We start from the raw sequence: 57,671 nt of genomic DNA on the forward strand, positions 1-57,671 counted from the left end.
CCATCGCCCAATCGGCCACCGAGGGCACGACTGTTCGTGTGCCGACCGGCGCATTCCAGCCGATCGCGGCAGACAATGTCGCCGATGCCATGGCTGATGCGGCTCTCGGCGCGCCGGTGAACGGTGTGATCGAGATCGCTGGTCCGGAGCGCGCACCGATGAACGAATTCATCACACGCTACCTCAAGGCCACTAACGATCCGCGCAGCATCGTCGCTGATCCGCGCGCCCGTTATTTCGAGGTTTCCATCGACGACCGGACCTTGGTGCCGGATGAGGGCGCCCGTCTCGGCGGTCTCCGCTTTGAAGACTGGCTGGCGCTCTCCGCCGCCCAGAAAAAATAAGCGGTTTCCACCCGCAAAATCCTATCGGCTCCGCCGTTTTTCGGGACAGCGGGCCTCCATTTCCAGGAGACGAAAAATGATCAGAACACTTCTCTGCGCAACCGCTCTCGTCTTTGTTTCCGTGGCTGCGGCCACGGCGCATGACGCCAACCGCGGCGAAAACGTAAAGGTGGTCTATGACCAGCCGTTGCCGAATGTGCCGGGCAAGAGCTTGAAGGGGGTGCTCGTCGAATATGACCCCGGCGGCACGTCGCCGGCCCATACGCATCCCAATTCCGCGTTCATCTACGCGACCGTTCTTGAGGGCGCGATTACCAGCCAGGTCAATAATGGGCCGGTGACTGTCTATCGTGCCGGCGAGAATTTTTCCGAGTATCCGGGCGATCACCACGCGGTCAGCGAAAACGCAAGCAAGACAGAGCCCGCACGCCTGCTTGCCGTGTTCGTGGTCGATACGAACGAAACCAATCTGACGGTCTACGAAAAATAAGCCGACTACGAAGAGTGCGATCCTCGCCGCACTTTCACAGCGGGATGGCGCCGCAAACGACGCCATCCCGGTTCCGATCACGGTCAAATCGATAGTCCCGGCTGCGCTAGTGAGTGCCGTCAGGAGGAATTCATGCGTATCGAAAAACTCTATCCCATGACGTCGGCGCGCCTGATGGTGATCGACGTTGCCGCAACGCTGCGGGTGGCAGCCCAGACGCTTTCCAATCCGGGAATCGGTCTCGCCGTCGTCCGCGAACCGGGCGGCAAGGCGACGGGTGTACTCAGCAAGTCCGATCTTATCCGGCATCTGATGGATGGGGAGCAGGTGGCGAGCGTTGAAGCGCTGATGAGCCGGAACATCATTTCCTGCAGCCCGGCCGATGAATTGCAGACGGCATGGCAGGTGATGGTGGACAATCGCGTCCAGAACATGCCGGTCCTCGATGCGGAGGCAAGGCCACTCGGGGTCCTCGATATGCGCGATGCCCTGAAAGTGCTCTTCGAGCAGGAGCAGCTACAGGAACACATGCTGGCGAATTACATCGCCGGCATCGGTTACTGACCACCGGAGATCGGAGGACCACGATGCTGCAGGCATATATGGGTGATATTGCCGCTGTGCCGCTGGTATGGCTGATCATTCTCGGTCTTGCCGGAATGGTGGTGTGGAAGCGCATCGGTCCGCGGCGTTCCAATCTCCGGCTTGTGGTGCAGATCGCCTTTTTCGGGGCGATGACCTCCGTTCTCGTTTTTGGAAATATTCCGCTCGGCCCACCGAACGACCTGTGGGCCGGCGACGAGCATGCCGTTTTTATTGTCTTTGCCCAATTGTTGTGGTGGCTTCATCTCTCCTGGGCGGTTATTGGCTTCGTGCGGATCTATCTGGTCCTAGAGGGCAGGCCGCGCGAGGCGCGTCTGTTGCAGGATATCGTCGTCGGCGTTGTTTATGTGTGCGTCACGCTGTCCGCCCTTGCTTTCGTGTTCGGCGTTCCCGTCGGGACGCTGGTCGCAACGTCGGGCGTCATCGCGATCGCCCTCGGCCTTGCCCTGCAGAACACGCTCGGCGACGTCTTTTCGGGTGTCGCCCTCAATCTCGGCCATACCTATACGCTGGGCGACTGGCTTCTTCTTGAGGACGGGACGGAAGGCCGCGTCATCGCGAGCACATGGCGCTCGACACAAATCCTGACCGGCGCGAATAATATCGTCGTCCTGCCCAACAGCGTTCTTGCCAAGCTGAAGCTGACCAACGTCAGCCGACCGGACGAAACGCATCTTCTAAAGATGACGGTGCGGCTGGTGCCGACACATGCGCCCTCTATTATCGAGGACGCCATGACGACCGTTCTGGCCGGCTGCAACTCGATCATGAGGGCACCTCCGCCTCTCGTCTCCCTGAGCGGGCTTGACGCCACAGCCCTGGAAATTCATCTGTTTTTTCGGGTAAGCAATCCCATGCTGCGAATAAAGGCACAGAACGAGGTGATCGACCGGTTCTACCGCCATTGTCGATCAATCGGGTTGCAACTTGCCCTGCCGCCATCGGCGGTCGTCATGATGAACAATATGGCCTCTGCTGAAATCTTCCGCAGCGAGGAAGTTACGTTGCAGGAAGTTATCGAGGAAAATCCAATTCTCTCCAGGTTGACCCGACCCGAAAGGGAAATACTGGCCCAGTCAGGCAGGGAACGCGAGTATCGTGAAGGCGATGTCATCCTCGCGCAGGGGCAGACGTCGTCCTCGATGAAGATCATTCGCACCGGCGTCGTGTTGATGATGCATGGCGACGAGGAAAAAAGACGCCTTTCTTCTGGTGATTTCTTTGGCGAAACCGGGCTTCTTGCGGGAATGGGAGAAACCTACTCGCTACAGGCGCTGACGCGGGTTACCGCGTTCGAAATCGACCAGAAGAGCTTCGCGCGACTGATCGCCGACCGCCCGGCAATCGCTGAAGAGATTGCGGCGATGCTTTCGGCAAGCTCCGGTGAGGTTGGCCAGCTACCGCTTACAGCGGCAAAGCATCAACGAACTGCCGCCGCTTTCTTGAAGTCAATCCGGACCATTTTCAGCACATGAACCGGGCAGCTGCCGCTGTGGTGAATGCGCTCCAAATCTTGTCCCTATCCTTCGGAACAGGTGTTCTTGGACCTACCTCCGGTATATCATCGCACCCGGTAGCTCTGCTGCGTTTGTGCTCAAAGTGCATCACGGCGATCTAAAACAGGGGAATCGGTTGAGGCATGCCGAGGTTCGCAGGAGAGTCGAGAATGGGAGGTGAAGGCTTGGTAAGGGCGCCCGCTATCGATGCCGTGGAGGCAGCAAAGGTTGTTGAGCGCATTATAGGCAATGCCTGGGCGGCCGACGCCGAAGGCAATTTTATTTATGTGACGCCGGCGGCGCTGGCATTCTTCGGCATCAGCCTTGAAAGTCTCAACTCACGATCGGATGAAAGTGACTTCGGCTGGAAGCGGGTCATTCATCCGGAAGAATACGACTTGGCTGCCATCTTATGGCGCCGGTGCCTCCAGACGGGCCAACACTACAATGTTGAGCACCGGATGTTGCGTGCAACGGGCGTTTATGGCTGGGCGCGCAGCACCGGTCAGCCCGTGCGCGACCGGAACGGGATGATTTTGGGATGGTACGGCACTGTGATCGACATCGCTTTGCCGTCACCGCAAGACAATCACGATGACCCGGCCGCCGTTGCTCCGCAGCAGGACATTACCCGTTCGATGGAAAAGATCCATCCTCATGACCGGACGGCTGTCGAGCAAGCCGCCGCGAGAGCCTTCTTTCACGGCATCCCACAGGTTGGCAGCTACCGCCAGCTTCAGGCCGATGGCAACTACCGGCGGGTTGAATTCCGGCTCGATCCGCAAGATCCGGTTGCCATCAATATTGATGCGGAACTGACGTGGCAGGGCGATCCCTGGGAAGAGACAAGCTCTTTCCGCGAGGCGCGTAATGCGGTGCAGGCCGCCCTCGCCATAGAGAAACTCTACGGCGATGCCTGGGCCATCGATGCGATCGGGCAATTTATCTATGCTACACCAGCCTGGCAAAACTCGGTCGCGAGGACGCTTGATGAGCTCAACGCTCTCTTGGATGGAAAGCCATTTCTCGACGGCGGTAAACAGGGTTGGCAACTGGATCTACATCCCGAGGACAGCGACAGGGCAGCAGAAACGTTCCGCCGTTGTCTCAGGACAGGTGAGCACTGGAACTGTGAATACAGGATCAGGGGCAGGAACGAGACCTATGTCTGGCACCGGGCTGCGGCGCGCCCGACGCGTGACGAGCAGGGGCGGATCATGGGGTGGTATGGAACGGCCCTGGATATCGACGCGTACAAGAAAACGGAAGCGGCCCTTCGCGAACGTGAACGGCAATTGCGCCACCTCGTCAACACCGTGCCGGCGCTCATCTGGAGCACGAGCTCCGACGGAACACCGGCTTATGTCAACCGACAGTTCGTCGAGGTGACTGGTGCAACGCTTGAAGACATTACCGCGCCAAACGGATCACCGTCCCTTGGCGTCGTTCATCCGGACGACAGGGCGGCGGCGCGTGAAGCCTTCCTGCGTTCCATCGAAGCAGGTATTCCCTATCTTCAGCGATATCGCCAGCTCCGCGCAGGCGGCAGCTATCACTGGACCGAGACGCGTGCGGAACCGCTGCGCGATGAGGCTGGCAAGATCATCCACTGGTATGGTGTCAGTTCCGATATTCACGACCTCGTAACCGCGCAAGAAGCACTGCGCGAGAGCGAACAACACCTTCAGCAGCTCGTCGAAACGCTTCCCGCGCTGGTCTACTGCGCGTTGCCGGACGGGAAGCCGATCTACAGAAGCCAGCGCCTGCGCCAGTATCTCGGATTCAACCTTGAAGATACGGATGGTTTGGAAAAATCCCGACTGGATGGCACGCTCGATGCAGTCATCCATCCCGATGACCTAATGCTCGTGAAAGAACGCTATGCCCATTCGCTAGCGACCGGTGAGCCCTATCTGCTGAGACACCGGCTGCGACGCTTCGATGGCGTCTATCGTTGGGTTGAGACGCGCGCCTCGGCCATGCGCAACGGTGACGGCGAGATTGCGCAGTGGAACGGCATCTGTCTTGACATAGAGGATCAGGTGCAGGCGCAGGAGGAACTGAGCAAAGCCAAGGAAAACCTGGCGCGCTCCAGTCAGGACGCCAGCCTCGCGGAATTGTCGGCGTCCATCGCGCATGAGGTGAACCAGCCCCTTTCGGCTGTGATGAATTACTCCAGCGCGTGTCAGCGCTGGCTTGCCGCCGATCCGCCAAACATCGAACGCGCGCAGAAAACGTTGGAGCGTATCGTCCGCAGCGCCAATTCCGCAGCCGATGTGGTGGGCCGCATTCGCGCCCTCTTTCGACAATCGACGGACAAGCGCGACAGCACCGAGCTCGGCGCCGTTGTCAGGCAGGCACGCGAGCTGCTTGCGGAAGAGGCGGGCCGGCGACGCATCAGGGTCGATATCGAAGGGCAAAGCGGTCTGCAGGTCGTCCCGTTCGACCGCGTCCAGATCCAGCAGGTATTGGTCAATCTTATGCGCAACGGCATGGATGCCATGGCTTCCGTTTCGAATGACCGCGTGCTCAAGATCCGCGCCTTGCGGGAGGGCGACATGGTGCGGGTTGAGGTCCGGGACCGGGGGAGGGGCGTCCAGTTCCCCGACCGGATCTTCGAACCCTTTTTCACCACGAAGGATCAGGGCATGGGCATGGGCCTTGCCATCTGCCGGTCGATCGTCGAAGCGCATGATGGGCAATTATGGGCAGAAAAGAACGAACCGCGCGGCGCCAAATTTGTGTTCACTCTGCCGCTTGATGTAGCACGGGCGCCATGATCTGCTGACTATTTCCAAGGAGGGTAATATGGCCACGCCTGTGATAGCGATCGTGGACGACGACCCGGCGGTGCTTGGACCGTTAATGGAATTGCTGGACTCGGCGGGATACGAAACTCGCAGTATCTTTCGGGGGAGGCGCTGATTACCTTTGGGCTTCAGGCCGTGGCTGTCTGGATAACCGATATCAGAATGCCAGTTGCGGGTGGCTTCGAGCTCCGCGAACTTGCCCGGCGAGTAAATCCGGCATCACCGGTATTCCTGATCACTGGGCGGAACGAAATCTCCGATCGGGACAAGACCTCAGGCATTGGCGGCTTTTTTCAATAAACTTTCGACGGCTATACCCTGCTGGCTACCCTGCACGACGCCCTCGGCAACCGGGAGACTTAACCCACGCCAACACTTGCTGCAGCCTCTCCGGACCCGATCGCCTTCGTCACTGACGTGGTCGGCGCGAAGCACCCCATGGGAAGCGATGACACAAGGTGAGATCGCTTGTCTTGATGACCATTGACGGTGTGTTTCGGGGCTGATCAGCGAAACGCCGGGATCGTGCTAGCTCAATAACCGATCGTGTAAACGGACGGGACAGTCAATCCTGTGCCGAGGGTTAGTTCTCCCCATCCCTCAGCTCAATCGACGGTCAAAATGCATCTCAATACACTGCGACGCATGGTCCGTGCCCCTCACGTTCCAGCCGACAGAACAGGAGCGCATCATGACGCGCACACAGGCAAATCCCCGCACGACGGGTCAGCAGGAGAGACAAAGATGAACCCTGATAAAACCATCCACGCCACCAGGCAGGCACCCGAAGAACTGGTTCCGTCACGCTATGCGGTGAAGATCGGCGATATCGAAGTGCTCGTCATCAGCGACGGCGTGCTGCCGCTTCCCACGAAGATGTTGGGACACAATGTGGAGGCGGCGGAACGCGCTGTTTGGCTGGACAACATGTTCCTGCCCCAAGAGGCTTTTGACTGGGCGTTGAATGCGGTCGTGGTGCGCAGTGCGGGAAAGGTGATCCTCATCGATGCCGGTCTCGGGCTGGATCCTGAATTGAACCTGCCGCGGGCCGGGCAACTGATCAAGCGGCTGGAGAGCGCTGGCATTGATCTTGGGTCGGTGACCGACGTCGTGCTCACGCACATGCATATGGACCACGTTGGCGGCCTGCTCGTGGAGGGTGTGAAAGAACGGCTGCGGCCGGATCTCAGGATTCACGTCGCCGCCGCGGAGGTCAAATTTTGGGAGGCGCCCGATTTTTCGCATGTCAACATGCCTCCCGGCTTCCCGGACGCGCTCCGCGCTACTGCCAAGCGTTTCGCCACGGAATATCATGACCATCTGCGACTGTTCGACGATGAATATCAGGTTGCACCGGGTGTCGTCGTTTCCAGAACAGGCGGCCATACGCCGGGGCACAGTGTGGTGCGTGTCGCCTCGGGCAAGGACCGTCTGATGTTTGCGGGCGACGCCGTGTTCGCCGTCGGGTTCGAGCATCCTGACTGGTTCAACGGCTTCGAGCACGATCCCGAAGAGGCCGCTCGCGTCCGTGTTCGGCTTCTGCGAGAGCTTGCGGCGACGGGAGAATTGCTGGTCGCCACCCATATGCCGTTTCCTTCTGTCGGCCATGTCGCGGTCGACGGCGACGCCTTCCGCTGGGTCCCGGTGTTCTGGGACTATTGATCGTTCGTTGACCTGAATGCAGAAAAGTAGCGCATGCGATTGGCCGTTACCCGATCGTGTGCGACTTTTGTAGTGTCGGCAAGGATCAATGTGCCGGCACGCCTTTTGCAATACCGCCCTTGCTGTGCCTGCAATCCTGCTAGCGATTGTTAATCGGGCGCTCATTCTTGGCTTCCAGACATCAACGCGTCACCTTTTGACCGAGGAAGTTTCGACCCACACATTGATTGGCTTCTGCGGCCCCATGGTAGTGGCGAGGATCACCGTCATCCAAGTATTATTCGGCCGTTCTACGAGGAGGCAGTTCCACCGGTCCTAATCTCCTTTGTAACCGTATTTTCGGAGTCTTGGGATAGAGCCGTCTCGAAAGCCAGAAACTCCTCGGTCGTACAGATCATCCCTTTTTCACCCCCCTTTCCGAGGGCCATCACGAAGTCAAATTCACAGGTCGAGTAGGAAAAATCTTGGTAGTCTCGATAGCGTATGATGAACTGCCGTCCGCTCGGCATGGTGTAGACGGCACTCCCGGTTGTCGGGAGAGATTCCGACGGAGGAGAAAGAACTTCGACAGTCCAATCACCCTCCTTAACTCCGCTTTCTAGCTCACTTGCGCTTGCGCCACTCCCCACGCAAAGTTTCACGACGTCATCGAGAGGGCAAGCAACGGCGGCCCCGTTGGTCGATGCCAAGGCAATTGATAAAGTGATTAAAAAGCGCACGCGTTTCTCCCTACAAGACCTGGCTTCAGATGCCACCTTGCCGATATTTCGGCGGAAGTTCTGCGATGGGCAGATCGTCGGCCTTGAACTGCTTGCCGGTGGACCATGGAAGCATGTTCAGCACTACACCCAAACCCGCGACGATTGCCGCAGTCACGGGTTTGAAAAGCGACTTTTTCAAGCCACCAAATTTTAAGCCAGAAAGAAGAGCACCGAGCGGCTTGAATATCAAAAAGGGGATTAACAAGACTGGTGCAACGAACAGGGCGAAAATCCCTGGGGTTGCCGCCTCCAGCATAGGGTCGCCGCCGTATCGGAGGCGAAGACGCGGGTTACGGGCGACTGCAAACGGAATCAGTTCTTCCATGAACCTGACGTAGTCGGCGGATCGATCGACGCGTGTCTCTCCCTGCCAATCCAGCGAGGATATCTCCTTCGATGCGAAGAGCGTCCGCAAACGCGCGCTGTAGACTGGAAATCCTGTGGTGCCGACGCCACTCGTTACGTGAACGTGCAGGAACCGAAAAGAAGTCCACGGGATGAGGCTAATGGAGTGTCCTCGCCGCACCGAAAGGCCTTTGGCGTCGATGACGTAGGCCGTCGTGACCATCGTGAATCTCGGGCTTTGATATGGCCTCGGGACTTGCGTGCTAAAGCTGTAGGAAGGAGGGTCGTTCGTCTGCAATTGAGAGCTCTCGTGCGTTCCAAATGAAAAAGATAAGCTAACCCGGCTCTATTCGCTAATCAGAACGGCTCGTGGCTGGCGATTACCTGATATCATTGCTGTAGATGGACCCAGGCGATATCCAGCGCTGCGCCTCACACGAATACCTCGACGAAAAGTAGGGCCACCGCAAAAGCTGCCGGAATCATATATCGCTATTACGCCTCAACTTCTCCGCCAACTTCTCGTGGCACATGTGAGGCAGGCTTCTTCGGTTCATCTTATCGTTTTTGCTCGTCTCAATTGCGCTCCGCTTCGCGCTTCTGCCCAGTTCCTCAAGTCGGTTCAACTGCCTTGCCGGAGGATCTGCCAGTGAGGCGTCACGTTCTCGGAGCGCTGTCTTTTTTCTACCACAGGACGCGCATTCGGAGAAGTCTCAACCTCTACAGTTTTGTCGTCACGTGCCGCAACATCGCCAATTGGTGCCAGACGCCTTGAGCGACCCCGGTCGCCTTCTGCACAGATGTCCTTGAAACTCTCTTCTCAACTATCCTGACGGCTACTCCGAGACGAGCGCAACTGAGTGCGCAGGCTAGGCCGCTCGCGCCGCCACCGACGATCAAAACCCTTGCGAAGTGAACCATGGTAACCCCGACGAGTGATCCAACACGTTTCCGCGTCAGCCAAACAAGATTGCTGCCATAGCTTTACCAGCAGCATATCGTAGCCAATCAAATTCTTCATTGTGATACAAGCGTCGTGGAGATCGGCGCTATGTCCGCAATGGGCCAGACGCCGTCATGACGCTGATGCGCCCAAAGAAGCCATACGGTTCTGATGGTTTCGTGCTACTGGCGTGCACGTGTCGAAACCAGCACCTATCCTCGGGAACAGCATCCGGGGTCTACAGCAGGAAAGATCGAGCGTTGGCCCGCAAGAACAGAGATGAGCTAGCTTCATGGGACGAGCCTGCGCCAGAGCCGGTGTTCTGTCCGATGTGCGAGCGCGTCATCCCGGAGGATCAGAGAGATGAGCATCATCTCGTTCCCAAGAGTAAGGGTGGAAAGAAAATCGTCTGCCTGCACCGTATCTGCCACGACCAGATCCATTCGATCTTTACCGATGCCCAACTCGCCAAGAAGTTTTCCACGATCGAAACCATCATGGAAGACCCTGCGGTGCGGACATTCGTCACTTGGGTGAGAAACAAGCCTCCGGGCTTTTCGGATTCTGCAAAGGAATCACGGCAGTCATTCCGTCGAGGCCGCTAACTGTAACAGGCGAAAGTTCCGGCTGGAAGCGAATGCTGCCGTGGCGGGAACGCGCCATCAGCGGTCATGAGAGAAGAGCCGCGACAATCGAGGTCGCGGCAGGCAGTCATGCAACGTCTTGTAGCTGGGCCTCTCCATTGTGGAGGAAGCATGCTTTGGAAAAGAGACCCAGATCGACGAAGTTTGGTAAGCGAACGTCTCCAATGTCAGGAAGCCGTTTGCCGTCCGTTTCAAATGACCTGTCTATCTGGGAAATAAAACCGAGGGCAACGCCAGTGCGTTGTGCGAACTCTCCCAGAGTTTGCAGTTGTTCGGAAAGCACCGGTTTGCTCCGCTGCTGGTCTAGCAGTTGCAAGTAATCAATGACCGCGATTGCGCCGGATTCTAATCCAGACATGTGTTGGATGATATATTCTGCGCTGATCTGATCAGATGTAAAAATCTGCACGGCGTCCGCTATGTTGCCTCCCGGTGTCTCTAATGATTTGAGATGCTTCCTTGCCTGTTGCTCGGTAAACTCTAAGGTAAACAGCAAGGCCTTGCGGCCATCGCGAGCGGCGTCGATTAGAAGCTGAAGACCCAGCTTGGTCTTGCCGTGGCCGGGTCGGCCCGCAAGTATTAGCATGTCGCCGTCGCCAAGCCGCGACAGGACTGTTTCGGATAGCGGGCCAGAAGACATGCTTGCGGAAAGCAGGCTCCATTTCCCAAACCCCTCTTCGCGTGCGATCTGGTCTAGTGCCTCGTTCAGGGGCACGCTGTTACTGCGAGCCATCAGCTTGGCCCGACGTTTGAGCTGGAATATTGGTGCAGAAAGCTTCATCAAAAACCTCCATTGCGAGCCACACCGCAACCCCTCCTAATGCGATGCTCGAACAGATGGTTCGAAGAGATGTAGTCACCCTACATGTGAGATGCTTCCCCGAAAGGAGGGGGGAGCCTCGGGTCTAGCCTGTGCATGAAATTTAGTAAGTTGCGCGATTCGTGGCAAGGGCTCGTGACCGCAATGGGCCAACTGCAGTCTTCCGCTTCGCGCCGCCAAAAGCGGACGTCTATTGGCCTCGCAAATGTGCTGAATTGCCAGCAAACATGAAGCGCAACTCTTCAACTGCCTCAATGCATTCTACCAAGGCCCCGGGGTGTTGATTTTCACTGAGATCTTGGTGGTTGCGAGGGCATGCCTCGCGCGTGGCAGTCTTGCGTGCCGCGCTGGCGTCGGCTCCGGGGCGGCAAATGCTGCTGGCCACATTGTCAGCCGAGCTGGCGTTCGATCCCGGCCTTGTCGATGACGGACCAGACCGTGCGGATTTTTGTCTGTTTGAATTCGTAGAAAACATGTTCGTAGAACTGAACGCGCCTGCCATTGACCGGAAGTCCCATGAAGGTTGATTTCGGGGAGCAGTCGAACAACAGCCGGGCGGCAATCCGGGTCCAGTCACTGACAAGGATCTGTGCGTCAAACCGCAGGTCGGGAATGGCGGCAAAGTCCCTGGCCAGCATGTCGCGATAGCCCGACAGGCCGAACGGGCGGCCATTGTGTTCGATATTGTCGTCGACGAAGGTGGCGAGTTCATCGAAGGCCTGTCGGTTGAGGCAGTCGAGGTAATCAAGGTAGATGTCCTTGAGTGTCGCCATGTATTCCTCCGTGTCGATGGATCAGGGCGTTACCGAACTTGTCCGGCAGGGAGTCGGCGAGCGTTCCCGGCAGTCCCTTGAATGCCTCTTTGGGAAGGGCGGGAAACTCATAGGGGTTAAGGCTGAGCGGCATCATGATCGGCGCCAGCTCCATCGTTGCTGTGAGAGGAGGGTGGTCCCGCATGGTTAATGAAATCCTAAAATCAGAAGGCCGAATGTTGCCGGTATGAAGTGCCATTGACGGTTGAAAGATGGCACTGGGCGTCAGCCGGCAGGCTCGGCGATGCTGATTTCGGTCTTGCTGTCGAGGATGATATGCAGATCCCGGATCATGCCGGCTGCCTCCAGCAGAGCGTTTCGCACGTCCTCATCGCTGCGCCATCCGCGTTCGATCGACAGGGCGACGGTGTGGATGTCGACGACACTGTCACGGCCGGGACCGGATGGAATGCCGATTGTTTCGCGCATGTCGCGGATTGTTGTGACTGCCCGCTCCAGCATACGCCGTTTCTGGTAATCGTCGAGGTGATCGAGCCTGTTGGCGTCGCGCACGAGTTCGGCGATGAAACTGTTTGTCAGGGTCATGGCCTGAGGTTGCCGGGTCGGCTGACGGGGGTCAATGGAAGTCCGACGAGGCGAGCTGCGGGGCCCGAAGTTGACGCCAGGCTGTGACGCCGATGCATCACCGGCGTGGATACTGAGGCGAGCTATTTAACTGAATTATTCTTGTTTTACCATAGTGTTGATGAACGTTTTAGAAGTAAAATATGAGGACTGCATCGTGCTGCCTTGTTTTTTCGAATGGTCGATGGTCGATGGTCGATGGTCGATGGTCGAGTCGATGGCCGAGTGCAGAAATCTGGTGGTTGCGTTCCGTTTGTGCAGAATGAGATTATCGATGCGGAGATTGCCGGAAAGCAAACGTCGATCAGTCTGCTACTCTCGGGGGATCGATTGACGTGGGGTTGTCTACCGCGACAAAATGGCGGTGAGATCAAAACGGAGTGACGATATGAAAAACGGAGCGTGGACGTTCCGGCGTCGGTGCCTCAAGGTATCGACAATCAGCTCCTTTGCCGCATTTTTGAGCTTCGGGGAAGCCGCGGCCACGCCGGCGGATATGACAGTGGAGCGCCTTATCGACCTCTGTGAAGTGTCCACCGTGCAAGAAGCGATGTTGCGATGTTGAACGGCGACAAACTCGATTCCCGGACGGTTCGAAATAACGGCAAGCAGGATTTTCAGTTGAATTCTCGCGCACTGGTCGTGACGGGGCACGAGCCTGGCGTCGGAAAGGGCGTCAAGGTCAGCGGCTACAAGTCTCATGCGCTGGCCAAGAAGGGTTCGAAAACGGTCTTTTCAGAAGGCTGGGCAGTCGTGCGCGATTCCGATCCGGCCTGGATCAACAGGCCTGGACCGGGAGGCACCGAACCCCATCGTACCATCGGCGAAGAAAAGGTGCCGATCCTCCTGGCAGGCAGCGGCGGAACGCCGGGCAACAATCAGGCGCAGAACAAGCAGATCGATTCGCTGGTGAAGATATATGGCCTGAGCAAGGACGAGCGCCAACAACTTCACCGCATCATCGGCGGGCAGGGTCTCGGCTATCAGGAAATCAAGCAAATCATTATAGAAAAGTTTGGGAAATGACATTTCAGGATGGTCTGCAAGATTTGGTCGGCAAGCCTGTCGTTCAGTCAAAGCACATCTACGGCAGCATTTTTCATCTGCTGTTCTCGGCGAATGGCGGCGAGGTGGAGCTCGTCTGCAACGGTTGTCAGTGGGTCATCTTCAACGATGTCGGCGAGGTTCTGCTCCACGACGAAGCGGTGCTTTCTAGCGAGGCGCTGTCCGGCGTTTTTACCGGTCTGCGACTTCGGTCACAGGAGGTTCTGCCCGCGAGCCTTAGTTTGCGGTTCGACGGCGCCGTTTTCCACGGGTTCATGACCGAGGTCTATCATCTGGACATCCATGATGGAGTGATACTTGGTTCCGACGAATGGCTTGAACAAGCGGATGCGGCAAGGGACAGCTTCATGCTTTTCGATCCCGGCCAAGAGGCACTTGGCTACGAATTCTCCGAATATTTCGACCTGAATTCTGCGCCATGGCGCGACCGTTACCTTTCTGCAGGGGAGAGGACTGTTGGCTGAGGAAGGCGAAGACGTTCACCAGCGCAATGGCGGACAGCCGCATGTCGCCCAGACGCCTGCCAATGCCGATGGGCGTGTGGTCGTAGGATCGGGCGCACCTCAACAGGATGCCGAGGCACTTCGCCAGCAGATGATCGATGACCGCAAGCAGGAACTGCGCGAGATCGATGAGGAGCTGAGCGCCCTGAACCGGGAGGTGGGTAGCAACCGTCCAAACGAGGAGCAATCGAATACGGGACCAACCTGCAGGCCGACGCCTATATCGCGGCGACGGAACTCAACGCGCTGGAAAACCACTCCTACGCGGAATCCTTCGAGGATTTCATCGAGACCAATGGCAGCATGCATGGGTCTCTCGACAACATGACGGGACCGCAGCGCCTTCATATGGCGCGCGGCCAGTCCGATGATTTCCTCGCACGGGCCTCCGGGTGGGATATTCTAGAGGTAGGCCCGCAGGACTTGCTTGGCGGTCCCGGCGGGTGGCTGGGCAGGCGAGGGAGGCGAATTTTCGGCCGTTGGCGAAGGCCGCGTGGCCGGCTGGGGGGGAATCGTACCCGAGCACAGGAACGCGTGCGGGGACGCAGGCGCAAAAGACGGGAGCGCAAAGAGTGCCGCCTCGCCGGCAATCCGGCTTTTATGCCGACGGGTATTCCGGTCCATTACGATCCCGATTTTTCCATTCCCGGTTTGCTTAAGCTTGCGATCACCAGCACCTGGTACGGCGATGTCGAGGCCAGCGGCCCGCTCGGCCGCGGCCGACTGAGCGATATCGATGCGACCATAAGCAGGAACGGGGCGAAGGGTTTCACCCTGCTCGACGAAGACGGTTTCGTTGTCAATTTCAAGGCGCCGACGCCTATTCCCGATGGATGGGAAGAGGGCGATACGGTCCGCAATACCAGTCTGATGCAGGGCCACGGCCGCGTACTGATCCTCAAAGAAGATGCGCTGGAAACCCATTTTGCCAAGGGCAGGGACAGTATCTGGCGTATCGCGCAAATCAAGGACCGGCACGGGAATACGCTCCAGTTCGCGCGGGATGCCGCCGACAACCTTGTGTCGGTCACGACTCCCGAAGGCCTGAAAGTACTGTTTTCCTACACCGGCAGCTTGCGCACGCTGGCTGAACTTGAAGGTGTTGATGGCAGCCGCAAGACGGTCATGCGCTATCGCTATGATGACAAGCAGCGGATGGTGCTGGCGGAATGCCCCTATGGCGAACGTCATGAATTTGCCTATGACGACCGCGGCATGCTTTCCGAAGTCATCCGCAACGGCCATTATCACGCGAAGTTCGAGCATGACGAAAAGGGAAGGCGCACGCGAACGGTCAGTAACCAGGGCGTATCTGCGACTTCCAATATGACGAGGTAAACAGGGTCACGACCTACCTGCCCGGCTCGGACAGGAGCCGCGCTATCCGGTTTCATTATGACGAAAATGGCGCGATCGTTCGCGAAGTGAACGCGCTCGGCCATGATAAACGCTTTGTAACGGACGATGAAGGACGGATTGCAGCCGAGATCGACGGAGAAGGCAACGAGACCCGTTACGCCTATGACGCGGCCGGAAATGTGAAAAGCATTCGCGATCCCAACGGTCGCTCGACCTATTATGGCTGGACGCCCGAAGGCGATATGGAACTCGTCATAGACAATGCTGGAAAAGCATGGGACTTCCACTATGACGATTTTGGCGCACTTAGCCTTGTCAAAAGCCCGACTGGGCATATCTCTGAAATCCGCAACAATGCGGCCGGGCTGCCAACCGGCGTCATTCGGCATGACGGATTGATTGCGCAGAACGCCTATGATGGCCACAACTGGCTCACCGAAATGCTGGACTTCCGCAATGCGCGCACGCGCTTCGAACGAGACGTCTTTGGTCGCGTCATCCGGATGACTGAAGCAAACGGCGCTTCGACCATTTGTGAATACGAGGACCAGTCAGGGCATAATTTTTTTCGCCCAACGCGTATTATCCGACCGGATGGCGCTGTCTTCAGCAACCACACCTCAGAGAACGGGCGCCTTCTGGAAACGGCGGATGGAGAGGGGCGCAGAAGCCGCTACGAATATGACGGACTTGGCAATCTTGTCCTGTCTGTCACCCCCATGGGCGGGCGCATTGGATTCCACTACGACGACGAACTCAATCTGACGAAGGTGGTCAATGAGGCCGGACGGGAATGGACCTTTGTTCGCGACGTTGGCGGACGTATCGTTCAGGAAACTGATTTTAGCGGGCGAACAACCGACTACGTGCTCGACAGAGCGGACAGGGTGGTCGAGGCGAAGCAGCCGGATGGCAGAGTCGTCGCCTATGAATGGGACCCGTCGGGAAGCATTGTCAGCCGTTCTGCCTTTTTGCCCGGGGAAACCGAAGTACTGCAGCGCGAGACATTTGCTTATGACGATGTCGGAAGATTGAACCTCGCAAGCAACGCCCATGTCACGATCTCACTGGAATATGATGCAGCCGGCCAAGCGATTTCGGAAACGACAAGCGGGACCCGCATCGAAAGCGAGTACGATTGTTGTGGCAATCGGGTAAAACGCCGTATAGGCGATCAGGTGATCACCTATGATTACGACCCGCTTGGCGCCCTGACTGGCGTATCTCTCGGCGAACTTCCTGTTTTGAATGTCATACGGGATCGATTGGGGCAGCCCGTCCGCCGCATGGCGCCTGATGGTTTCGCTATCGAGTCCATGATCCCCTAGGCCAGCTCGTCCGCCAGACGGCGTCTGGCCGAGTGCAGGCCACCAGGCAGCGGTCGACCCTGTTGCCGGAAATCTGGTCACGGCAGTTCGAATGGGACCGCTCTGCAGCACCAACCATGGTGGCCGATCCGCTTTGGGGCGCCAGTCGTTATGAAATGGATGGCAACGGACAGGTCACCGCTGCGTGGCACGGAGGGCCGAATCTTGGGACGCCTGTTCTTGCGACAGTTCCGGCCGATGCAATTGCCGGGATCGGAGGAGACAACCGCGAGGTGGAGCGTTTCGACTACGCGCCGACCCAGGATATTGCCGCGTCGGAAACGGCCCTTCCTGGCCACCCGCTCGGCCGCCCGCTTCGGCAATGGTCACATGCTGCCGGCGGTGAGGTTCTGGACGCCTTCGGCACGCAGGGCGAGCAAATTCGCTACGAGTATGATGCTGCCGGTCGTGTCTGCCACCGACACGTGGATCGCAATGGGTTCCGTCGGCAGAGCTTCCATTACCTTTGGGATGGTTTCGATCAGTTGGTCGGGGTGGAATGCCCGGATGGGTCGGCTTGGCGGTACTCCTACGATCCGTTTGGACGCCGGATCGAAAAGCGGCAGGTTCGGGCAGGAAGGCGACAGGGCAGGGACGGGGGTGCCGCTTTTTCAGTGCACCGGTTCCTTTGGGATGGCGACGTTCTGGCGGCCGAATATCGAGTAGCGGATGATCAGGAAGACAAGCGGTCTTTCGTTTGGTGGTATTTTGAGCCCAACAGCTTCGTGCCAATGCTTAGGGTCGACATCGATTCTTCCGGCGAGCAGCGTATTCTCCACGTCGTAACCGACCATCTTGGTGCGCCGAGAGAGCTGGTGAAGCCATCCGGCGAAATCGTCTGGTCCTCGTCCTACAGGTTGTGGGGCGGAGTGCGGGGCCTCTGGACGGCAGCCAACGACAATCGCGGCGCGGTTTCTGGCGGCTTCGTATCCCAAGGTTTCAGATCAGTTCAGGCCTCGCTTGTCAGCGTTGTTGATGCTGCGCCAGTGGGCGATGAACAACCCGGGATAACCGTGCTACACCCACCCAACGAGCGGCTGCAACTTTGACTGCAACGAGAATAAGAACCGCGTTCGGTCGATGCTGAGTATCGAAACAACAATTAGGCGTTCTGTGCTGCCGATGGATAATGGAGAAGCTAAGTGTCCGAAATCGTTTTGGAAATAGATGAACGAACGATGGAAAACCTGATGACGGGACCATACGTCTTCATCGAGGAGGCGCGATCCTCGGCATTCCGGAAAATAGCCTATTTCAACAAGGCCGCCTTCAAGGTTTATTCGCATCTCATCGATGAACATGGTTGCACCGGATTTTCCATCGAGGTCGAGGATGTAGCCGAGAACGAGCTGCAGGACTATTTCTCTCCTGATTTCAGCAGCATCCGCAAGAAGGGTGATATCGTTGAGATCGGCATAGTCGGGTCCGGCGCCTTCTCCGAGGATTTCGATCTCGACGTCTTCAAAAATTTCCCGAACATCAGGAAAATCACAACACATGGCATTTCCTTCCACTCTAGGCTGCCTGAGCTTTTTCCGAAGCTTGAAACCTGGCTCAATCTCGACTGGAAGACCAACAAGGTCGAAAATCTCGGCAATGGTTGGCCGGATTTGAAAAATCTCGCGCTCCACGGGTTCAGCGGATCGCTTGCACTTTTCGAAAAATCACCGATCACAAAACTCTTTTTGATCTCGTCGAGCATCAAGAACATTGACGATGTGTTGCGTTTTAAGGATCTCGAAGTTTTACAACTTGTGTCCAGCAAGATTACGGGCGACGTGTCACGCCTATCGGAGCTAGTCAAACTGCGGTCACTCCGTTTTGAGGGCAAGAACAAGCTTGATGGTTGGGATAAGCTGGCAAGCAGATCTGTCGAGAATTTCGAGGCGTCGCATTATCCCTGCAAATTTCCGCGTGAAAATTTCCCGAAACTTGAGAACTATGTCATCAACGCGTATCGCGCTCGAGATCCGTTCTATGAAGAAGGAGGAGATCACGACGCCCTCGGCGACGAATTCGCTGCCTTATGACCGTTCTCTGTGTCGCGACCTCCGTCGCGAGTTGTGGACTGGGTGCCTCAGGACGTCGGACTTGCTGCAACCCTTGAGAATGTTTCACTAGCGCGGGAGGGACTGCCTCAATCGGCCGGGCGCGAACGTCGGCTTCTGCCCTGAACAACATATAGTTCGAATAGTAGTCGCCGGCATAGCGCTGCTCGCGGGGGTCATCGCTCATGGCTGCGTCTCCGTTACATCGATAGCCGATAATGCCAAGCGGCTAGCTGGACTCGACAAATGCGTAGACCCGCGAGAAATCCCCTTTTGCAGCTTCCTTCCGATGGGCTATGAAGATGTAGTCGCCGTGGTCGGAGAAGGGGACCGTGATCGACGGCGAGGAACGGCCAATCATCCATTCTGATCGGGGAGCCCATTATCGCTGGCCCGGCTGGCTAACCCGTATCAGCGAAGCAAACCTGGTTCGCTCGATGTCCCGAAAGGGTTGTTCGCAAGACAACGCCGCTTGCGAAGGCTTCTTCGGCCGGTTGAAAACGGAACTCTTCTATCCACGCGACTGGAAGGCCATCACGATAGAACAGTTCGTCGAAGAAGTGGATGCCTACATCCGCTGGTACAATGAGAAGCGCATTAAGATATCGCTGGGATCGCTCAGCCCGGTCGAGTATCGTAAGAGCCTCGGCCTTAAATTATGAAGCAGTCCAACTTTTTATCCGCACCCCCCACCCGCCAGAGGGTCAATATTCCACGCCGAAACACAGTTCACATCCCATCAAGGCGAAGAACGTCGGGCGAACAGCGTCCCAGCGCCAAATGCTGTCCCGTTCGATGGCAGCTTTGCGCCCACACTCTGGTCGTTCAGGCATTTCCGGCCTGCCTCCGAAAACAGGCATTCCTGCAGCCATCCATGCTTTCAGATGCATCGCTTGCGTTTGGTGGCGGCTGGGAATGGCCCCCGGTCTCGGCGTGCATTCAATCGGCTCTCTGGAAGTTCGGGTAGGTTCGGCAGCGTGGGAAATTTTGGGCTTGCATCTGAATGATCCCGGCGACGTGCCTTGTGGAGCGTCGCCGGGATCTGGTCTTCAGGCGGCGATGGACATCCGGTCGATCAGCGGGCGAACCTTGCTGAGGAACTCTTCGCTCCCACAGGCGAAGCGAAGTTTGGACTGAAGGTCAACGGTATCCCAGTTGATCGTCGCGGAGACACCGAGATTGCGCAAGATCGGCAATGCTGCCATCACGTCCCATGTCGCGTCGCCGAGCGATACGTATCCATCGGTTTCACCTAGCGCGACCTCCACCATCGAGAGCGTCGCAGCGCCGCAATGACGGAACATGATGCCGAGATCATCTGAGATAAAGCGCAGCGCCTCCAACCGATCGGCAGTCGCCACCGATGGATGAAAGCTGAATCCTGTTGATGCTCGAGACATATCCAGCGCTGGCAGCGGTTTAACCGGCTGGCCATTCAGCAGCGTCGGGACATTCTTACCTCCCACGAGGGTTATGTCCCGGGCGGGAGCGTGGATGACGCCGAAGGATGGGCGCTGGTCCTCAAAGAGACCAATCGAAACGGCCCAGTTTTGGCTACCGCGGACATAGTTGAACGTACCGTCGATGGGGTCGATGACCCAGATGCGTCCTGAAGTGCCAACGGTCTCGCCGTTCTCCTCACCAAGGATGCCGTCTTCGGGAAATGCTTCACGCAGCTGGGCGATGAGGAGATCTTCCACCTCCCTATCGGCTCTCGTAACCAGGTCGAGATGGCCTTTGTTTTCGACAGGGAGATCGGCGAGGGAGTGGAAGTATCGGAGGGCCAGCTTCCCGGCCTCCCTTGCAATACCTTCGATGATGGCTTCGACCGCTGGTACGGTCGAAGTAGATGCATGCTCATCAACCACGAGCTTCGTTCCTGAGGCGGGTTACCTGTGCGACGTCGTCACCGAGCAACTGATCGAGTTGACCTTCGCGAACCCACTGGATGATCTGGGATTCGATATCGACCCCGTATTTCACGAGTTTTTCGGCGTAACCGACAGGGAGATAAGTGAAGGCAGCAAAGCCTTCGTCGTGAAGCTGGCGGGCTTCGCCGCTGGCGAAGTGATAGACTTCGATGTTCATGGCATCGAGATTGGCCTGACGAGCGAGAGCGGCCGGGTCGATCAGACGGGAATGCATCAGGCCAACGGTCGGGACCTCGGGGATCGCTTCCTTCACGGCCTTGAGCTGCACGTAGTCGAAAGACGAGAACTGCAGGAGATCGGCCGCGCCCAGCTCGTTGATCAAGGTGCGGAGCTTCGGGAAGAAGATGTCGTTCTGATCGTAGATCTTCAGTTCGAGCTGATAGATGATGCCAAGCTCACGTGCTAGCACCAAGGCATCCCTCAGGCGAGGAACCTGCTCGCCCGCATACTCATCGCTGAACCAGCTACCGGCATCGAGCTTCGACACTTCCGAATAGGTCATCTTCTGAACGATGCCATGACCGTTGGTGGTGCGATCGACAGTCTTGTCATGAATCAGAACCAGCTCACCGTCGCTGGTGATGGAAAGATCGGTTTCGCAGGTTGCAAGCGGACCAGCGTATTCAAAAGCCTTGAGGAAAGCGGCGAGCGTGTTCTCCGGGGCGCCTGCGCTATGACCGCGATGGCCGCCAAGGCGCATATTCTCGATCGTCATTCTAAGCGGGTTCATGGTCTTTTCCTTCTGATTTAACGGAGGCGCGCATCGAAGCGATCGCGCAGATAGTCGCCAAGCAGGCTGATGGAGAGCGTCGTCAGCACGATGACGGCACCGGGGAACGCTGCGATCCACCATGCGATCGCAAGATAGTTGCGGCCATCGGCAACCATCAGTCCAAGGCTTGTTTCCGGGGCCTGAATGCCGAGGCCAAGGAAGCTGAGGCCGCTCTCCAGCAGGATGATTTCCGGAAAGTTCACGGTGAACTGGACGATCAGCGGTCCGGCAATGTTCGGCAGCATGTGGCGAAGGTAGATGCGCATCGGTGGCACACCGACAATACGAGCAGCCTCTGCGTAACCTTCTTCTTTGGCGCTCAGCACAAGTCCTCGCGTCAGCCGCGCGTAGCGCTCCCAACTGGCGAAGCCAACAAGGAAGATAAAGAGAATGGGGCTCGATCCGAGGAGCGCCAGAACGCCGAGAGCGATAACGATGAATGGAACGGATGCCATGGCATCGGCAAAGCCCATAATGACATTATCGACCCAGCCGCCGAAATGAGCAGCCAGAAGGCCGAGCGTGGTGCCCATGATGGCGCAGATAATCGAGCCGACCAAGGCAATCATCAATGTCATCTGAGTGGCGATGAGAAGGTTACTGACTACGTCGCGACCGAGATAGTCGGTTCCCAAGAAGTGCTCGGCCGACAGAAAGGGCTTTGCGAAACGAGCGAGCGGATCCTGGCTGAGATAGTCGAAGGGCGCGACCCATCGTGCCATAATGCCGACGAAGATCACGATCGCGATCCAGAGGCAGCAGATTGCTATGCTCGCTGGCATCTTCCGAAATGGTGCCAGCAGAGACATTGGGGCGGGATTTGAAGACGTGACCGCTGCCATATCAAAGCTTCCTGATTTTCGGATTGAGGACCGCATAGAGCACGTCGACGGCCAGATTGATGACCACCATGAAGGCGGTGAAGATGATGATCATGGCCTGTACGACTGGCAGATCACCCGTGCTCGTCGCATTTACGAAACCACTCCCAAGACCCGGCCACGAAAACACGGGTTCTATCAGGGCGGATCCGCCGAGCAGACCGCCGGCGACAAAGCCAAGCGTCGTCACCATCGGTATTGCGGCATTAGGAAGTGCGTGTCGCAGGATGATCTCCCAATTCGGGATGCCATCGGCGCGCGCGGCCGCAATATAGGGTTGGCCGACGACGTCAATCAGCGTGGAACGCATGAAACGGGCTACTGCTGCGGCATTGAACAACGCAAAGGTCGCGACAGGCAGGACCGCATGGTTCCAGGTCGAGCTACCGGAACTCGGCAATATCCGGAGCCACACCGCGAACACGAAAACGAACACCAGGCCGAGCAGAAAATTTGGGATGCTGTATCCCAGAACCGAGCCTGCCATCACACCTTTGTCGAGAGCAGACTCACGGCGGATTGCCGCTACAATTCCGATTGGTATGCCAATCAGGAGACTGAGGAAAAACGCCGACACGGTCAGCAGCAAGGTCTTGGGTACTCGCTCACTGACAACATCGAAGACCTCGCGGCCATCGGCGAACGATGTGCCGAAATCACCGTGAAGTGCGTTCGCGACATAGTAGAGGTATTGTTCTGGGATGGAGCGGTCGAGGCCCCATTTTTCATTGAACGCGGCGAGCGCTTCCGGCCCAGCGTTATCTGACAGCATCGATTGTGCGGGATCGCCGCTCAGTCGCAGGATCACGAACACCAGCGTGACGGTGAAGATTAGAACGACGACGGCGCGCGCGATGCGGGCGAGGATGAAGCTGGTCACGGGGCCATCTCCATTTTCATTCCAACGCTGACGGCGGTCGGGACCGACCGGTCAATCTCTTCCGTACGGTGACAGGCGGCCTGCTGGTTTCCCACCGGTCGCAAGGTTGGTGTTTCATTGGCACACCGATCGATTGCGAATGGACAGCGTGCACGAAATGCACAGCCATTCGACGCTACGCTTGGGTCAAGTTCACCTTTGAGAGGGGGCTCGATATTGCGAACCGTCGGGTCCATCGTCGGCACCGACGCGAGCAGTGCACGGGTATAGGGATGCCTGGGACGCTGGTAGACGGACTTGATGTCCCCAGTCTCGACGACGCGACCGAGATACATGACGGCGATGCGATCGACGAGATGCCGGACGATCCGAAGGTCATGAGTGATGAAGACGTAAGCGAGATCCATCTCCTGCCAGAGCTCGCGCAACAACGCGACTACCTGGGCCTGGACGGATACATCGAGGGCCGAGACGGCTTCATCGAAGACGACAAGCTTGGGGTCGAGGATCAGCGCGCGAGCGATCACGACGCGTTGGCGCTGACCGCCCGACATCTGATGCGGGTATCGGTTCATCATCGCGCCGGACAGACCAACGCGTTCCAGCATCGCTGCTGCCCGACGATAGGCCTCTTCGCGGTCGCAGACGTGATGGACAAGCAATCCTTCGGCAACCTGCTGGCCGATGGTCATCTGCGGATTGAGAGCCGAGAGCGGATTTTGCTGAACGAGGGACGTGCGCACACGGAATTTCGTCCAGTCCTGCCTGCTGCGATCTCTATGGTTTACGCCCTCGAACCAGACATCGCCGCTGGTCGGTGGTGTCAATCCAAGGAGCAGGCGGCCGAGTGTCGACTTGCCGCTTCCAGATTCGCCAACGATCCCGATGCGTTCACGAGGTGCAAGCTCGAAGCAGATTGAATTCGATGCGAGCTGCTGGGTAGGTTTGGCGAAAAAACCAGTCTTGTGCTTGTAGGCCTTGGTAAGGTTCTGGGTCCGTAAAAGAGGCGTAATCATGCGACCACCGGATGGTAACAGGAGGCCTGGTGCGCCAGGCTGATATGGGCTGGGGTCGGGAAGCCGGCAGCGCATGCGCCGCTTGCGCGCGAACAGCGCGGATGAAAATGGCAGCCATCGGGGAGGCCATCGAGCAGAGGCACCGAACCCGGGATCGGCACAGGTGGCTCGAAATCGTAAGGATCGATGCTCGGCATACAATCGATCAATGCTCGGGCGTAGGGATGAGCTGGACGTTCGAGTAGCTCGGCAATTGGTGCAGTCTCGATGATTTTTCCGCAATACATAACGGCCGCCTTGTCAGCGAGGCGCGCGATCACACCGAGATCGTGGGAAACGATCATCAGCGCCACTCCTGTCTCTTGCTTCAATTCCTCGAGCAGATGGAGGATTTGCGCCTGCATGGTCACATCGAGAGCGGTGGTCGGTTCGTCGGCGATCAGCAATTGCGGTTTGGCGGCAAGCGCATGCGCGATCATGACGCGCTGGTTCATGCCGCCCGAAAACTGATGCGGATAGGCACGCAGCCGGCTCTTGGCGCGATCGATACCGACACGCTCAAGAAGCCTCATGGCTTCGAGCCGGGCATCGTTGCCCCTCAGTCCTTGATGGCGATAAAGCGCGGATTCGAGATAGTATCCGATGGTATGCACCGGGTTCAGGCTGCTGGTCGGATCCTGGAAGATCATCGCAATCGTTGGCTTGGCGGATTTTCCAGTTTTCGACGGGGCGTGTCCTAGTTCTATGGAGCCGCCAGTCCTTGCGATACCGCGCGGCAGCATTCCCGCGACGGCGTAACAGGTCATGCTCTTGCCACAACCTGACTCGCCGACGAGACCAAGGGTCTCTCCGGCATTCAGGGTAAAGCTGATCCCGTCGATAATTTTGATGTTGCGTCCCGGAACTTCGACGACCAAGTCGCGAACGGTCAAGAGCTTGGGCATAACGTGTCTCCTTGGAGCGATGCGCACGAATGCGCATCGCTTAGGCATCGGATGGTGATCAGCCGAAGCTGAGGTTGTTGCGGAATTCCATCATCTCAAAGCTGATCGGTTTCCAATGGACACCCTTGCGCGCCGCGTAGACATCGAACGGCTGGTAGAGAATGACGGCCGGCGCTTCTTCCTCGAAGATGTCGCGAATGCGGTTCCAGGCATCGAAACGCTCTTTGCCGTTCGGCATCTGGGATACCTGGGTGCAAAGCTCATTGAATTCCGCAGGCGCTTTCCAGCCCCAACGCTTCTGAACCTGACCGTTCGGGCCGAACTCGCAAACCATCGTCGCCCAGGCATCCGTCATCCACTGGCCGTTCGACCAATTGCGCATGTAGCTGTCGGCATCCTTCGGCGCAGCACCAGGGGCGTAGACCTTGGGAACAACATTGACGCCGATTTCCTTCCACATCTCGATCATCATCATGAGTGCGGGAACGGCATTGGCGTAGTAGTTGCCCATCGTGTGATAGGTGATCGGCGTACCGTCATAGCCGCTTTCCTTGACCAGGCGCTTCGCCTCTTCGACGTTGTATTCCATCGCCCTACGGTTCGGATCGAACGATTCGCCATAGTTCGGGAAGTTGAAGCCGTTCGGGATTGAAGCGGTCTTCCTCCACAAGGATTCGACCATGATCGGACGGTTGACGGCGAGCGCCAGCGCACGACGCAAGGTCTTCGACTGGAATACCTTCTGGTTCATATTGAAGGTGAACATGTGGAAGTTTTCGACGACGTTTCCGCGCGTTTCGAGATCGGAATAACCGTTGATCAGCTCCATATCGTCGGGTGTGAGCGTGGTAACGATATCGTATTCACCGCTGATCAGGCCGGCGACACGAGCGGCAGGTTCGGCGACGAGCTGGTAGGTGATCTTGGAAGCCGTCGGCTTCATACCCCAGTAATCGTCGTTCGGCTCGAGAACGACACGGTCGCCGGCAACCATTTCAACGAACTTGTAGGGACCCGTTCCGATCGGCTTGCTGCCGAAAGCCACCGTGCCCAAACCCTTGTAGTAATCCTTCGGCACAATCCTGCCCATCCAGGAGGTAACGTAGGTTTCCGTTAAATGGCTCGGGGTCTTGGTGCGCAGCACGACGGTGTATTTATCCTCGACGACGGGCTCGTCGAAATCTAGAGAGTAGGAGCCGCCGAGAGGAATGGTCTTGATCGCTTCCGGCCCCCAGAGGCGCTCGGAAGAGAACGTGTAGGCCACATCATCGGCTGTCATCTCGACACCATTGTGGAACATCACCTTCTGGCGCAGCTTAAAGCGGACAGACTTGTCGTCGATACGCTCCCAGCTTTCGGCGAGTGAAGGCATGAACCCAAGACCTGTCCCCGGCGCGCCGTTGCCGAAGAAGTCGCGGGCGATCAGGGTGTCGTAGATCTGGTTGACGATGCGCGGTCCAACATTGCTGATCGCATTGATCGGTTCAAGCGTCGCCGGCAAGCCGTTAACGCCGATCCTGAGTTCGCGACGCTCCTGAGCGAACGCAAACTTCATGCTGGTGGTCGAAGCCAGCGCCGCGACGCTCGCACCGATGATGAATTTTCTGCGGCTGGTGGAAAGCATCTAATGTCTCCTGCTTGGCAAGATGCTGTGGATGGAAAGGGGAAAGGTTGTCAGTTCGCGATGACGAACTTCTTGCGCAGCTTCTCGGGCGCTGCGTCGATGATCGATCTGGACCCGTTGTCGGTCACGACGATGCCGATGTCCTCGATTTTTCCGACCACGGAGAGGCTCGACTTCGCGAATTTGGAGTGGTCAGCGACGACGATCGTGCGACGAGAGACCTCGATCATGGCCTTAGCGACGCTCGCATTAACGGGCTCAACGGTGCAAACCAAGCCACGATCGACATCGATAGACGCTGCGTTGAGGATCAGCTTGTCGACGTTGAACTGTCTAATGAATTGCTCGGCCAGTGGCCCGCGGAAGGAATGATTCGTGTCGGTATATTCGCCACCGACAGAGTAAATCGTGTGGTCACCCTGTCGTGTCAGTTCCGCGACGATATCAAGGCCGTTGGAGATTATCGTCAGGTTCTTTCTGCCCGCCAGTTTCTTGGCGACTTCCAGCGCGGTAGTGCCTGCATCGAGGAGGATTGTGTCTCCATCGGAGATCATGCCGACGACGGTAGCGGCGATTGACGCTTTTTCTGACTGCTTCCAGACAAGGCGCGCGGAATTCGTTGCATCCTGTGCCACCTGGTTGATGCTGACGGCTCCGCCATGGGTACGACGAAGGAAGCCCGCCTCTTCGAGTTCAACCAGATCACGTCGAGCTGTGGCGACGGAAACATCAAAGCGTTCGATCAACGTCTTGAGATCAATGAAATTCTGTTCACGGAGAAGCTCGACGATTTTCGCCTGTCGGCCTTCGGCCTGAGTAGGGATAGACTGTAAATCACTCACGGGAATGATGCCTCTCGTTCATTCGTGAGCGGTATCTATCGGCAATGAGTGACATTGGTGTGACAGAAATGTTTTTCTGTAGGGGCATATCCTTCCTGTAAGGCCGGGAACTGCAGAAGAGGTTGGCTCGCCATCGATCATCGTGAGCGATATCGATCATCACGGCGTTGAGAATGTGAAAATATTCGCCGTGCTTTGGCTGCCGTCGTAGAGCGAGCACCCTTTTACATTATTGCTGCCAACAGCGAGAGGCGCTGCTCTAATGGAGAGCCGCCAAGTCATCGCATTGATTCCGTCAAATTTTAAGTTAGCAGGTCGCAGGTTCGTTCCCTCTCAAGGCGTCCGATTGTAGTACAGCGGTCGGCGCAAAATTCCTATCAACTGCAGTCTCACGTTCGGATGAGGGGTCCCATGTTCACATCCCATTCAAGACCAAAACATTATTCATGTTTTTTTCCAGCAGCCCGCGACGACAGCCCAAGGTCCACCTTTAAATCCGAAATAGACAGCTAAAGTTCTGCCGCGTGTTCCCGCTCGCCTGCCTTCGTAAGCTCATGAGCGTGATAAACCGCAGCCTGGGCCTCGTGTGTTTTGTTGGCGCCAACCTGTACCGACGGTTGAGCAAACTCAATGCCATTTCTCTGAAAGGCTTCGCGTAACATCGCATAGGCAGAGCGGCGGATGAAACTCTGCTGACTGGTCGGTATTGTGACCATGGCGAAGCTGATGACGATCCCATACCGGATATTGAGTGGTATGCGCTCGGCGCAATTAAAAAAACAGCATCGATCAGCCATGCATTTTGTACTCTCGTAAGAGCGAAAAACACTTTGTCAGCTGCTGCCCTCGTCAGGTTGCAACTTGATACCGCCATGCGCATGTTCGGCCTTGCTTTGGTCGAAGATGTAGAAGCTGCCGGCATTTGGCTAATGAATGACAATATTTATCGAAAGCTCAAAGGCGCGCACGGGTGAACCTTTGAGCGATGCATTTCTCCATCGAAAATTAAATGAAAAGTACCCCGGGCTGTCAGAGGCATATGAGGCAGCTTCGGATTATGTTCATCTGTCGGGGCGGCACATCAAAACTGGACTTTGGCCTCGAGAAGGAACTGCTACGTTATTCTTCAACTTGCACGGCACAGATGATAGGCGGCCTAATGAATGGTTCGCCGATATCATTGACTCTTTTGATCAAGCTACCAAGCTGACAGCTGACCTCATTGCTGAGTTTCTGAACACACGCTCTGTTCGGCCATGAGTTTCCGGTATGGACCGTCACGCGCGATCAGTTCGGCATGTGTGCCGCTATCGGCGATCAAGCCATCGGACACCACGAGGATGCGGCCGATTATCTAGACCGCATTTGCCGAAGCGCTCCTTTCCCTCCAACTAGAATTGTCCCGACCACCGGAAAAGGTTGCCGAATGGCCACACCCTTTGATTGAGGGTGACTTTTCACAGATTTACAACCGTTGAAGTTGTTGCGATGACGCCGCGTGATGCTATCTCTGCGTTAGGTTGAATCATCTAGGGAGATGAGGGATGAAAAAGTTGGGGGCGGTTTTGCTGGTGGCGCTTTTGAGCGCATGTGCAAAGCCATCTGACGGACCGACCGCAGGCAATATCCGATCTGCGACCTTCCCACGAACCAACGAAAAAATCCCCGTCATCGAGCTTGCGAATGCACCGGCGGCCACGGTTTCCGCCGGGAGTCTGCAGGGCGCCTCAGGGCTTGGCCTTACCGCGCTTCGCAACACCGGTTACAACGCCCAGAGATTGCGGCGCGGCGACGTGATCGACATCACCGTGCTGGATACGGGAGAAGACGGACTTTTCTCCCCGACGCAAAGCAAGACGCTCAATCTCGGCCGCTTTACCGTGGATCAGAGCGGATCGGTGAATATTCCCTTCGTCGGCAAACAGCGGGTGGTGGATTCGACGCCCGAGGGGCTGCAATCGCAGGTCGTCGCCGGGCTCAAGGGATCGGCCGTGAACCCGCAGGCCGTCGTCACCGTCGTTGACAAGCCGACGAACGCCGTCATGCTCGGCGGTGCGGTGAAGAACCCCGGCAAAATAACGCTCACCGCCCGGCAGGAGCGGGTGCTCGATGCCCTCAATCAGGCCGGCGGCCCGACTGTCGCGCCGGGCGCTGCCACCGTCACCGTCGTTCGCGGCTCGCACAGGGCCAGTGCGCCGCTTGATCGAGTCATGCGGGAAGACCGCCAGAATATCCGACTTTCGCCGGATGATCAGATCATGATCGATGGCGATGCGGCGAGCTACACCGCTCTCGGAGCCTTCAAGAGCGCTGGCGAATTCCAGTTTGAAGCCGGGAAACTCACCTTGGCGCAGGCTGTCGGCCGCGCCGGCGGATTGCTGGATGACCGTGCGGACGCGCGCAACGTCTATGTCTTCCGCAACGAGATTATTCAGGTGCCGTCTGCAACGGCACCGGGCGCGAAAGGCCCGGTCGCGACAGCCACGACCATGCGGCCGGTAATCTATCACGTCAATATGCGCGACGCTTCCAGCATTGCCCTCATGCAGCTTTTCCAGATGCAGAAGGATGATGTGCTTTATGCCGGCAACGCGCCGCTGGTGGATTCGGCCAAGCTCCTGACCGTGTTCCAGAAAAGCGTGCCGACGGCGGCAGCACCGCTTCCCGGCAGCGGCAACTGACGATTGGGCGCTACAGAAGCTGTAGCGCTTCCATCGCGGATTGCGGACGCAAAGCGGGATCGGTATGGCAACAGGAGTCCGCAAAATCCGCCAAGCTTTGCGTGACCTGCTTCCCATCTGACCCAGCAAGCCGCCGGGCAAGCCGTCCCACTGAAAATATATCCTGATCCGGCTTTGCCGCTGTGTCCCGCATCCGTTCCGGCGCCGCAAATTCGCGCGAGGCGGCGAAGCTCATGCCCCGTTTCGCATGTCTTTGGCCGATCTCCAGCGTAATACCGAAATCGCCAAGCCTGCCCGTTCCGAAATCGTCACTCTCCAGCAGAATATTGGCTGGCGTGACATCGCAGTGGACATAACCCCGTGCATGCATGGTGCTTAGCCCTTCCAGCAGGCGGCGAAGGATTGTGATCGCCTGCGGCGCGGTAGTAGGCCGCTGCGACGCCAGTGACTGCGGCAGCCATGGTTGCAACAGACCCGGCCGGCCATCGGGCAGTCTCAGCAGCGCCGATGTTTCCACCAGGCACGGATGGCGCAGCGCCAGTCCGACCTGTGCCTCCTCCCGCAATCTTTGCAGTAGCGTCGCGTCGTTTCTCAAGGCTGGTGGCACGGTCTTCAGCGCATGAAGGGTGCCGAGATCGCGGTGCCGCACTTGCAGCAGCAGCGTGTTTTCGCTTTCGTAGGCAATCCGTTCAAGGGAAAAACTGTCGGCAATCCAGTCGGGTTTTGCCTCGGAAAAATGCGAGACTTTCCGATCCAGCGCGTTCCTGATCTGGTCGATCAGATCCTTCCGGTCTTCGGCCGACCTCTCCTCAGTGCCGTCGTGGCGGATGCTTTCCCACAGATCGGAAAAGCGCTCGGCGACCTGCGGATAGGCAGGCCCATCGCCCGGTTGTTTAGCCTTGCTCAAGCCGGTTTCCAATCACGATGGCGCTGACATTCTCGCGTGCGTCTTCGATCAGCGCCTCCTGGATCAGGGCACTGGCGCAGTCCTTGATCGGGGTGTTGCCGACAATCCCGGCAATGGCGCGCTCCTTCAGGATTTGCACCAGCGGATAGCTGCACAGGAGCAGCCTGTCCTGAGAACTCCAGTCGTCCCCGACGATATCCGGCCGGAATTGCTGGGAAAGGCCGACACATTGCGAGAGCTGCTTTTTCATGCCGACAACGACGTGATCGCGCGAAAGCTGGTGCATGGTTCCATTTTTCAGGAGATAGGCACGCGCGTCGCCGGACCACAACACGCTCAGCCTGCGGCCGAAAATGGATGCTATGACGACGCTCGCGATCGGCCTGCCGTCGGCGCCCATGGCCGGCCGGGACAGAAGCAGGCTGTTGACCGTGCCGAGCTTCCCCCTGATCTGCTGCGCCATCACTTCGGGATTTTCGGAATCCGGCGTCTCGGCAAGAATATTCGTCACCAGACGGGCGGCTTCCACGGCGCTGTGCGTGTCGCCCTGTCCATCCGCTATGGCGAAGAGGGCGGGCGTCTGGGAAACGAAGAGCGAATCTGCGTTCAGGGAAACCCGTGTTCCCGGGTGCGTGGCATAGCTGTAGATAACCGGCGTGGGCTGTTCGGTTGAGGGTGTGGGCGAGATAATGGGTGGGGTTTTCTCTCTCGCACTCTCCGGCGCCTGCGCAGGTGCTGAACCGTCCTCATCGCCCTTGCCTGCCATGTCGCTGAAGAGACGCAGGAAATCGGAAGCTTTGGGTTTGCCGTCAAATTTGAGGCCGCGTGCACGGCGGCTGACGGGATCGATGCGCCACCAGAGGCTCGTCGGTACATGGTTATGCACCATTTCCGGTGCATCATCCTCTTCCCGTGGCTTCGGCGGGCGCAGTTTTTTGACGGAGGCGTTGAACCGGGACATGTCGAAATCATCCGTCATGGATGTTTCGGCCAGCGCCTCGGCGGCCATGAACCAGGTGTCGTCGAGATAGAGCGTTCTTGGATGTTTCCGGAAGTTATTGAGCTGGGCAATGATGGCAAGCGGATATTTTCGCCCCACCCGGTCTGCACTGGGCACCAGCACGCCGGCATAGGCGCAGTTTCCCCATATGCCGCTTTCGATGATGAAACGTATGGGAGGCGATGACGCGAATATTTCGGACCATTGGCCCGCGAACATGTCCGCGCAGGCGTGCAGGCCGGATCGCATCCAGTCGTCAAACGTCCCGATCAACTCTCGTTCAAGCCCGTCGGAGATGAAGTCGCCGTGGCTGGGTACCTTGCCGAAGAAACCGATGCGGTCACTTTCCGCTGCGGTTTCCGCGGGCCTCAATGCCTGATTGGCCATCAGTTGTTATTGACCGTGGTGCTTTTCGTTGTTGCTTTCATCATAGATCCCCTCCTGTAAAAAAAACGCTGTGCCGCCCCGCCGCTAAAACTGTGCGGGGCAGGCAAAGCCGGCGATGGCGTCCAGCCTGAATGGGTTGAGAACCGAGCCGAACTGAATATCGAATTCGGCAGCCTGAGCGCCATTCGCAAATCGCACCCGCAGCAGATCACCCGACTGGTTTTCGATGTCGGCGCCGTCAAACAGTCGGAATGGCGACCAGTCGCCGTTTTCGGTTTTCGCCTGCTGCCAGCCGCCCGGCTGGAAGGCGATGCGCGACAGGCTGGCCGCGTTTTCACGCGACGGCCAGGTGATCGATTTCGCCTGAATGGGGCCGTGATAATAAACGACCCGCTCACCCTCGATTTCCAGCATGACGGCACTGGAGGCATTGGTGAGCGAAACGGGTTTGACATTGATCGACACCGCCGGCGTCTCGCTGCCATTCGGGAAGAAGGCGCGCGAAATCTTGTCGGCATTTTCGAACTGGGCAATGGCGCTGCTGGGAATGCCGGCGGCGCCGAAGGTGCCTTTCCAGCTCCAGGGGTTGGTCGTCCTGTCGACAAACGGCTCCAGTCGCTGTTTGAAGAAGCTCTGGAAAACACCAGATGGCCCGAAGAGACGGGTGAAATCCGCGATGGCGACATCGCGGGAAGACGACCTGTCGAAAGGATAACGGCCCGTGACGATGGAAGAGCACAGGGACGCCGCATCGGCTGCCCATAGTTCGGCAATGCGGCTGCGTGCGGATTTGACCGCAAGCGAGCCGACATCCGCCGCCACGCCCGCCACCCACACATCCAGCGGCGCAGGCAATTCGCGGGCCTGCTGCAACAGATCCTGATTGGCCTTGGTGAGTTGGCTGTCCACGTCGAACACCCTGGCGACTTCATCGGAGGTGGTTGCCGAGCGGGCAAGCTGCTCGTTCAGCATCTTGAAATGCGCCAGCAACTGTTCCGATGGCGAACCACCGGCCTTGCCGCCATTGGCCTCGCCCGTTGCGGTCGTGCCTTTCGCCACAAGCATGTCGCGCAGTCTCGCATAGGGATCGGTCGCGTTCACCGTGGCGGCCAGAACGGCTGCGGTTGCGTCACCTTCCGCGGCGGAGGCGAGGGTGGCCGGGTTTGCTCCGGGGCGCAGATCGGTCGCATCCGCGATCGATTTGGCGGCCTCCACCACAATATTGCGCTCATTGGCAAGTGCGCGGGTTGTTTCCACCGCGTCGCCAAGGGTCTGGGATGGCTTGACCCGAAGGTCGGCCAGCGTATCAGCCCATTTTTTCTCGAAACGGTCGAAATAGATTTGCAGTGCAGCCTGCGCCACCTGCTCGACCGTGGCGCCCCTGATGGCATCATCGGAACCGCGCACCCACCCTTCGGAAAGCGCGATGCGCGCCGCATGGGCAACCTGCGGAATGACAATGCTGCGATATCCTTCCGCCGTGAAAAGACCTTCGATGCCTTCCGTCATCGGCGCCTTGCTGCGGCGCTCGAAGGCACGCTCGCCAAGCGGGCCGAAAGCCGTGGCGGGTGTCCATTCCATCAGTTCCCGCGCCTGCGGAAGACCGGCGAGAATATCATAGGCACGCGTGCCGACAGCCTGGTTGCGGATGGTTTCGCGGGCGGTGGCGATGAGCCGCGCATCGAGCTCGATCGGGGCGAGCACGCCATTCGCCAGCGCTTTTGCGTGCCGGTCGAGCGCCTCTCTCGCCGCCGCTCTTCCGTCGCCGGGATAAAGGGATGCGAACATCTGATGCGTCTGCAAGGTCAGGAAATCGGGGTCCAGCGCACCCATGCCGCCGAGCATTCCATAGAGCTTCAACGAATTGAAGGTGCGCGGGACATCCCTTTCGTCCTTCAGCTGTTTCTGCAGCTGCACGATCATGCGGGGCAGGAGCAGGGCGTTGAGCGCGCGCTGATAGGCGTCACGCTGCCGTCCGGCGATCTTGTCCTCCTGATCGAGCCCGAAGCTGACGTTCCACACTCTCTCGCGGGCAAAGCCGGAATTGACATCGCGCAGATTGTCGAGCGCCGGGAGGATACGGAGAAAATCGGCGTCGGAAACATCGCGCACGGGAATGCCCTGAATGAGCTGTTCATAAGCGCCAAGTTTGCGATCGGCTTCCGCCAGCGCCTGCGTATTGGCGAAATAGGTGAAAATCCAGCCGGTGAAGACAATGGCGACCGCGGCGGCGGATACGCCATAGGCAATGCGCCGCACCAGCAATTGTCGCCTGGAAAGGCGCTTGTCACGCATTACCAGTGCGGCTTCGGGGAAGATGACGTCCTTGAACAGCCGCGACAGGAAATAACTTCGGCGGGTCCGGGACGCTGCGGGAGACCTTTCCGTTTCCGGCTGCGTTCCCGAAGCGAGGTAAACGCCGCGCAAAAGCGGGGCTTCGATGAGGGGAGAACTTGCGCAAAGTTCGCTCAGCGCCTCATGGAGCCGGTCTTTCAGCCGCGCGAGTTCGGCGGGGAAACGGAAGATGCGGCCGCGCGTCTCGGCATTCTGCTCCTGCTGCAGGCGCTCGATCAGCATCGCATCGACCCGCTGTTGCAGCAGTTCGAACTCTTCCATCAGGCGTTGCGGCAGGTCTTCGGCGGTATAGCTCTCATCCAGCTTGAAGGTGGTGCCCCATACCTGCTGGCGATCGGTCTTGTTGAAACCGTCGAAGAATTCCACGAAACCATGCAGCAGATCCGCCTTCGTCAGCACGATATAGACCGGAACGCGCGCACGCAGATACTCGTCCAGTTCCGAAAGCCGCTGGCGGATGGAGCGCAGTTCCTGCCGCTGCTCCTCGGGATCGCGGGTGAGAAGATCGGGGATGGAAAGTGTCACCAATGCGCCGTTGATCGGCTGCGAGCGGCGATATCGTCTCAGAAGTCCAAGGAATCCTTCCCAGCCGGCCTTCGATGAGCCATCAAGGTCGTCCTGCGTGGTGTAACGGCCGGCGGTGTCGATCAATATCGCCTCGTCGGCGAACCACCAGTTGCAGTTGCGTGTGCCGCCGATGCCCTTCACCGCGTTTTCGCCGAGCGCATCGCCAAGCGGAAACTGCAGGCCGGAATTGGTGAGCGCTGTCGTCTTGCCGGAGCCTGGTGCGCCGAAGATGACATACCAGGGAAGGTCGTAGATATAACCGAAACGCTTTTTCGTGACCCGCCGCAGTAGCGCCAGCGCTTCCTTGAGGCGCGTCTGGATTTCGCCGACTTCGGCCTGGCGGTTGGCCAGGGCTTCGCGCTCGATACTGTCGACGAGTTCCTTGTCCTGCTTGCGGCCGCGATAAATCGTGACGACGATATAAATCAGCCATATCGCCAGAATAATGCCGATGGCGATCAGCCGGGCCTGTGTCGTTCCCAAAGGCTTGAAATCGCCCAGCGCGACCAGATAGCCATAAAACCAGATGACGATGCAGAGCGCAACCACCCATAACAGCGACAGGAAGCGGCGGCCGATGAGAGCCGCATAGCTCTCGACATAGGATCGGATCGTATAAAAATAGCTTAGCGGATTCATGGCTGGACCTCTCGCGGCTGCGGTCCCGAACTGTTCTGGATTGTCGGCGAGAGAATGCCGGCGTCGCTCAGATTTTCATCGGGATTGGTCAGGACCATGATTTCTGTTCTGCGGTTGATCTGACGACCTTCCTCCGTCTTGTTGTCGGCGATCGGGTCGCTGTCGGCACGGCCTTCCGTCAGGATCGCTTCCGGGCCGGTGAATTGTGAAAGAATGTCTCCGACCGCCTTGGCGCGCGCTTCGGAAAGGTGCCAGTTCGACGGAAATTCCACCGTCTTGATCGGCACGGTGTCGGTATAACCGATGACGACGGCGCGGAATTTTTCAGCCGCAAGCGCCCCGCCAATGCGCTGGATGAGGTCGCGGAACTGCGGACTGACATCGGCGCTGCCGGTGGAGAACAGGCCCGAATTGTTGATGCGGACGCGCAGCCGCCCGTTCACATCCGCCAGCGTGACAAGCTTCTTTTCGACTTCCGGCTGAAGGAAGGCCATCAGCTTTTCAAGCCGGGAAGGTTGCCGCGGCTCCGTCTTCGGCGGTTCCACGACCTTGGGCGTTTCGACCTGCGCCGGTGGCTGTGGCGGCGGGTTTGCGATCAGCACGCTCGGCGTCTCGTTCGGCGGCAGATGCGCGAGCCTCTCGAAGGTGACATCGGAGGCGTTGTTGAGCGACAGCGTGAAGAAGAGATAACCAAGCGCGAAGGCAAGCGCCATCAGCGACAGCAAGGTCCACAGCGCAGCCATCGTGCGCAACGGCGTATGCCGTGCATCGACGCCTTTCCAGTGCGGCGAAAGCTCCCGTTCGAAGGTGCCGTATTGGCCGATCAGCGTCTTGTAGAGGCTGTCGCGGATACGCGAGAGCTCCAGCGCACCCTTTGGCGAAACGCGGGTGCGTCCTTCAAAAGCCAGTGACAGGCACAGATAGATCAGCAGCAGCAGATCTTTGTTGGCGCCAGGTGACTGGTGGAAATGGTCGAGAATGTCGAAAACCCGGTCGCCGCCGGTGACATCATTGTGGAAGGTGGAGACAAGGCCGGAGCGCGCCCAACCTGCCCGCACGCCCCAGGGCTTGCTCAGAACGACATCATCCACCGTGGCGCAGACGACATAATGCGCCGCCCTTGCCCGTTCGGGGCTAATGCGTGCGGAAGCGAGATCACGCTCGTAGCGGGTGATCGCCTCAACGCAGGCGCGGCGAAGCTGATCGGGATCCGGCTCGGCATCGCTGAAGCGGAGGAGATGCGCGAGGTTGAGAAGGGGGGCGGCCGATTGCAAGAGCGTCGGCACATCGTCGCCGCCGAAATGGAAACCGGAGAGCAGCTGATCGACCGGCATGGCGGCCGCGCTTGCCTTCGGTCGCCCGGCCGGCTCGTCGGCTTCGACAATGTCTTCCAGGATCGCCGCCATGTTGCGGGCGTTCTGGTTGCGTCGGCGGCTTTCTTCGGTGATTTCGACCACCGTTGGCAAATCCTGCCAGGAGGAGGGCTTTTCCTTGCTCATTCGCGTAACGCCCACATTTCCATCTCAAGCCCGGGGAACTCTCCCGCCAGATGCAGGGCGATGGCGCCTGATGTATCAAGCTGCTTCCAGAGTGGTGATTGCGTGTCGATTTCGAAATAGACGGTGCCGGACCGATAGGGCAATTGCCGTGGCAGAACCGGCAGGGAGCGCACGGGAATGCCCGGCAGCGCCACGTTGACCAGTTCGGAAATCCGCTCCACCGGTCCGACCTTGATCTGAGCCGGCAGACGGCGGCGAATGTCCTCGGCGGCCACATCCGCGCGCACGGCAAGCACGAAACCGGCAGCATCGCGCAGCAATGTGCGATCGTGGATGGTGCCGACGCGGACGCCATGGCGGCGCTCCACCAGTTCGATGGCCACGGCGGCCTGTTCCAGAACCGCCGACAGCGATGTGCGCAGATCATCAAAAACCGCGCCGAAGGTGGCCTTCAGATCCTCGTGCCGATAGGGCGGGAAATCCGTCGCCCTTTTTTTGTCCGTGGTGAAGGTTGCAAGCTCGCCCGCAAGCTGGATGCAGTCTTCGTAAAAGCGGATGGGGTGAAAACGCGTGGCGTTGGCGCAGCGGTGCGCCAGCAGCGGATCGGCGCGGTTGAGGATCTGCAGCAGGAAATAATCGCCCACTTCCGCGGTTCCCCGGATCGTCGGGTCGCCGATGCGTTCGGCAATCGCCTGCGCACGGTGGCGCACGATCCCCAGAAGTTCCGTCAGCAATTCGTTAAGGCGGGGTGCCGCCGCGCAGCTGAGGCTCGGAGGAATGAAATCCGGGTCCAGAATGACCGCACGGTCGGAACGGACCTCGATCACGCGTGCCAGACCGATGAGATCGTAACCGGAAAGATCGTCGCCGGTCTTGAGGAATTTCAGGCTGAGACGGCCGACATCGATGGGGGCTACGAAATCCGTCTCGATATTGGTGTCGGAGACCTCATAGCTGGAGGCGGTGAAGCGCACATTATTCGCATCGTTGCGGCCGCTGGCGGACATGTCCGCCTTGCCCGGCTGCCGCGCTGGCAGGGCGAGATAGATGACGGCGTTCTTGACGCTTTCGTCGAGATCAAGCGGTGGCGGCAGGTCGGAATCTTCAGGCGCTTCGAAGGGCGTTCCATCGGGAAGGACGCCACGCAGGTTTGACAGGGCGAATTGCCCTATAGACAATGCGCTGCGGTCGACGCCGATTTCGGCAATGCCCCAGGGGTAAGGCGAGAGGTTGCGCGTGGTGTTGCGCACCAGGCGTTCGGTCCAGCGGTCGGATTGCTGAAAATGCTGGACGCGAAGAAACATGCCCTCGCTCCAGGCAACACGGTTCTCATGTCTCATTGTGGTTGTTTACCCCCTTTGCGTCGTCCGCAATCGCGTCAGGCTCCTGCGTGGGCGCGGTCTCACCGCGCGCTGCCCGCTGCAGGAACTGTCTGATCGGTAATGGACGGCCGTTTTCCTCAAATTGCTTTTTGTACGTGGACCAGTAATCGGTCTTCATGATCAGACCTTGCCAGTCCCTGCGGCCGATTTTCGCCCGGAGATCGTTGCCGGCATCGACTGCGGCCTCAAGAAGCTTGGGCTCGAGCTTTTGCGTGCAGTTATGGATCAAGGTTTCAAGAGAGGCGGCGAGACGCCGCTGCTGGCGGATGAGGATTTCCATCCGCTCGCTCAGGGAGGCTGACGAACCGTGGCCGGCGCGCTCGCTTTCAATATCGAGAATGGCCAGACAATCGGCGCTTTCCCGCTCCAGCGCGGTCAGAAGATCGCCGATCTCCTGGGCAGTCGAAACATCAGCAGTTGATGCTTTCTTCAGGGTCAGCTCTTCGCTTGCCTCCGGAAAAACACTGTCAAAATCTTCGCTACCTGCGGCCGAAACCGGGCGTGAGATCATGACCGGCGTGTTCAGTGCGTCGGTATGTTCGTGCTCGCTGCTCGCAACCGGCTCCTCGTCCCAGTTGTCAGGTAGAACGGTGCCGATTCCGCGCGCAGAGGGCGGCTCGCTCCAGCCGACCTCGACATTTCGCGAAATGGATTTTGCCTTCCGGTTCGCGCCCTCGCGCCATGTTTCGGACCAGTCATCGGGCGAAGCGGTGTTGCCCATCACTCCGCCGGCCGAACGGCCGTTCGGGGCGATGTCGGCAAGGATCGCCGAAATGGTCAGCGGCTCGTCACTCATACGCAGGGATGCGTCGGGATCGGAAAAATCCAGCTCAGCATCACCGCTGATGGCAACCTGAAAAATCTGCCCGCCAATATTGATTTGCGAACCGTCCCGGAGACGCGCGCTTTCACCTTCCAGCAGCAGGCGGCCATCGACCAGCGTGCCATTCGCGCTCTGGTCAAGGATCGTAAATCCTTCACCATCGCGGCTGAGCGTGCAGTGCTGCTTGGAAACGCGCCGCTCATTGTTGTCGATCTGCCAGTCGCAGTCGCGAGATCGGCCGATGACGCGGCGGCCGCGCTCAAAGCTCCATGGATTGGCTCTTGTGGCTCCGATATTTTGTGTGTCCCTGAGCGCAAGCTTCATATCCATGCCCTCACGCGGAAATCGCCGAGCCTTCCGGCTCGGTCACCACAGCATCGGCGCTGTCTTTTTGTGCGGGCGCCACACGAGCCCAGCTGTTCCAGCCGAGACGGGCGGGAGCATCGGACTGGCCGAGGCGGCAAAAGGGAATGTCCTCCTTTTTCAGGATCACCTGCACATCGAAATGTAATGCGCTTCCGACGAACAGGCGCGTCAGCGAAAATATCTCAGCAAGCCGCTTCGATCCGGGCGTCAGGGCCAGATAATCCGCATAGGCGACAGGACCGATCACGACCCGGAAACCGCCGCTCATGTCTTCGACAGCGCTTCCCGCCGTCGTGTTCTGTCCGAGCCTCAGCCCGGATGTCTGCCCGAGCTGACTTTGTTCGTGAAGCGGCAAAGCCACCCATCGCCGGCGAAACTGTTCGACATTGACCGGAAGCCCCGTGAATTCGCAAAGCATTGAGGTCAGCGCCGAAACATTGCGATTGCGGCCGGCCAGCAGTCCGCTGAAACGCAGGAGCGCATCTTCACTCACGCCTGCCTTTTCGACCAGACCGGCAGTGCGAAAACCGGTGAGCGCGAGCAGCGTTTTACGGAAACCATTCTCCCGCTGCTCGACCGACCAGCGCAATCCCCTTGCGAGGCGGTATTTTTCCATCGCGGATACGAATAATTCGCTGAACCTTGCCGCGAACAGATTGAAGAAGCTTGCCAGCGCGCCGGAGCGATTGCGTTCCTCCCGCTGCAGCAATTCGCCATAGGCCGGCGGCAGCGAACCGAGCGGCCCTACGATGGGCGCGAAAGCGGATTTCAGTTCGGCCTGGCCACGTTTGTGGTTGAAACCGCTGATCGCCATCGGGGTCGGTTGTGTTCCGCCATGGGCACCTATGACAATCCCGTCATCCGCGGAAACGAGTTGGGCGACGCGAAACGCAGTGGCGGGCTCAAAACGACCGGGATCGTCGCTGAGAAGCGCCGCTTGCCGGTCTTTCATGGTTGGCCTTTGCTGTTCCATCCCGGTCTCCTAGAGCAGCGGCCGGTCGGCCGCACGGGCAGGCCAGCGGGCAATCGGTTTGGAGTGGCCGCGCATCGTCGCCGTCAGCCGCGTGAAACTGTTGATCGAGGTGTAGAGCCCGAAGAAATGGTTGAGGACATTGGCGAAAACAAATGCGGCAGGTCGCGCGATCAGCGCGGGATCGAACTCCACGGTGATGTCAGTTCCCGGCACCATGGCCGAGCCGATCCGGGCATGGGAATTCTGCGCCTCGACATTGCTGATCGCCTCCACGAGCTGCCGGGTTTCCGGGCTGTCCCTGAAGGAATAAAGCGACAGAATGTCCTTCAGCGGCGCGCCGCCGCTGTCGGTGAGGGACAGATGGTTGAGGAGAAGATGCGAGATCAGCCGCCACTCGCGTGCCGAACGCTCGTTGACGCGGATCGCAGCTGTCGGCGGCATCAGCGCATGGATGGATTTTACAGCCTCGTTGCCGGTCGAAAGTTGCAGGAAGGGGTGCCCGCCGCCAAAGGGAAGCTGGCTTGGTAGCTCGCGATTGATGCACAGCGTATCGATGCTCGCCACCATGTCGAGCGGTCCCAGCGGTCCGCGCTTCTGATCCACGAAGGCGATGTCCGTATCGGAAGAACCGTCGTCATCGAACCGGCGCTGTATCTGCCAGAACACGTTGGCGCCGTTATTGCGCTGTGTGCGGCCGAAGAACGGGGAGGTCTTTTCGGTCTGCCCGGAGCGGCTGGTCAGCTGGACGTTTTCGACGGCGTAGATTTCGCGGGTCCGCTGCCGCCGTGCATCCGGCAGCAGGCGGTGTTCCGTGCGTGTGCCATCAAGGCTCAGCGGTTCGCAGCTTTGTTTGAACAGGTTGATGACCGGCGAGGCGTTCAGCACGAAATCCCGGACCGACACCATGCGCTCAAGCTGCGTGTCCGCCGCATCCAGATAGATGTAAAGTTCGCAATCGCCGCCGCTCCATTTGCCCAGCCCGTCGATGTCGAGAAAAAGAAATTTCTGCGGCAGCGCGAAGAATTCGGTGAGCAGCCGGTATCCGTCAAAACTGTTGGCCGGATAGGGCAACATGGCCTGATCGCGCGTATAACCGGATGGCCTGAGATTGCTGGCGGGCAGGAAAACGGCTTCCTTGTCCTCGGCGTGACGCGCAAGCGCCATGCCCACGCAATGGTTGGTCAAAAGCTCGTAAAGCGCCGTGGCCTGCTGCCAGGCGGCGGACAGGAAAATCTGCAGTTTCGTCAGGCCCATTTCCGGGAAAGTGCCGCCGCGCGGCGCCGTGCTGCGGAGTGAAAGCCGCAGGCAACTGGCGGCACCGGCGAAGGAGGCCGAAAAAGGCGCGTCGATCGGCTGGCCGGAAAGCGTTGCGGCTGCGATTTGCAGCGGCGCGATCCCTACCTCCTGCGTGCTCCGAAAACGGCAGCTTTCACCGCCGACGGGTTCGGCGAGGATTTCGCTGTGCCGCGGAAGCGTCTGCACGGTTGCCAGCGCCGTGCTTGGGGTGAACTGAACCACGCTCATGGACGGGATCGGCGCAAGGTAATGCGGATAGAGCGTTTCCAACAGGCTGTCCGACAGTTCCGGAAACTCGTCGTCCAGCTTCTGGCGCACACGGGCGGCGGAATAGGCAAAACTCTGGATCAGTCGCTCGACATGCGGATCGTCGGCAACATCCCCCGTCATGCGCAGCCTGCCGGCGATTTTCGGGAAGGCCGCAGCGAAACGTGACGCTCGCTTTCTCAGCGCAAAAAGTTCGTCATTGTATTTTTCGAGAAACCCGTCAGCCATTTGTCGTCTCCACGAGAAAACGTTGGGTGGACGGATCGATCCGGGATTCGAAGCTGATCGGCGGCATACCTTCCTGAAGACGGAAGCTTGCCTGTATGCGCATGCGAAGCGCCCGGTCGCCATCCGTGCGGTTCTTCAGGATTGTGACATGCACGTCGTCGAGACGTGTTTCGAACAGGGAAATCCTCCGCTCGATGCTGCGCGCAAGCCGCGCCTTGGAGGCGTCCGTCACCAGATTGGCTGAGAGAATTCCGTCCACGCCGTAGCTCACCAGCGCGTCGGACAGTTCCTTCAGCGCAACCGGCGGGCCGGCGGGGTTACGGCGGGTATTGAGCAATGCCTCGAGATCGCGGCGGATCACCTCACGCATTTCGCGCGCCTGATCCTTCAGGCTGACGAGCGCGTCCGTTTCCGCATCCGGCGCATCATCGAGCAGCCGGTCCAGAACGGAGCGTGACAGGGTTCTCTGCCGTGCGCGATATTGCTCGAGCGGATCAACCACGGGCGATCTGCCTTTCATCGTCGGAGGCGGCGGAAAGAGAACCGATCTCGTGGAATGGCACGACATCGTCGCCAATCAGCAGGCAGCGCTGGCCTTGCCCGGTCGCCAGCGGCTGGTCCTCTTCGCTCCAGCGCGTTTCCCGGCCAAGGAGAAGGCCGACATCGTCCTTTGCGCCGTAATAGATGGCCGGAAGCAGCACGGATGCGACCGCGCCATCGCGCAGCGTCAGTTCGGCACCGCGGAAAGCGAGGTCACGCGGGCGGCTCATAGGGTCGATGGTGAGGCTTTCGATGCGGCCATAATCGAGCCACAGATAGCGGCCGCCATTGGTCAGCACTTCCAGCGCATGCGGAATCCGGTCGTCCAGATCGCGGATATCGCCGGCGCTTTTGCCATTATGGCCGATCGTCACATTGCCACGCTTTTCATCGAGTTCAGCCAGTGCGGTTCTGGCAGCATCCGCGTCACCGCTGCGTGCGGCGATATTCGCCCGGATGGCCAGCTGATCGAGTTCGGACGGACCGCCTGGAAAATCCGGCACCGCGCCGGTTTCGAACCATGCATTGCGTGCGGCCATGGCGCGCAGCTGGTGGCGAAAGAGAGAAAAACCGACGCTTTCCTGCGGCGAGAATGTTGCGGCCAGATTGCATTGCGCATCGGCCTTCTCATAGTCGCCGGCAAGGACCAGCAGGTCGATGTAGAAATGGCGACCATCCTTGTCGGTGGGCCTGGTTTTGACGTGTTCGCGCGCAAGCCCGATCGCCTCTTGCAGCCGGTCATCATCGAGAAGGCGGGAAATGTCGTCGCGCAGCGTCATGCGGATATCCTTTGCGGCTCGGCCGAGGATTGGGATGCGGCCGCCGGCGGCATCATGGTTTCGGCAATGAGGTGGAAGCTCGTGGAGACGTCGTCGAGCTGGAAATGTGGCTGAAGGCGCACGGTGCAGGAGAATGTTCCGGGCTTGCCGGGAACTTCGAAGACGTTGATCCCGGCAGAGCGAAGCGGAAAGCGCGCGCGTAAGGCAGCTTCAGCGTCGTCGTTGCCCAGCGTGTAGGAGGAAAGCCAACCTTCCAGCTTGCGTTCTATCGTCGAGGCATCGCTTAACTGACCTATATCGTCGCGCATGATGACCTTGAGGTAATGCGAGAACCGGGAGGCGCACAGCACATATTGCAGCATGGCGGCCAAGCGGGCGTTCTGTCGCGCCGCTTCGCTGGAATAGTGGCCGGGCGCATGCAGGGACTGGTTGGCGTTGAAGATCGCCATGCCGGAGAGATACGTGGTGGAGACGGGCACGATGCCGAGATCGGAAAATTGCTGTTCCTGCCCGGTCGTCAGCTGCACCTCGACGGGCGGCTGCGCGGAAAGGCCGTTGCTCTCGATGCCGAGATCGAGCGGCGGCAATTGCCGGGAAGAGAGCATGCCACCATCCACGGCGTCCTGCGTCACACCGCGCAGATCCGCAAACCAGCCGGAATCGACGAAATTGCGCACCACCACCGTAGCAAAAGCGAAGGCGGCGTTGCCCCAAAGCAGGGTCTCGCCGCTTTCTGCCACATGCTCGCGGAATGGAAATCCGTCATCGCGTCCGCGCGCATAGGGCCTGTAGGGCGAGCGCAGCAAAACCCGCGGCGCGACAAGACCGACGAAGCGGGAATCGTCACGTGCACGAAGCGCGTTCCACCGCAGCCGTGATTTCTCCTGTTTCAGCCAGGAAAAGTCGTGGACCCGGCTGAGCTCCGAGAAATCCTGCAGGCCGACGGCGGAAGGCGAGGCCGCCGCCACGAAGGGGCAGAAGGCGGCCGCAGCCACCATGCCGATCTGCGACAGCGTCGTGATGGAATCGGCACCCTCGCGATCGTCAGGGGAAAATTCGTAGTCACCGATCAAAAGGCCGACCGGTTCGCCACCCGGCATGCCGAATTCGCGGTTATAGACAACTTCGAAAAGATGGCTCTGGTCGAAATCGGTGGCGCGTTCCGTGTTGCGGGCAAGGTCGCGCCAGCTGGCATTCAGCAGCTTCACCTTGACGTCGGTGCCGCGGCCCGCCTCGCGCACCACCATGGCAAGCCCGCGCCATCTCGCTTCCATCGCCTGAAAGTCAGGGTGATGGAGAATGGCGTTCACCTGGCCGGTCAGCGCATCATTGATGAGCGCGATGAGCTGGTCGGCGAAAATGCGGGCGTCCGGAAAGGACTGATGCGCCATGAGCGGGCTCCGGGTGAAGAACGGGGCCGGGGTGACTGATCACCCCGGTCCGGGCTCAGTTCTTGGACGGAATACGGGCGACCATGCGTAGCGACGTCGTCAGTTCTTCCATCTGCAACCAGGGCCGCATCCATGCGACCGCATTGTAGGCGCCGGGTTTGCCCGGAACTTCCTGCACGGTCACCTTGGCATCGCGCAGCGGATATTTTGCGCGGCTTTCCTCACCCGCTTCGTCATTGGCGTTGACGTAGTTGGCGATCCAGCGATTGAGCCAGACTTCGCAATCCGACGCTTCCATGAAGGAGCCGATCTTGTCGCGGCCCATCACTTTGAGGTAATGCGCGAAGCGTGACGTGGCCATGATGTAGGGCAGGCGGGCCGAAACGGCGGCGTTGGCCGTGGCTTCGGGCTTGTCGTAAAGCTTCGGCTTGTGCGCGGTCTGGGCGCCGAAGAACACCGCATAATCCGTGTTCTTGTAGTGGCAGAGCGGCAGGAAGCCGAGCTTGCCGAGCTCAGCGTCGCGGCGGTCGGTAATGCCCACTTCCGTCGGGCATTTCAGATCGAGATCGCCGTCATCGCTGGAGAAGACGTGCATGGGCAGATTTTCCACCCGGCCGCCATTTTCCGCACCACGGATTGCCGTGCACCAGCCGCTCTTTGCAAAAGCGTCGGTCAGCTTGGTGCCCATCACATAGGCGGCGTTCATCCAGCAATATTCGTCATGCTGCAGGTCGCCATTCACCGCGCCCCTGGTTTCGTCATAGGCGAAATCATCGATCGGGTTGGTTTTGGGGCCATAGGGCATGCGCGCCAATACACGCGGCAAAGCGAGTGTCACGAAACGGGAATCGTCGCTCTCGCGAAAGCTGCGCCACTTGGCATATTCCACCGTATCGAAGATTTTCTCCAGATCGCGCGGACGGGCGAGATCGCGGTAGTCTTCGAAGCCGAACATATGCGGGCTTGCCGCCGAGATGAACGGTGCGAAAGCCGCCGCCGCAATCGACGATACGCCCTGAAGCAATTGAACGTCATCAAAGGAATTGTCGAATTCATAGTCGCCGATGATCGCGCCGAGCGGCTCGCCGCCGGGGGTGCCGAATTCGTCTTCGTAGATCGCCTTGAAGAGGCGCGACTGATCGAATTCCACGGCCTTTTCCAGATCACGCGCGAGTTCCCGCTTGCCGGAATTCATGACGCGGATCTTGAGGTTGACGCTCGTCTCGGAATTCTTGACGAGATAGTTGAGCCCGCGCCAGGTGCCTTCGAGCTTCGCGAATTCCGGCGCCTGCATGATGGCGGCAAGCTGTTCGGAAATCGCCCGGTCCAGTTCGGCAATGGCGTGGTTGAGGGTGACGGTGAGGTTGCGGTCGTATTTGACCGTTCCCTTCAGCGCCTGGTCAGTCAGCGTGCGCAGAAGATTTTGCGCGCGGTCCGGTTCGGTCTGGCGGGTTGCGGCAACCACCTTGGACAGCAGTCCCTGATCTCCGGCGGTCGTTGCCTGTGCTTCATTTTTCAGCAGGCTTTCAGCGCTCATGTTTCAGTCCTTCCACATGCGGCTTAAATGCCGCTTGAACAGTTGAAGCCCCGCAATGGGGGCCGTTCGGGGAGGTTTTCCTCCGCACAGGCGATCATTTGCTCGTGCCGTTCTTTTCCTTGAGTTCGGAAACCAGCGTTGCGAGATCGGTCTTGTTCTGCAGAATATCTTCCAGCATCCGTTCCAGATCTTCAGAACGGTCGGCCTTGGAAAGCAGGTCGCGCAGTTCGTTGCGGGCGTCGAGAAGCGCTTTCAGCGCAGGAACCTGCTGCACGACGGCGCCGGGTTCGAAATCGTCCATGCTTTCGAATTTCAGGTTGACCTGCATGTCCGTCCCGTCTTTCTGCAGCGTGTTGGCAACGGAAATGTTGAGGCCCGGAGTCATGCGGCGCATCACCTCGTCGAAATTGTCGCGGTCGATCTGAACGAACTTGCGCTCGCCGAACGGCTTCAGCGGCTGGGTGGGATTGCCGGAGAAATCACCCAGCACGCCGACGACGAAGGGCAGTTCCTTGACCACCATCGCGCCTTCGGTTTCGACTTCGTATTTGATGTGAACGCGGGGCTTGCGAACCCGCTCCAGCTTTTCATGTACACTTGCCATTTCAACCTCCTTGATGCCCCTTGGCATGGCCGACTGTTAGGGAACGGCGTTTCCCGCCCCTTGCTCGTTATTTTCCGTTTTCTCCGCCGGGCTTGATCCCGGCGGCCGTCAGAACTGCGTTGCGGGCCTGCGTTTCGGGCAGAAGCTCCGCCAGCAGTTCCGAAAAATCCATGCGCCCCCTGCGAACCAGCGTTTCGATGGAGAGCGAGATCGGCGAGTGCGGCTCGGTCCGGCGAAAGTAACGCGCAACCGAAAGAAGAGTTTCAAATGCCTCATCACGTGATGATATGCCTTCCGGCGAGGCTGCGGATATCCGCACCGCCGGCTGCCCGCCTTCGTCAGTGTCCGCAACAGCGGTTGCCGCCTGCTCAACCGGGGCCGGCTCCTTTTCGCGCCCGCCCAGCATGCGGATGGCGGCGGCTGCTTCGATGAGCGTGTTGCGGATATTGGAACTGGGTGGTGTGAACTGGCCGCAGCGTTCGGAAAGAACCGCCATGATGGCGTCGAAGCTGGAGAGACAGGCGTTGACCTCGGCCAGATGGGAAGACATGGCGGCAACGCCCGCTTCGGATGCCAGCTGATACAGTTCTTCGCGCCTTTTGCTCTCGGTTGGCCGCTGCGCCAGCTGAAAATCCCAGAGGCTGTGTTCGCCAAATTTGCCACCGGGGATCAGTGGGGTGAGCCGGAGCGGCTGAACAAGCGTTCCCTCGCTGCCGACGCCGTTCAATCCCGCAAAGGGTGCAAATTTTTCCTCCTCATTATCGTCGCTGATTGATCGCAATGAATCCCAGTGGTTGTGAAAAAGATCAGCGCAAAGCTCGTAAATTTCACGCAGTCCATGAAAACCATGCAGCCGCAGGCTTGCTTCCGCAAGCCATGCTAATATTTCTATGTCTTTGCTTTCGGAATATATAATCTGCAATCCAAGATTGCTGACACTGTCCCAGCTACTGGAGATCTTTAGACTATCCTGGGGGGACGCGGCTCGCTCTTCTGTACGTGCGTGGTTTCTTTCATCCTTAATTCTATAGTACAGTTCGCGCGTTCTTGAATCGACGCGGATATTATCTCCGCAATCTCCGAAAAATTCTACATCTCTTTTAACCAGCAGCGTGTCCAAGAGTAGTCTATCCCCAGAAAATAGTAATTGATTTTTCGTAGTTACTTCCCTTACGTGAGGCTATTGATCAGACAGACTTATTCAAAATGTGTCGAAATTGTGGCGTCTACTGTCTAATCTAACCCGATAAAAAATAAACTTCGGGGTGGACAAGGGGGTTTCATCATCATAGTTATTCCACGTCACGTTGTGGAATGAACCCAGGCAGGAGGCTCATTGCATGTCGCATATCGATCTCAATCGCCTCATTGAAGCGCTTGAGCCTGACCTTCGCGTCACCCTTGAAGCTGCGGCTTCTGTCGCGGTGCGCATGGGGCACAGGTACGTGGATATCCCGCATTGGCTGCTGGCGGTTGTAGACGCTGGTATCTATGCGAAAACATTCGACGAATTAAAAATTCCACTCCCGGTATTGCAGGCTGAAATCGCGCGCGGTCTCGAAGAGGCCGTAATTGGCGACGGCGAGGCCTTGTCGCTCTCCCAGAACATTCTGACGGCGGGCCGCGAGGCATGGGTTCTTGCTTCGCTGGAGGCCGGGCGCGACCGCGTGACGCTCTGCGACCTGCTTCTGGCGATGGACGAGGAAACCTCGCTCCGCTCTTTCGTCCGCTCCGCTTTTCCGTCGCTGAAGACGATGGATCGCGCGGCTCTCGAGCGCCTTCGCAGTTCGGTTGAAGAGAACGCCGGGAACGGCGTTCCTTCCACGGCGGCGGGTACAGCGCCAGCCGCCGGCCAGAACGATTTTCTGCGCCTTTACACCCAGGACATGACCGCCGATGCCCGGAACGGCAAAGTCGATCCGGTGATTGGGCGCGATGATGAACTGCGTCAACTTGTTGATATTCTTACGCGTCGTCGTCAGAATAACCCTATTCTGGTGGGCGAAGCCGGTGTCGGTAAAACGGCGGTCGCGGAAGCGCTGGCGCTGGAGATCGCTTCCGGGAATGTGCCGGAAAAATTGCGCAACGTCCGCCTGCTGAACCTCGATATTTCGCTGCTGCAGGCCGGCGCCGGTGTGAAGGGCGAGTTCGAGCGCCGTCTTCATGGTGTGATCGATGCCGTAAAACGCTCGGCCGAACCGGTTATCCTGTTCATCGACGAGGCGCACGGCCTTGTCGGCGCAGGTGGTGCGGCTGGCCAGGGCGATGCGGCCAATATTCTCAAGCCCGCTCTGGCGCGGGGTGAAGTGCGCACCGTCGCGGCGACGACCTGGAGCGAATACAAGAAATATTTCGAAAAGGATGCGGCGCTGACGCGTCGTTTCCAGCCCGTGCATGTGCGCGAGCCTGATGAGACAACCGCGATACGCATGTTGCGCGGTGTCGCCGACAGCTTCGTCAGCCATCACAACGTTGTCGTTCGTGACGAGGCGATCGTGGCGGCGGTGCAATTATCCGCGCGTTACATGCCGGCGCGGCAATTGCCGGACAAGGCCGTCAGCCTTCTCGATACGGCCGCGGCTGCGGTTTCGCTGGCGCGGCAGACCCTGCCGGAACGGCTGCGCGCCATGGAAAGCGAGCGGCGTCTTCTGTCCGATGAGTTGAACTGGCTTCTGCGTGAACCGCAGGATGAAGAGATTGGGGGCCGTATCCAGTCGATACGCGACGAAGTCGAAAAGCTCGAGAGCGGGATTGATGATCTGCGCAGCCGTTACGATGCGGAAATGGCTGAACTCAGCGAAGAGCAGCCGGCTGAAACTGGCGCGTCGAATGTGTCGCCCCTGCGGCGTGTGGCTGAGACCAGGCCGGCAAATGCCGAAAGACTTGTGCCGACGGTGGTTGATCGTGAAGCGATTGCATCCGTCGTATCGCGGTGGACGGGAATTCCGCTCGGTAAACTTCTGGCCGACCAGATCGAAAGTGCGCGCACTCTGGATGCGCGCATGCGCCAGCGGGTCGTGGGGCAGGATGCCGCAATCGGCCGGATCGCCGATGCCATGCGCACTGCGCGGGCCGGATTATCCGATCCGCGCCGTCCGCCCGCGGTATTTTTCCTTGTTGGCATGTCCGGAACGGGAAAGACAGAGACGGCGCTGTCGCTGGCCGATCTGCTCTGCGGCGGCAACAGCCATCTGACGACGATCAACATGTCGGAGTTCAAGGAGGAGCACAAGGTTTCGCTGCTTCTCGGCTCGCCGCCCGGCTACGTCGGTTTCGGTGAAGGCGGGGTGTTGACGGAAGCGGTGCGCCGCCGGCCGTTCGGCGTTCTCCTTCTCGACGAGATCGATAAGGCCCATCCCGGCGTTCAGGATATTTTCTATCAGGTGTTCGACAAGGGCGTGCTTCGCGATGGCGAAGGCCGCGACATCGATTTCAAGAACACGACGATCTTCATGACGGCCAATACCGGATCGGAGCTGCTGGCCGCACTTTCGGCCGATCCGGATACGATGCCGGAAGGCGAGGCGTTGGAAGCGCTGCTGATGCCGGAGCTGACCAAACAGTTCAAGCCCGCTTTCCTCGGGCGCACGATCATCCTGCCGTTCATGCCGCTCGGTGCGGAAGAGCTTGCAAGGATTGTGGACATGCAGATCGGCAAGATCAGGGAGCGTGTTCTGGCAACATACGGCACCGACCTGACCCTGTCCGATGCCGCGCGCAAAGCGTTGGTGGCGCGCGCCGGTGCAAGTGAAATTGGCGCACGCGCCATCGAAATCATGATCGGCAAGGATCTCCTGCCGCCTCTTTCCAGCTTCTTCCTCGAGAAGGTGATCGCGGGAGAACGGGTGGGCAAGATCGTTGTCGATTTTGATGAAAATCGGTTCGGTATTCGTGCCGAAGTGGCTGGGGAGCCAGATGAATTCGCCGCAACCGAAGAGGGTGGGGTGGATAAAGTTGCCGCGTCGGAAGGGGCTACCCGACGCATGCGGCATTAAACGAAGGGTAACGCGGCCTCGAAGCAAGAGGTCATTTCAGCTACAGGAGCTTACAGCATGCCAATTTATCTGCAGATTGACGGTATCCAGGGCGACGCCACGCATGAGGAGCACCGCAAGTGGATGGATATTGAAGCCATTCACTGGAACGTGGCACGCAACATGAACACATCTGCTGGTTCTGCTGCAAACCGCGAAGCATCCGAACCGACCATTTCGGAAGTCATTCTGACCAAGGTCAGCGATTCTTCTTCTACCAAGCTTTTCCAGGAGGCCTGCGCCGGCCGCACTGGCAAGCTCGCAACCATCCATCTGGTGACCACGGGCAATCCGGGCAACACCTATATCGAGTACCTGCTGACGAACACACTCATCGCCAGCTACTCGGTGGATTCCAGCGGTGATCGTCCGGTGGAAACCATCAAGCTCAACTTCACCAAGATGGAAGTGAAGTACACGCCGTTCGACGACAACAACTCGCCGCAGTCTCCGATGATCGCCTCTTACGATCTGGCGACGACGAAGGCCGCTTGATGACAAGGGTCCGGTGCCTTAGCGGGCACCGGACCATATATCCGGGCTTGCGGACCAACAGCGCGTAACGCTGACGGTGCCGCATTTGTCGTTATGTCGTCCAGAGGGAGGCGTCTTGAATGCCTAATTTTTCCGTTTCTACAGACACTTTCACCGTCCGTCCCGTTCGGCAGGACGAAGTCCTGGCACCCCAGAAGATGGGTCGAGGACCCGATCTGTCGTATATGAGCCTTCCGGACGGCCCGAGGCAATTCAATCAGCGCGCAGCTGTCGGTGGAGCGGCGGCAGCCGTGTTCAGCCAGGCTGCTGCAGCTCTCAACGAGGGCGCAATTTCCGTCTGGTTGCGGAAGTGGCTGCAAGCAAATGAAACCAAGATCGGCCAGGCTTTGCTGCAGCACCGGCACAACGCGTTCGCCTTGCAGGTGAATTATGCCGTGGCCAATTCGTTCGGCAATCAGATGTTTTTATCGAGAGACATATATCTTCTTGGAACTGCACCCACGGCGAAAGATATTGGGACCGTTCTTACCCCGGACGTGATGTTTGGTCCGAAAGCGGATGTGACGACGAACTATGCAACGAAACTCCAGTACGCTTATCTGGTAGGGGAGCGGCGCTGACGGAAATTCGAGCACGGAGACCCTGGCTCTCTTTCTGGCACGAACGAATTCAGGTGGTGAGTGACCGGGCCACGCCCCCTCGCTTCACGATCAGCAATAGTTGAAGGCAATAGCCCATGCATGCCGCTTCTCATTCTGTACATTGCGGAGATAGACAATGAGCGACCAGCCCTCGTCGTCTGATTTCATTCAGGCGAGCCGCGTTCTGAAGGTCAACTCCCCGTTGGGTGAAGACCAGCTTTTGCCGGAACGCCTGAAGGTCGAGGAAGGCGTGTCGCAGCTCTTCGATATCCGCCTGACGGTGCGTGCCAAGAAGGAAGCGGTCAAGCCCGACGAACTGATCGGACGGCTGGTCGATGTTTCAGTCGAGGTGCAACAGGGCGATGGCGAAGAGGGCAGCGGCGTGCGCCGCCCCTTCAATGGCCTGGTTACCGAGTTGCATGAGGGTCCGCCTATCACCCGGGGGCTTCGCTCCTATGCCATGACCATTCGGCCGCAGATGTGGCTGCTGTCACGCCGATCAGACTGCCGAATCTGGATGGACAAGACAGCGGTCGAGGTGGTTGAGACGTTATTTTCCGAACACGGGATTCCGGCTCCTGATACGTCAGGCATCATTTCCCCTCCGCCTGCCCAACACTACAGCGTTCAATGGAACGAGACTGACCTCGATTATCTCACCCGCCGTTTCGAAGAGGACGGCCTGTTCTACTGGTTCACCCACGAGGATGGTTCCCACAAGCTGCATGTGGCCGATAGCGCCAGCGGCTGGCTTGGGCCATCACCGGCCGCGCAGGGTGAGGGGACGGTGCGCCTGGCGCAGGGGTCTTCGGACCGCAACCACATCAACGACTGGGCACGGCGTTTCTCCTATGTCCCGGGCCAGCGTGCGGGTGCGGACTGGAATTTCGAGACGCCGGGCATGGTGCCGGGCACGATGACGCCGTCGCTGGTGCAGATGCCGGATGCGACGAAGCGCGAGCTTTACGAATATCCGGCCCGCATCAGGACGGTGGAAGAAGCCGAGCGCGCGCAGAAACTCAGAACCCAGTCCATCGAGGCGGATCATGACCGGGTGTTCGGCTCGTCCACCTCGCGCATTCTGGAGGCCGGCCGGCGGTTCACACCTTACGAGATGGCGCATCCCGATCATGCCTATGAAGAACATGTGATCATCCGGGCGAGCCACAGCATCGTTGATCTCTCCTATGAGACAAACAGCAACGAACCGGAATATCACAACCACTTCGAGGCAATTCCGGCCCGCGTGCCCTTGACACCGCACCGGACGACGAAACGCCCGCGCATCGAAGGCACGCAGGTGGCAATCGTCGCCGGGCCTGAAGGCGAGGAAATTCATCCGGATCAATATGGCCGCATCAAGCTGTGGTTCCCGTGGGACCGCAAGGCGAAGAAGGATGGCACGGATACGTGCTGGGTGCGGGTCAGCCAGGCATGGGGCGGCGGTACATGGGGTGCGCAGGTTATCCCGCGCATCGGCATGGAAGTGATGGTTGCCTTTGTCGATGGTGACCCGGACAAACCGCTCGTTATCGGCGTGGTCAACAATCCGGCCAATTCCGTGCCCTACGATCTGCCCGCCAACAAGACGCGCATGGTGCTTCGCTCCAACAGTCACAAGGGCGACGGTTTCAACGAAATTACCTTCGAGGATGAGGCCGGCAAGGAGAACCAGTTCTTCCACGCCCAGAAGGACCAGACCACCCGGGTCTTGAACGACCGGACCAAACGCATCGACCGGCACGAGGTCGCCTCGGTCGGCGGTAACCGTGCGGTGGAAGTTTCCGGCAACCAGAAACACGAGATCGGTGGTTCAGTGAACACCGTCGTCGGCGGTACGGGGCCGATGGCGATGATGGCCATGGCGGGTGTGCAGGCGCTCTCAGGGCAGACGGCGGGTCTCCTTTCGCAGGCCGCCCAGATCGCCGGCGGTGGTGGTCCAGGTGTCGCCGCCTTCGCCACCACGCTTGCCTCGTCCGCGCTCGGTTTTCTCGGTGCTGGCGGTATTTCCTCGCGCGAGGGCGTCGTTTCCGGCCCGAGCCCGCGTGCGGATGCGGGTACGGCGCTCGCTGGCTCCGGCTCGGGCGTCGGGTCAGACGCTTCGGGGTTATTTCCGCTGCCGGGTATCATGAACACGATCGTCAGCACGTTCAAATCCGATAGCGTCGGTGTGGCGCGGGCTGAACAGATCGGGGTCAGTAAGGTTACGAATGTAGGCCAGACGTCGCTGGAGAGCGTCGGAAAGTTCAAGAAGATTGCAGTCGGTGAAGAGTTCGTCATCGAATGCGGTGATTCCAAGTTCATCATGAAGGCGAATGGCGAGGTCATCATTCTTGGCAAGACCTTCAACTTCGTGGCGACGGATCATTTTCAGCTTCGCGGCAAGCCGATCGATCTGAACTGACGGAGGCCGGGTCTTGGAACTTCAGAATCGCCTGCCGTTTCCCGCCATGGCTTTCCGTCAGTTCGATGCCGAAGGAGGGCTCGATTGTATCGTCTCCGTGCGCGCCACCTTCACGCATGTGCAGGACGGAATAATGGAGATCGCTCGGGAGCAGGAGAGTTTCCAGTGGGAGGATGCCTATGAGGGCGATCCACATCAGACCATCCTTCTTCGCCAAAGCGATCTGACTCCTGACAAGCCCGGCACGGATATCAGCTTCCTGGGAGATGCCTGGTCACCGTCGGAGGAGCCACAGAAATCGTGGCACGCCTCCATTCGTGCCGGTGATGTTTCCAAGGAGATCGAAGTATGCGGCCGGCGGTTCTGGCAACCCGTCATCCAGGAAAAATGGGCGGGGTTCTCCGCAAAGGAGCCGAAGCGAGTCATCCGCGATTGGATGCTGACCGCTCCCGAGCCGGCCCGTCAGGTCACAATCAGCTGGACTAATGCTTTTGGCGGCATCATTCCAGGCACAGGTGATACCGAAACCGACGCCCCTGCAGATGTGGAACGCCGCAATCCTCTGGGTTGCGGTATCGTCAATCTCGACATGCCCGCAGACACGCCTCCCGTACGCGCGCCCCAGATCACGTCGCCCGGCGAACGATTGGACTGGAAGGAAACGCCGGAGCCACAGGGATTTGGCCTCATATCGCCTTGGTGGCGTTCCCGTCAGCAATATACCGGAACTTACGACGATGCATGGGTCGAGCAACGGCATCCGCTTTTGCCTCGCGATTTCGATAACCGGTTCTGGCAGGCAGCACACCCTGACTTGATTGCAACCCATCATCTGCGGGGTGATGAAAACTACGAACTCCATAATCTGCATCCGGATTATTCCGTCGCCAAAGGCGCGCTGCCCGGGCTGATGCTCGGGGTCCATTGCGAAGGCGCAGATCGCGATGACTGGTACGTTTTGAAGCTGGACGGCATTCAGTTCGACTGGCGCAAGGACGGGCGCATTCTTCTGTCCTGGCGTGCGAGGTTTCCACTTTCCGAGGCAGGCGAGACGACGCTGACGCTGACCCGAGTACGCTTGAAGGCTCCAGAACCCGAAAACCTTCATGCTGCAAAGGAAACGGCATGAGTATTCCACGAGACAATTACATTGGCGATCCGGACTACCCAGCGCCGTGGACGACGAATACGCCGCGTGAGGGCTTGAGAGATATTGATGAAGCGCGGATCGTTTCCCTTGCACCGGATGTGTGCCTGACGCCGGTTGGCTCTTCGGTCGTACCAATACCATACCCGGTTGTGGACTTCTGCGGTCACGACAAGAACTATACGCCGTCAGTCCGTTTTACGGGCAAGAAGGCGATGGTCATGCGCTCTTGCACCACACATGTCCATGGCGATGCACCCGGTGTCCGAAAAGGTGTGAAATCTGGAACGGTAGAGAGCATCTGCGAACCCATCGGTCATGCCGATCAGGTTCGCGCCGAGGGTTCGCATGTTATTCGGCACCTCGACCGTTTTCACATGAACAGCAAGAATACCCGAGGCGAAGCGGTATTTGTTCGGGGGACAAAGACCTATGCACCACCAGTTCACGATGATCCTGTAGCCGGTTCTCTGAAATGGCAGGACAATGCGCCCGTACAGCTTGCCCAAGCGTCTACCGGTACGATGACGGACGTTGGTGGCAACGGATGGTTTTCGCCTAGCGGCACCTCTCGCGGGCTAACTGGTGGATCGCCCGAAACGGCGACCGCTGGACAGACACGCACACCCTCTATTCCCCGTCCAGCTCCAAAAGTGCCCAGCATCCCAAAGGTTGGAGGGGGCGGACTTCTTCGCCGAGGTATTTGGGGCATAGTACTAGAAGAAATGCTTCGCGATTTATCTATGCCGAAGGATGAGCAGGCTGCGGAAGCACGAGCTCTTGGCACGATCCTTTCCAAACCCGGGCAGGCAGTAATCACTCAGCAAAAGCTGTTAGGTGGAAGGCAACCAGTAACGTTTGGCAATATTTTCAAACGCGAGACCTGGGACTTCTCAGGGAAATACGGTGTTGGCGTTGACCCGCAGGAGAGAGTGCCGCTTGCGAACGACATCCTATCATCGATAGCGGGCAAGCCGGTCGACGTTCGAACGATGTCCGATGCAGAAGTGAATGGCTTGCTGTCGCCCTTTCAAGGCCTCTCTGATGACCAGATCGAGCAAAAGCTGAAAGAGATAAGCGAAACGCGAAAGCAGGAAGAAGAAGAGAAGCAAGACCCAAAACCTGGCCCTCAACCAGTCCCCCCTCCGCCTCTCGGTCCAAGCACTAGGGTTGATGATAAGA

The 57,671-nt window shown here is 58.7% G+C and carries 50 protein-coding genes and 1 pseudogene (2 of these 51 running past the window's edge); 23 read left to right on the forward strand and 28 right to left on the reverse strand.

Going from position 1 to position 57,671, the window contains the following annotated elements; genetic code table 11:
- The 6 genes from QSK43_RS09375 to QSK43_RS09400 form a co-directional block, all read left to right on the forward strand.
- Positions 1 to 344: the 3' end of an SDR family oxidoreductase gene (locus QSK43_RS09375; RefSeq protein WP_332303239.1), read on the forward strand. Its footprint begins 415 nt before the window's first position; 344 of the gene's 759 nt are visible here — the last part of the coding sequence; its start codon lies off the left edge, out of view; the stop codon is at positions 342 to 344.
- A 76-nt stretch (positions 345 to 420) separates the two neighbouring features.
- Positions 421 to 834, forward strand: a complete 414-nt coding sequence (locus QSK43_RS09380) for a cupin domain-containing protein (RefSeq protein WP_332303240.1) — start codon at positions 421 to 423, stop codon at positions 832 to 834.
- 132 nt (positions 835 to 966) lie between these two features.
- A complete protein-coding gene (locus QSK43_RS09385) occupies positions 967 to 1,398 on the forward strand; it encodes a CBS domain-containing protein (protein WP_332303241.1) in 432 nt (143 codons plus the stop codon).
- A 23-nt stretch (positions 1,399 to 1,421) separates the two neighbouring features.
- Positions 1,422 to 2,912: a mechanosensitive ion channel family protein gene (locus QSK43_RS09390; protein ID WP_332303242.1), complete on the forward strand. Its 1,491-nt coding sequence runs from the start codon at positions 1,422 to 1,424 to the stop codon at positions 2,910 to 2,912.
- Between the two features lie 191 nt (positions 2,913 to 3,103).
- Positions 3,104 to 5,713: a PAS domain-containing sensor histidine kinase gene (locus QSK43_RS09395; protein ID WP_332303243.1), complete on the forward strand. Its 2,610-nt coding sequence runs from the start codon at positions 3,104 to 3,106 to the stop codon at positions 5,711 to 5,713.
- Positions 5,714 to 6,487: 774 nt separating this feature from the next.
- Entirely contained in the window at positions 6,488 to 7,405 is a 918-nt protein-coding gene (locus QSK43_RS09400) for an MBL fold metallo-hydrolase (RefSeq protein WP_332303244.1), read from the forward strand.
- Between the two features lie 744 nt (positions 7,406 to 8,149).
- Here the strand turns inward: QSK43_RS09400 and QSK43_RS09405 are convergent.
- Positions 8,150 to 8,734 carry a hypothetical protein gene (locus tag QSK43_RS09405; protein ID WP_332303245.1) on the reverse strand — a complete coding sequence of 195 codons (585 nt, stop codon included), beginning with the start codon at positions 8,732 to 8,734 and terminating at the stop codon, positions 8,150 to 8,152.
- A gap of 497 nt (positions 8,735 to 9,231) precedes the next feature.
- Entirely contained in the window at positions 9,232 to 9,471 is a 240-nt protein-coding gene (locus QSK43_RS27165; RefSeq protein ID WP_442967820.1) for an FAD-dependent oxidoreductase, read from the reverse strand.
- Positions 9,472 to 9,714: 243 nt separating this feature from the next.
- Between QSK43_RS27165 and QSK43_RS09410 the strand changes: the two genes are divergently transcribed.
- Positions 9,715 to 10,059, forward strand: coding sequence for an HNH endonuclease signature motif containing protein (locus QSK43_RS09410; protein WP_332303246.1), 345 nt, complete (start codon positions 9,715 to 9,717; stop codon positions 10,057 to 10,059).
- Positions 10,060 to 10,165: 106 nt separating this feature from the next.
- Here the strand turns inward: QSK43_RS09410 and QSK43_RS09415 are convergent, their stop codons facing one another.
- The 3 genes from QSK43_RS09415 to QSK43_RS09425 all read right to left on the reverse strand — a co-directional run bounded on the left by QSK43_RS09415 (position 10,166) and on the right by QSK43_RS09425 (position 12,276).
- Complete coding sequence (locus QSK43_RS09415) at positions 10,166 to 10,879, reverse strand: DNA helicase (RefSeq protein ID WP_332303247.1); 714 nt, start codon at positions 10,877 to 10,879, stop codon at positions 10,166 to 10,168.
- Positions 10,880 to 11,307: 428 nt separating this feature from the next.
- Positions 11,308 to 11,691 (reverse strand): ester cyclase, encoded by a 384-nt coding sequence (locus tag QSK43_RS09420; protein WP_332303248.1) that lies wholly within the window; start codon positions 11,689 to 11,691, stop codon positions 11,308 to 11,310.
- 264 nt (positions 11,692 to 11,955) lie between these two features.
- Complete coding sequence (locus QSK43_RS09425; RefSeq protein WP_332303249.1) at positions 11,956 to 12,276, reverse strand: hypothetical protein; 321 nt, start codon at positions 12,274 to 12,276, stop codon at positions 11,956 to 11,958.
- 597 nt (positions 12,277 to 12,873) lie between these two features.
- On the opposite strand from QSK43_RS09425, the gene QSK43_RS09430 reads away from it, so the two are divergent.
- From QSK43_RS09430 to QSK43_RS09465, 8 genes and pseudogenes are all read left to right on the forward strand, one after another.
- Positions 12,874 to 13,341, forward strand: a complete 468-nt coding sequence (locus tag QSK43_RS09430) for a PAAR-like domain-containing protein (RefSeq protein WP_332303250.1) — start codon at positions 12,874 to 12,876, stop codon at positions 13,339 to 13,341.
- Positions 13,338 to 13,844, forward strand: a complete 507-nt coding sequence (locus tag QSK43_RS09435; protein ID WP_332303251.1) for a hypothetical protein — start codon at positions 13,338 to 13,340, stop codon at positions 13,842 to 13,844. Before QSK43_RS09430 ends, QSK43_RS09435 begins: the two co-directional genes overlap by 4 nt.
- Positions 13,837 to 14,211: a hypothetical protein gene (locus QSK43_RS09440; RefSeq protein ID WP_332303252.1), complete on the forward strand. Its 375-nt coding sequence runs from the start codon at positions 13,837 to 13,839 to the stop codon at positions 14,209 to 14,211. The genes QSK43_RS09435 and QSK43_RS09440 overlap by 8 nt, the downstream gene beginning before the upstream one ends.
- 20 nt (positions 14,212 to 14,231) lie before the next feature.
- Complete coding sequence (locus QSK43_RS09445) at positions 14,232 to 15,221, forward strand: DUF6531 domain-containing protein (protein ID WP_332303253.1); 990 nt, start codon at positions 14,232 to 14,234, stop codon at positions 15,219 to 15,221.
- Between the two features lie 86 nt (positions 15,222 to 15,307).
- Positions 15,308 to 16,570 (forward strand): hypothetical protein, encoded by a 1,263-nt coding sequence (locus QSK43_RS09450; RefSeq protein WP_332303254.1) that lies wholly within the window; start codon positions 15,308 to 15,310, stop codon positions 16,568 to 16,570.
- Between the two features lie 32 nt (positions 16,571 to 16,602).
- Positions 16,603 to 17,658 (forward strand): RHS domain-containing protein, encoded by a 1,056-nt coding sequence (locus QSK43_RS09455; protein WP_332303255.1) that lies wholly within the window; start codon positions 16,603 to 16,605, stop codon positions 17,656 to 17,658.
- Positions 17,659 to 17,799: 141 nt separating this feature from the next.
- Positions 17,800 to 18,639, forward strand: coding sequence for a hypothetical protein (locus QSK43_RS09460; protein ID WP_332303256.1), 840 nt, complete (start codon positions 17,800 to 17,802; stop codon positions 18,637 to 18,639).
- A gap of 347 nt (positions 18,640 to 18,986) precedes the next feature.
- Positions 18,987 to 19,319 (forward strand): annotated as a pseudogene (locus tag QSK43_RS09465) (transposase); the annotation flags it as partial.
- Between the two features lie 387 nt (positions 19,320 to 19,706).
- Here QSK43_RS09465 and QSK43_RS09470 read toward each other — a convergent pair.
- From QSK43_RS09470 to QSK43_RS09510, 9 genes are all read right to left on the reverse strand, one after another.
- The gene (locus QSK43_RS09470) at positions 19,707 to 20,525 is read right to left on the reverse strand and encodes an inositol monophosphatase family protein (protein ID WP_332303257.1); all 819 of its coding nucleotides are present in this window, start codon (positions 20,523 to 20,525) and stop codon (positions 19,707 to 19,709) included.
- The gene (locus QSK43_RS09475; protein WP_332303258.1) at positions 20,518 to 21,318 is read right to left on the reverse strand and encodes a glycerophosphodiester phosphodiesterase; all 801 of its coding nucleotides are present in this window, start codon (positions 21,316 to 21,318) and stop codon (positions 20,518 to 20,520) included. The genes QSK43_RS09470 and QSK43_RS09475 overlap by 8 nt, the downstream gene beginning before the upstream one ends.
- 17 nt (positions 21,319 to 21,335) lie before the next feature.
- Positions 21,336 to 22,202 carry an ABC transporter permease gene (locus QSK43_RS09480; RefSeq protein WP_332303259.1) on the reverse strand — a complete coding sequence of 289 codons (867 nt, stop codon included), beginning with the start codon at positions 22,200 to 22,202 and terminating at the stop codon, positions 21,336 to 21,338.
- A 1-nt stretch (position 22,203) separates the two neighbouring features.
- Entirely contained in the window at positions 22,204 to 23,121 is a 918-nt protein-coding gene (locus tag QSK43_RS09485) for an ABC transporter permease (protein WP_332303260.1), read from the reverse strand.
- Positions 23,118 to 24,137 (reverse strand): oligopeptide/dipeptide ABC transporter ATP-binding protein, encoded by a 1,020-nt coding sequence (locus QSK43_RS09490; RefSeq protein ID WP_332303261.1) that lies wholly within the window; start codon positions 24,135 to 24,137, stop codon positions 23,118 to 23,120. The genes QSK43_RS09485 and QSK43_RS09490 overlap by 4 nt, the downstream gene beginning before the upstream one ends.
- Positions 24,134 to 25,081, reverse strand: a complete 948-nt coding sequence (locus tag QSK43_RS09495) for an ABC transporter ATP-binding protein (protein ID WP_332303262.1) — start codon at positions 25,079 to 25,081, stop codon at positions 24,134 to 24,136. Before QSK43_RS09495 ends, QSK43_RS09490 begins: the two co-directional genes overlap by 4 nt.
- A 58-nt stretch (positions 25,082 to 25,139) precedes the next feature.
- A complete protein-coding gene (locus QSK43_RS09500; RefSeq protein ID WP_332303263.1) occupies positions 25,140 to 26,705 on the reverse strand; it encodes an ABC transporter substrate-binding protein in 1,566 nt (521 codons plus the stop codon).
- Positions 26,706 to 26,755: 50 nt separating this feature from the next.
- Positions 26,756 to 27,529, reverse strand: coding sequence for a DeoR/GlpR family DNA-binding transcription regulator (locus QSK43_RS09505; RefSeq protein ID WP_332303319.1), 774 nt, complete (start codon positions 27,527 to 27,529; stop codon positions 26,756 to 26,758).
- Positions 27,530 to 28,056: 527 nt separating this feature from the next.
- The gene (locus QSK43_RS09510) at positions 28,057 to 28,344 is read right to left on the reverse strand and encodes a mechanosensitive ion channel family protein (protein WP_332303264.1); all 288 of its coding nucleotides are present in this window, start codon (positions 28,342 to 28,344) and stop codon (positions 28,057 to 28,059) included.
- Positions 28,345 to 28,480: 136 nt separating this feature from the next.
- Here QSK43_RS09510 and QSK43_RS09515 point away from each other — a divergent pair, with 136 nt between their 5' ends.
- Together QSK43_RS09515 and QSK43_RS09520 are read left to right on the forward strand one after the other, a co-directional pair.
- On the forward strand, positions 28,481 to 28,807 hold the full coding sequence (locus tag QSK43_RS09515; protein ID WP_332303265.1) for a hypothetical protein: 327 nt from the start codon (positions 28,481 to 28,483) through the stop codon (positions 28,805 to 28,807).
- A 284-nt stretch (positions 28,808 to 29,091) separates the two neighbouring features.
- Entirely contained in the window at positions 29,092 to 30,228 is a 1,137-nt protein-coding gene (locus QSK43_RS09520; protein WP_332303266.1) for a polysaccharide biosynthesis/export family protein, read from the forward strand.
- 10 nt (positions 30,229 to 30,238) lie between these two features.
- On the opposite strand, the gene QSK43_RS09525 is transcribed toward QSK43_RS09520, so the two are convergent.
- The 14 genes from QSK43_RS09525 to tssA form a co-directional block, all read right to left on the reverse strand.
- Entirely contained in the window at positions 30,239 to 31,135 is an 897-nt protein-coding gene (locus tag QSK43_RS09525) for a protein kinase domain-containing protein (RefSeq protein WP_332303267.1), read from the reverse strand.
- Complete coding sequence (gene tagF, locus QSK43_RS09530; protein WP_332303268.1) at positions 31,122 to 32,522, reverse strand: type VI secretion system-associated protein TagF; 1,401 nt, start codon at positions 32,520 to 32,522, stop codon at positions 31,122 to 31,124. The genes QSK43_RS09525 and tagF overlap by 14 nt, the downstream gene beginning before the upstream one ends.
- Before the next feature lie 84 nt (positions 32,523 to 32,606).
- Positions 32,607 to 36,083: a type VI secretion system membrane subunit TssM gene (gene tssM, locus QSK43_RS09535; RefSeq protein WP_332303269.1), complete on the reverse strand. Its 3,477-nt coding sequence runs from the start codon at positions 36,081 to 36,083 to the stop codon at positions 32,607 to 32,609.
- Positions 36,080 to 37,582, reverse strand: a complete 1,503-nt coding sequence (gene tssL / locus QSK43_RS09540) for a type VI secretion system protein TssL, long form (RefSeq protein ID WP_332303270.1) — start codon at positions 37,580 to 37,582, stop codon at positions 36,080 to 36,082. Before tssL ends, tssM begins: the two co-directional genes overlap by 4 nt.
- Entirely contained in the window at positions 37,579 to 38,922 is a 1,344-nt protein-coding gene (gene tssK, locus QSK43_RS09545; RefSeq protein WP_332303271.1) for a type VI secretion system baseplate subunit TssK, read from the reverse strand. Before tssK ends, tssL begins: the two co-directional genes overlap by 4 nt.
- Positions 38,912 to 40,117 carry a type VI secretion system-associated FHA domain protein gene (locus QSK43_RS09550; protein WP_332303272.1) on the reverse strand — a complete coding sequence of 402 codons (1,206 nt, stop codon included), beginning with the start codon at positions 40,115 to 40,117 and terminating at the stop codon, positions 38,912 to 38,914. Before QSK43_RS09550 ends, tssK begins: the two co-directional genes overlap by 11 nt.
- Positions 40,118 to 40,121: 4 nt before the next feature.
- Positions 40,122 to 41,126, reverse strand: coding sequence for a type VI secretion system baseplate subunit TssG (gene tssG / locus QSK43_RS09555; protein ID WP_332303273.1), 1,005 nt, complete (start codon positions 41,124 to 41,126; stop codon positions 40,122 to 40,124).
- Between the two features lie 9 nt (positions 41,127 to 41,135).
- Positions 41,136 to 42,917, reverse strand: a complete 1,782-nt coding sequence (gene tssF / locus QSK43_RS09560) for a type VI secretion system baseplate subunit TssF (RefSeq protein ID WP_332303274.1) — start codon at positions 42,915 to 42,917, stop codon at positions 41,136 to 41,138.
- The gene (gene tssE, locus QSK43_RS09565) at positions 42,910 to 43,419 is read right to left on the reverse strand and encodes a type VI secretion system baseplate subunit TssE (protein ID WP_332303275.1); all 510 of its coding nucleotides are present in this window, start codon (positions 43,417 to 43,419) and stop codon (positions 42,910 to 42,912) included. Before tssE ends, tssF begins: the two co-directional genes overlap by 8 nt.
- Positions 43,412 to 44,236, reverse strand: coding sequence for a type VI secretion system accessory protein TagJ (locus QSK43_RS09570; protein ID WP_332303276.1), 825 nt, complete (start codon positions 44,234 to 44,236; stop codon positions 43,412 to 43,414). The genes tssE and QSK43_RS09570 overlap by 8 nt, the downstream gene beginning before the upstream one ends.
- Positions 44,233 to 45,627, reverse strand: a complete 1,395-nt coding sequence (gene tssC / locus QSK43_RS09575) for a type VI secretion system contractile sheath large subunit (RefSeq protein ID WP_332303277.1) — start codon at positions 45,625 to 45,627, stop codon at positions 44,233 to 44,235. Before tssC (QSK43_RS09575) ends, QSK43_RS09570 begins: the two co-directional genes overlap by 4 nt.
- Positions 45,628 to 45,682: 55 nt before the next feature.
- A complete protein-coding gene (tssC, locus tag QSK43_RS09580) occupies positions 45,683 to 47,164 on the reverse strand; it encodes a type VI secretion system contractile sheath large subunit (RefSeq protein ID WP_332303278.1) in 1,482 nt (493 codons plus the stop codon).
- Between the two features lie 94 nt (positions 47,165 to 47,258).
- Positions 47,259 to 47,768, reverse strand: a complete 510-nt coding sequence (tssB, locus tag QSK43_RS09585) for a type VI secretion system contractile sheath small subunit (protein ID WP_332303279.1) — start codon at positions 47,766 to 47,768, stop codon at positions 47,259 to 47,261.
- A gap of 67 nt (positions 47,769 to 47,835) precedes the next feature.
- Entirely contained in the window at positions 47,836 to 48,888 is a 1,053-nt protein-coding gene (gene tssA, locus QSK43_RS09590) for a type VI secretion system protein TssA (RefSeq protein WP_332303280.1), read from the reverse strand.
- 220 nt (positions 48,889 to 49,108) lie between these two features.
- Between tssA and tssH the strand changes: the two genes are divergently transcribed.
- The 6 genes from tssH to QSK43_RS09620 form a co-directional block, all read left to right on the forward strand.
- Positions 49,109 to 51,763, forward strand: a complete 2,655-nt coding sequence (tssH, locus tag QSK43_RS09595; RefSeq protein WP_332303281.1) for a type VI secretion system ATPase TssH — start codon at positions 49,109 to 49,111, stop codon at positions 51,761 to 51,763.
- A 57-nt stretch (positions 51,764 to 51,820) separates the two neighbouring features.
- The gene (locus QSK43_RS09600) at positions 51,821 to 52,297 is read left to right on the forward strand and encodes an Hcp family type VI secretion system effector (RefSeq protein ID WP_003504561.1); all 477 of its coding nucleotides are present in this window, start codon (positions 51,821 to 51,823) and stop codon (positions 52,295 to 52,297) included.
- Between the two features lie 119 nt (positions 52,298 to 52,416).
- Positions 52,417 to 52,917, forward strand: a complete 501-nt coding sequence (locus QSK43_RS09605) for a hypothetical protein (RefSeq protein WP_004431489.1) — start codon at positions 52,417 to 52,419, stop codon at positions 52,915 to 52,917.
- A gap of 157 nt (positions 52,918 to 53,074) precedes the next feature.
- Positions 53,075 to 55,342 carry a type VI secretion system tip protein TssI/VgrG gene (tssI, locus tag QSK43_RS09610; RefSeq protein WP_332303282.1) on the forward strand — a complete coding sequence of 756 codons (2,268 nt, stop codon included), beginning with the start codon at positions 53,075 to 53,077 and terminating at the stop codon, positions 55,340 to 55,342.
- Positions 55,343 to 55,355: 13 nt separating this feature from the next.
- Positions 55,356 to 56,471: a DUF2169 family type VI secretion system accessory protein gene (locus QSK43_RS09615; RefSeq protein ID WP_332303283.1), complete on the forward strand. Its 1,116-nt coding sequence runs from the start codon at positions 55,356 to 55,358 to the stop codon at positions 56,469 to 56,471.
- Positions 56,468 to 57,671, forward strand: the 5' portion of a protein-coding gene (locus tag QSK43_RS09620; RefSeq protein WP_332303284.1) for a DUF4150 domain-containing protein. The gene runs 494 nt beyond the window's last position; the window shows 1,204 of its 1,698 coding nt (coding positions 1-1,204); it begins with the start codon at positions 56,468 to 56,470; the stop codon falls past the right edge of the window. The genes QSK43_RS09615 and QSK43_RS09620 overlap by 4 nt, the downstream gene beginning before the upstream one ends.

Origin of the sequence: Rhizobium sp. GR12, from assembly GCF_036596185.1 — a bacterium.
Classification (GTDB): domain Bacteria; phylum Pseudomonadota; class Alphaproteobacteria; order Rhizobiales; family Rhizobiaceae; genus Agrobacterium; species Agrobacterium nepotum.

Coding starts and splice junctions, on each gene's coding strand:
- QSK43_RS09380 (WP_332303240.1), top strand. CDS start 421: ATGATCAGAACACTTCTCTGCGCAACCGCTCTCGTCTTTGTTTCCGTG.
- QSK43_RS09385 (WP_332303241.1), top strand. CDS start 967: ATGCGTATCGAAAAACTCTATCCCATGACGTCGGCGCGCCTGATGGTG.
- QSK43_RS09390 (WP_332303242.1), top strand. CDS start 1,422: ATGCTGCAGGCATATATGGGTGATATTGCCGCTGTGCCGCTGGTATGG.
- QSK43_RS09395 (WP_332303243.1), top strand. CDS start 3,104: ATGGGAGGTGAAGGCTTGGTAAGGGCGCCCGCTATCGATGCCGTGGAG.
- QSK43_RS09400 (WP_332303244.1), top strand. CDS start 6,488: ATGAACCCTGATAAAACCATCCACGCCACCAGGCAGGCACCCGAAGAA.
- QSK43_RS09405 (WP_332303245.1), bottom strand. CDS start 8,734: ATGGTCACGACGGCCTACGTCATCGACGCCAAAGGCCTTTCGGTGCGG.
- QSK43_RS09415 (WP_332303247.1), bottom strand. CDS start 10,879: ATGAAGCTTTCTGCACCAATATTCCAGCTCAAACGTCGGGCCAAGCTG.
- QSK43_RS09420 (WP_332303248.1), bottom strand. CDS start 11,691: ATGGCGACACTCAAGGACATCTACCTTGATTACCTCGACTGCCTCAAC.
- QSK43_RS09425 (WP_332303249.1), bottom strand. CDS start 12,276: ATGACCCTGACAAACAGTTTCATCGCCGAACTCGTGCGCGACGCCAAC.
- QSK43_RS09430 (WP_332303250.1), top strand. CDS start 12,874: ATGTTGAACGGCGACAAACTCGATTCCCGGACGGTTCGAAATAACGGC.
- QSK43_RS09435 (WP_332303251.1), top strand. CDS start 13,338: ATGACATTTCAGGATGGTCTGCAAGATTTGGTCGGCAAGCCTGTCGTT.
- QSK43_RS09445 (WP_332303253.1), top strand. CDS start 14,232: ATGGCGCGCGGCCAGTCCGATGATTTCCTCGCACGGGCCTCCGGGTGG.
- QSK43_RS09460 (WP_332303256.1), top strand. CDS start 17,800: ATGACGGGACCATACGTCTTCATCGAGGAGGCGCGATCCTCGGCATTC.
- QSK43_RS09475 (WP_332303258.1), bottom strand. CDS start 21,318: ATGAACCCGCTTAGAATGACGATCGAGAATATGCGCCTTGGCGGCCAT.
- QSK43_RS09480 (WP_332303259.1), bottom strand. CDS start 22,202: ATGGCAGCGGTCACGTCTTCAAATCCCGCCCCAATGTCTCTGCTGGCA.
- QSK43_RS09490 (WP_332303261.1), bottom strand. CDS start 24,137: ATGATTACGCCTCTTTTACGGACCCAGAACCTTACCAAGGCCTACAAG.
- QSK43_RS09495 (WP_332303262.1), bottom strand. CDS start 25,081: ATGCCCAAGCTCTTGACCGTTCGCGACTTGGTCGTCGAAGTTCCGGGA.
- QSK43_RS09500 (WP_332303263.1), bottom strand. CDS start 26,705: ATGCTTTCCACCAGCCGCAGAAAATTCATCATCGGTGCGAGCGTCGCG.
- QSK43_RS09510 (WP_332303264.1), bottom strand. CDS start 28,344: ATGGCTGATCGATGCTGTTTTTTTAATTGCGCCGAGCGCATACCACTC.
- QSK43_RS09515 (WP_332303265.1), top strand. CDS start 28,481: ATGACAATATTTATCGAAAGCTCAAAGGCGCGCACGGGTGAACCTTTG.
- QSK43_RS09520 (WP_332303266.1), top strand. CDS start 29,092: ATGAAAAAGTTGGGGGCGGTTTTGCTGGTGGCGCTTTTGAGCGCATGT.
- tagF (WP_332303268.1), bottom strand. CDS start 32,522: ATGGCCAATCAGGCATTGAGGCCCGCGGAAACCGCAGCGGAAAGTGAC.
- tssM (WP_332303269.1), bottom strand. CDS start 36,083: ATGAATCCGCTAAGCTATTTTTATACGATCCGATCCTATGTCGAGAGC.
- tssL (WP_332303270.1), bottom strand. CDS start 37,582: ATGAGCAAGGAAAAGCCCTCCTCCTGGCAGGATTTGCCAACGGTGGTC.
- tssK (WP_332303271.1), bottom strand. CDS start 38,922: ATGAGACATGAGAACCGTGTTGCCTGGAGCGAGGGCATGTTTCTTCGC.
- QSK43_RS09550 (WP_332303272.1), bottom strand. CDS start 40,117: ATGGATATGAAGCTTGCGCTCAGGGACACACAAAATATCGGAGCCACA.
- tssG (WP_332303273.1), bottom strand. CDS start 41,126: ATGGAACAGCAAAGGCCAACCATGAAAGACCGGCAAGCGGCGCTTCTC.
- tssF (WP_332303274.1), bottom strand. CDS start 42,917: ATGGCTGACGGGTTTCTCGAAAAATACAATGACGAACTTTTTGCGCTG.
- QSK43_RS09570 (WP_332303276.1), bottom strand. CDS start 44,236: ATGACGCTGCGCGACGACATTTCCCGCCTTCTCGATGATGACCGGCTG.
- tssC (WP_332303277.1), bottom strand. CDS start 45,627: ATGGCGCATCAGTCCTTTCCGGACGCCCGCATTTTCGCCGACCAGCTC.
- tssC (WP_332303278.1), bottom strand. CDS start 47,164: ATGAGCGCTGAAAGCCTGCTGAAAAATGAAGCACAGGCAACGACCGCC.
- tssB (WP_332303279.1), bottom strand. CDS start 47,768: ATGGCAAGTGTACATGAAAAGCTGGAGCGGGTTCGCAAGCCCCGCGTT.
- tssH (WP_332303281.1), top strand. CDS start 49,109: ATGTCGCATATCGATCTCAATCGCCTCATTGAAGCGCTTGAGCCTGAC.
- QSK43_RS09600 (WP_003504561.1), top strand. CDS start 51,821: ATGCCAATTTATCTGCAGATTGACGGTATCCAGGGCGACGCCACGCAT.
- QSK43_RS09605 (WP_004431489.1), top strand. CDS start 52,417: ATGCCTAATTTTTCCGTTTCTACAGACACTTTCACCGTCCGTCCCGTT.
- tssI (WP_332303282.1), top strand. CDS start 53,075: ATGAGCGACCAGCCCTCGTCGTCTGATTTCATTCAGGCGAGCCGCGTT.